Source organism: Rhodococcus sp. KRD197, from assembly GCF_017168235.1.
In the GTDB taxonomy this organism is placed as follows: Bacteria; Actinomycetota; Actinomycetes; order Mycobacteriales; family Mycobacteriaceae; genus Rhodococcoides.
Window position 1 is genome coordinate 1 of the sequence record NZ_JABFAO010000001.1, and the last position, 50,285, is coordinate 50,285.

The 50,285-nt window shown below is 64.1% G+C and carries 48 protein-coding genes, 1 rRNA gene, 1 pseudogene and 1 riboswitch; of the genes and pseudogenes, 26 read left to right on the forward strand and 24 right to left on the reverse strand.

Annotated features, from left to right (window positions below; all coding sequences use genetic code 11):
• Nucleotides 1–2,226, reverse strand: a pseudogene (locus tag J1M86_RS00005) (carboxyl transferase domain-containing protein); the annotation flags it as partial.
• 6 nt (nt 2,227–2,232) lie between these two features.
• Here J1M86_RS00005 and rrf point away from each other — a divergent pair.
• From rrf to J1M86_RS00020, 3 genes are all read left to right on the forward strand, one after another.
• Nucleotides 2,233–2,349: ribosomal RNA gene (gene rrf, locus J1M86_RS00010) — 5S ribosomal RNA — on the forward strand.
• Between the two features lie 621 nt (nt 2,350–2,970).
• Entirely contained in the window at nt 2,971–3,741 is a 771-nt protein-coding gene (locus J1M86_RS00015) for a hypothetical protein (protein ID WP_075837195.1), read from the forward strand.
• Between the two features lie 212 nt (nt 3,742–3,953).
• On the forward strand, nt 3,954–4,274 hold the full coding sequence (locus J1M86_RS00020) for a colicin immunity domain-containing protein (protein WP_075837198.1): 321 nt from the start codon (nt 3,954–3,956) through the stop codon (nt 4,272–4,274).
• Between the two features lie 10 nt (nt 4,275–4,284).
• Here the strand turns inward: J1M86_RS00020 and J1M86_RS00025 are convergent, their stop codons facing one another.
• The 5 genes from J1M86_RS00025 to J1M86_RS00045 all read right to left on the reverse strand — a co-directional run bounded on the left by J1M86_RS00025 (nt 4,285) and on the right by J1M86_RS00045 (nt 8,001).
• The gene (locus J1M86_RS00025; protein WP_075837194.1) at nt 4,285–4,653 is read right to left on the reverse strand and encodes a helix-turn-helix domain-containing protein; all 369 of its coding nucleotides are present in this window, start codon (nt 4,651–4,653) and stop codon (nt 4,285–4,287) included.
• 40 nt (nt 4,654–4,693) lie between these two features.
• A complete protein-coding gene (locus J1M86_RS00030; protein WP_075837193.1) occupies nt 4,694–5,407 on the reverse strand; it encodes an ABC transporter ATP-binding protein in 714 nt (237 codons plus the stop codon).
• Entirely contained in the window at nt 5,404–6,297 is an 894-nt protein-coding gene (locus tag J1M86_RS00035) for an ABC transporter permease (protein WP_206508235.1), read from the reverse strand. Before J1M86_RS00035 ends, J1M86_RS00030 begins: the two co-directional genes overlap by 4 nt.
• A complete protein-coding gene (locus J1M86_RS00040; protein WP_206508625.1) occupies nt 6,275–7,261 on the reverse strand; it encodes an ABC transporter substrate-binding protein in 987 nt (328 codons plus the stop codon). The genes J1M86_RS00035 and J1M86_RS00040 overlap by 23 nt, the downstream gene beginning before the upstream one ends.
• 14 nt (nt 7,262–7,275) lie before the next feature.
• Nucleotides 7,276–8,001 carry a TenA family protein gene (locus J1M86_RS00045; RefSeq protein WP_075837196.1) on the reverse strand — a complete coding sequence of 242 codons (726 nt, stop codon included), beginning with the start codon at nt 7,999–8,001 and terminating at the stop codon, nt 7,276–7,278.
• Nucleotides 7,995–8,095, reverse strand: a riboswitch (TPP riboswitch). Its footprint overlaps the gene before it by 7 nt.
• Nucleotides 8,096–8,258: 163 nt before the next feature.
• On the opposite strand from J1M86_RS00045, the gene J1M86_RS00050 reads away from it, so the two are divergent.
• From J1M86_RS00050 to J1M86_RS00075, 6 genes are all read left to right on the forward strand, one after another.
• Nucleotides 8,259–9,800, forward strand: a complete 1,542-nt coding sequence (locus tag J1M86_RS00050; protein ID WP_206508236.1) for a carboxylesterase/lipase family protein — start codon at nt 8,259–8,261, stop codon at nt 9,798–9,800.
• A gap of 40 nt (nt 9,801–9,840) precedes the next feature.
• Nucleotides 9,841–11,358 (forward strand): ATP-dependent DNA ligase, encoded by a 1,518-nt coding sequence (locus J1M86_RS00055; protein ID WP_206508237.1) that lies wholly within the window; start codon nt 9,841–9,843, stop codon nt 11,356–11,358.
• 113 nt (nt 11,359–11,471) lie between these two features.
• Nucleotides 11,472–12,311: a nitrilase-related carbon-nitrogen hydrolase gene (locus J1M86_RS00060; protein WP_075837431.1), complete on the forward strand. Its 840-nt coding sequence runs from the start codon at nt 11,472–11,474 to the stop codon at nt 12,309–12,311.
• Nucleotide 12,312: 1 nt separating this feature from the next.
• A complete protein-coding gene (gene hydA, locus J1M86_RS00065) occupies nt 12,313–13,734 on the forward strand; it encodes a dihydropyrimidinase (RefSeq protein ID WP_206508238.1) in 1,422 nt (473 codons plus the stop codon).
• A 3-nt stretch (nt 13,735–13,737) separates the two neighbouring features.
• Complete coding sequence (locus J1M86_RS00070) at nt 13,738–14,769, forward strand: TIGR03842 family LLM class F420-dependent oxidoreductase (RefSeq protein ID WP_206508239.1); 1,032 nt, start codon at nt 13,738–13,740, stop codon at nt 14,767–14,769.
• Nucleotides 14,770–14,834: 65 nt separating this feature from the next.
• Nucleotides 14,835–16,151 (forward strand): aspartate aminotransferase family protein, encoded by a 1,317-nt coding sequence (locus tag J1M86_RS00075; RefSeq protein WP_206508240.1) that lies wholly within the window; start codon nt 14,835–14,837, stop codon nt 16,149–16,151.
• A 32-nt stretch (nt 16,152–16,183) separates the two neighbouring features.
• Here the strand turns inward: J1M86_RS00075 and J1M86_RS00080 are convergent, their stop codons facing one another.
• The 3 genes from J1M86_RS00080 to J1M86_RS00090 form a co-directional block, all read right to left on the reverse strand.
• Nucleotides 16,184–17,545, reverse strand: a complete 1,362-nt coding sequence (locus tag J1M86_RS00080; protein ID WP_206508241.1) for an FAD-binding oxidoreductase — start codon at nt 17,543–17,545, stop codon at nt 16,184–16,186.
• Between the two features lie 86 nt (nt 17,546–17,631).
• Complete coding sequence (locus tag J1M86_RS00085; protein WP_241259420.1) at nt 17,632–18,105, reverse strand: DUF3558 domain-containing protein; 474 nt, start codon at nt 18,103–18,105, stop codon at nt 17,632–17,634.
• A gap of 77 nt (nt 18,106–18,182) precedes the next feature.
• On the reverse strand, nt 18,183–18,719 hold the full coding sequence (locus tag J1M86_RS00090) for a DUF3558 domain-containing protein (RefSeq protein WP_307786486.1): 537 nt from the start codon (nt 18,717–18,719) through the stop codon (nt 18,183–18,185).
• Between the two features lie 191 nt (nt 18,720–18,910).
• Between J1M86_RS00090 and J1M86_RS00095 the strand changes: the two genes are divergently transcribed.
• On the forward strand, nt 18,911–19,222 hold the full coding sequence (locus J1M86_RS00095; protein WP_206508243.1) for a hypothetical protein: 312 nt from the start codon (nt 18,911–18,913) through the stop codon (nt 19,220–19,222).
• Here the strand turns inward: J1M86_RS00095 and J1M86_RS00100 are convergent.
• The gene (locus J1M86_RS00100) at nt 19,219–19,854 is read right to left on the reverse strand and encodes a Type 1 glutamine amidotransferase-like domain-containing protein (protein ID WP_206508244.1); all 636 of its coding nucleotides are present in this window, start codon (nt 19,852–19,854) and stop codon (nt 19,219–19,221) included. The two genes, J1M86_RS00095 and J1M86_RS00100, sit on opposite strands and share 4 nt — an antisense overlap.
• Nucleotides 19,851–20,291, reverse strand: a complete 441-nt coding sequence (locus J1M86_RS00105) for an HIT family protein (protein WP_206508245.1) — start codon at nt 20,289–20,291, stop codon at nt 19,851–19,853. The genes J1M86_RS00100 and J1M86_RS00105 overlap by 4 nt, the downstream gene beginning before the upstream one ends.
• A gap of 240 nt (nt 20,292–20,531) precedes the next feature.
• Here J1M86_RS00105 and J1M86_RS00110 point away from each other — a divergent pair, with 240 nt between their 5' ends.
• Genes J1M86_RS00110 through J1M86_RS00120 form a run of 3 tightly spaced genes read left to right on the forward strand, consistent with a single transcriptional unit; the run spans nt 20,532 to nt 23,403 of the window.
• A complete protein-coding gene (locus tag J1M86_RS00110) occupies nt 20,532–21,656 on the forward strand; it encodes a Re/Si-specific NAD(P)(+) transhydrogenase subunit alpha (protein ID WP_075837441.1) in 1,125 nt (374 codons plus the stop codon).
• Complete coding sequence (locus tag J1M86_RS00115) at nt 21,656–21,982, forward strand: NAD(P) transhydrogenase subunit alpha (RefSeq protein WP_206508246.1); 327 nt, start codon at nt 21,656–21,658, stop codon at nt 21,980–21,982. Before J1M86_RS00110 ends, J1M86_RS00115 begins: the two co-directional genes overlap by 1 nt.
• Entirely contained in the window at nt 21,982–23,403 is a 1,422-nt protein-coding gene (locus J1M86_RS00120) for an NAD(P)(+) transhydrogenase (Re/Si-specific) subunit beta (protein ID WP_206508247.1), read from the forward strand. The genes J1M86_RS00115 and J1M86_RS00120 overlap by 1 nt, the downstream gene beginning before the upstream one ends.
• A 92-nt stretch (nt 23,404–23,495) precedes the next feature.
• Here J1M86_RS00120 and J1M86_RS00125 read toward each other — a convergent pair whose 3' ends face one another.
• Nucleotides 23,496–24,200 carry a hypothetical protein gene (locus J1M86_RS00125; protein ID WP_075837445.1) on the reverse strand — a complete coding sequence of 235 codons (705 nt, stop codon included), beginning with the start codon at nt 24,198–24,200 and terminating at the stop codon, nt 23,496–23,498.
• A gap of 138 nt (nt 24,201–24,338) precedes the next feature.
• Nucleotides 24,339–25,541, reverse strand: a complete 1,203-nt coding sequence (locus J1M86_RS00130) for an MFS transporter (RefSeq protein ID WP_206508248.1) — start codon at nt 25,539–25,541, stop codon at nt 24,339–24,341.
• 291 nt (nt 25,542–25,832) lie between these two features.
• Between J1M86_RS00130 and J1M86_RS00135 the strand changes: the two genes are divergently transcribed.
• Entirely contained in the window at nt 25,833–26,234 is a 402-nt protein-coding gene (locus J1M86_RS00135; RefSeq protein WP_206508249.1) for a hypothetical protein, read from the forward strand.
• A gap of 194 nt (nt 26,235–26,428) precedes the next feature.
• Entirely contained in the window at nt 26,429–27,451 is a 1,023-nt protein-coding gene (locus J1M86_RS00140; protein ID WP_075837449.1) for a phosphotransferase family protein, read from the forward strand.
• Here J1M86_RS00140 and J1M86_RS00145 read toward each other — a convergent pair.
• The 5 genes from J1M86_RS00145 to J1M86_RS00165 all read right to left on the reverse strand — a co-directional run bounded on the left by J1M86_RS00145 (nt 27,448) and on the right by J1M86_RS00165 (nt 31,781).
• Nucleotides 27,448–27,912, reverse strand: coding sequence for a thioesterase family protein (locus tag J1M86_RS00145; RefSeq protein WP_075837451.1), 465 nt, complete (start codon nt 27,910–27,912; stop codon nt 27,448–27,450). The two genes, J1M86_RS00140 and J1M86_RS00145, sit on opposite strands and share 4 nt — an antisense overlap.
• 11 nt (nt 27,913–27,923) lie before the next feature.
• Nucleotides 27,924–29,126, reverse strand: a complete 1,203-nt coding sequence (locus J1M86_RS00150; RefSeq protein ID WP_206508250.1) for a benzoate/H(+) symporter BenE family transporter — start codon at nt 29,124–29,126, stop codon at nt 27,924–27,926.
• Between the two features lie 53 nt (nt 29,127–29,179).
• Nucleotides 29,180–29,995, reverse strand: a complete 816-nt coding sequence (locus J1M86_RS00155) for a shikimate 5-dehydrogenase (RefSeq protein WP_206508251.1) — start codon at nt 29,993–29,995, stop codon at nt 29,180–29,182.
• Between the two features lie 16 nt (nt 29,996–30,011).
• Nucleotides 30,012–30,716, reverse strand: coding sequence for an HNH endonuclease family protein (locus J1M86_RS00160; RefSeq protein ID WP_206508627.1), 705 nt, complete (start codon nt 30,714–30,716; stop codon nt 30,012–30,014).
• Nucleotides 30,717–30,875: 159 nt separating this feature from the next.
• Nucleotides 30,876–31,781, reverse strand: a complete 906-nt coding sequence (locus J1M86_RS00165) for an NADP-dependent oxidoreductase (RefSeq protein ID WP_206508252.1) — start codon at nt 31,779–31,781, stop codon at nt 30,876–30,878.
• A 141-nt stretch (nt 31,782–31,922) separates the two neighbouring features.
• Between J1M86_RS00165 and J1M86_RS00170 the strand changes: the two genes are divergently transcribed.
• The 7 genes from J1M86_RS00170 (at nt 31,923) to J1M86_RS00200 (ending at nt 40,993) form a co-directional block, all read left to right on the forward strand.
• The gene (locus tag J1M86_RS00170; RefSeq protein WP_206508253.1) at nt 31,923–34,730 is read left to right on the forward strand and encodes a DEAD/DEAH box helicase; all 2,808 of its coding nucleotides are present in this window, start codon (nt 31,923–31,925) and stop codon (nt 34,728–34,730) included.
• A complete protein-coding gene (locus J1M86_RS00175) occupies nt 34,730–35,482 on the forward strand; it encodes an SWIM zinc finger family protein (RefSeq protein WP_206508254.1) in 753 nt (250 codons plus the stop codon). The genes J1M86_RS00170 and J1M86_RS00175 overlap by 1 nt, the downstream gene beginning before the upstream one ends.
• A 132-nt stretch (nt 35,483–35,614) precedes the next feature.
• Entirely contained in the window at nt 35,615–37,117 is a 1,503-nt protein-coding gene (locus J1M86_RS00180; protein ID WP_206508255.1) for a CoA-acylating methylmalonate-semialdehyde dehydrogenase, read from the forward strand.
• 3 nt (nt 37,118–37,120) lie between these two features.
• Nucleotides 37,121–38,260 (forward strand): isobutyryl-CoA dehydrogenase, encoded by a 1,140-nt coding sequence (locus J1M86_RS00185; RefSeq protein ID WP_206508256.1) that lies wholly within the window; start codon nt 37,121–37,123, stop codon nt 38,258–38,260.
• Entirely contained in the window at nt 38,257–39,300 is a 1,044-nt protein-coding gene (locus tag J1M86_RS00190; protein WP_206508257.1) for an enoyl-CoA hydratase/isomerase family protein, read from the forward strand. Before J1M86_RS00185 ends, J1M86_RS00190 begins: the two co-directional genes overlap by 4 nt.
• Nucleotides 39,297–40,205 (forward strand): 3-hydroxyisobutyrate dehydrogenase, encoded by a 909-nt coding sequence (gene mmsB / locus J1M86_RS00195; protein ID WP_083667196.1) that lies wholly within the window; start codon nt 39,297–39,299, stop codon nt 40,203–40,205. The genes J1M86_RS00190 and mmsB overlap by 4 nt, the downstream gene beginning before the upstream one ends.
• Nucleotides 40,202–40,993: an enoyl-CoA hydratase gene (locus J1M86_RS00200; RefSeq protein ID WP_206508258.1), complete on the forward strand. Its 792-nt coding sequence runs from the start codon at nt 40,202–40,204 to the stop codon at nt 40,991–40,993. Before mmsB ends, J1M86_RS00200 begins: the two co-directional genes overlap by 4 nt.
• On the opposite strand, the gene J1M86_RS00205 is transcribed toward J1M86_RS00200, so the two are convergent.
• The 6 genes from J1M86_RS00205 to J1M86_RS00230 all read right to left on the reverse strand — a co-directional run bounded on the left by J1M86_RS00205 (nt 40,969) and on the right by J1M86_RS00230 (nt 46,197).
• The gene (locus J1M86_RS00205) at nt 40,969–41,802 is read right to left on the reverse strand and encodes a hypothetical protein (protein ID WP_241259381.1); all 834 of its coding nucleotides are present in this window, start codon (nt 41,800–41,802) and stop codon (nt 40,969–40,971) included. The genes J1M86_RS00200 and J1M86_RS00205 overlap by 25 nt on opposite strands.
• A 78-nt stretch (nt 41,803–41,880) precedes the next feature.
• Entirely contained in the window at nt 41,881–42,414 is a 534-nt protein-coding gene (locus tag J1M86_RS00210; RefSeq protein WP_075837635.1) for a MarR family winged helix-turn-helix transcriptional regulator, read from the reverse strand.
• Between the two features lie 52 nt (nt 42,415–42,466).
• Complete coding sequence (locus J1M86_RS00215) at nt 42,467–43,057, reverse strand: bifunctional 2-polyprenyl-6-hydroxyphenol methylase/3-demethylubiquinol 3-O-methyltransferase UbiG (RefSeq protein ID WP_206508259.1); 591 nt, start codon at nt 43,055–43,057, stop codon at nt 42,467–42,469.
• Nucleotides 43,058–43,066: 9 nt separating this feature from the next.
• On the reverse strand, nt 43,067–44,233 hold the full coding sequence (locus tag J1M86_RS00220) for a sulfotransferase (RefSeq protein WP_206508260.1): 1,167 nt from the start codon (nt 44,231–44,233) through the stop codon (nt 43,067–43,069).
• Between the two features lie 9 nt (nt 44,234–44,242).
• Nucleotides 44,243–45,040 (reverse strand): SDR family oxidoreductase, encoded by a 798-nt coding sequence (locus tag J1M86_RS00225; RefSeq protein WP_241259382.1) that lies wholly within the window; start codon nt 45,038–45,040, stop codon nt 44,243–44,245.
• Nucleotides 45,037–46,197 carry a hypothetical protein gene (locus J1M86_RS00230; protein ID WP_075837636.1) on the reverse strand — a complete coding sequence of 387 codons (1,161 nt, stop codon included), beginning with the start codon at nt 46,195–46,197 and terminating at the stop codon, nt 45,037–45,039. Before J1M86_RS00230 ends, J1M86_RS00225 begins: the two co-directional genes overlap by 4 nt.
• An 89-nt stretch (nt 46,198–46,286) precedes the next feature.
• Between J1M86_RS00230 and J1M86_RS00235 the strand changes: the two genes are divergently transcribed.
• The 4 genes from J1M86_RS00235 to J1M86_RS00250 all read left to right on the forward strand — a co-directional run bounded on the left by J1M86_RS00235 (nt 46,287) and on the right by J1M86_RS00250 (nt 50,173).
• Nucleotides 46,287–47,183, forward strand: coding sequence for an IclR family transcriptional regulator (locus J1M86_RS00235; RefSeq protein ID WP_206508261.1), 897 nt, complete (start codon nt 46,287–46,289; stop codon nt 47,181–47,183).
• A gap of 88 nt (nt 47,184–47,271) precedes the next feature.
• A complete protein-coding gene (gene cysD, locus J1M86_RS00240) occupies nt 47,272–48,189 on the forward strand; it encodes a sulfate adenylyltransferase subunit CysD (RefSeq protein WP_206508262.1) in 918 nt (305 codons plus the stop codon).
• Nucleotides 48,189–50,030 carry an adenylyl-sulfate kinase gene (gene cysC / locus J1M86_RS00245; protein WP_206508263.1) on the forward strand — a complete coding sequence of 614 codons (1,842 nt, stop codon included), beginning with the start codon at nt 48,189–48,191 and terminating at the stop codon, nt 50,028–50,030. Before cysD ends, cysC begins: the two co-directional genes overlap by 1 nt.
• Nucleotides 50,027–50,173 carry a hypothetical protein gene (locus J1M86_RS00250; protein ID WP_206508264.1) on the forward strand — a complete coding sequence of 49 codons (147 nt, stop codon included), beginning with the start codon at nt 50,027–50,029 and terminating at the stop codon, nt 50,171–50,173. Before cysC ends, J1M86_RS00250 begins: the two co-directional genes overlap by 4 nt.
• The last annotated feature ends 112 nt before the right edge of the window (nt 50,174–50,285 follow it).

The window sequence follows — 50,285 nt, forward strand, 5'->3', positions numbered from 1 at the left end:
GCGGGTTATGCCGCGTTCGATTGCGGCGATGATTTGTGGTCTGAGTTCGGCGGCGGGGACGATGTGGTGGACGGATCCGACTTGTTGGGCTCGTTGGATGTTGTGGATGGTTTCGAATTCGGATGCGACTTCGCCGAGTTTGGCGTTGCGAACTTCGGTTGTGGTGGTGGCGAGTTCGATGCGTAGGTGTGCGCGGTCGGCGTCGGTGTCGGCTGCGGCGAGTGCGGTTTCGAGTTCGGTGACTTTGGGGTCGGCGGCGGTGCGGGCGTTGACGTCTCTGGTGAAGACGACGGCGGCTGCGGGTGCGCCGCCGAGGACGGAGGCGAAGGATCCTTCGACGGCGAGGACTTCCATGTTGTCGTTGAGTGCGCCGGAGAAGACGACGAATGCGCCGCCGTGGTAGCGGGAGACGACGCAGAAGACGATCGGTCCGTCGAAGTTGACGATGGCTCGTCCGATTTCGGCGCCGTATTCGAGTTGCAGGGTGCGTAGTGATTCGGGGGAGCCGTCGAAGCCGGAGAGGTTGGCGAGGACGACGATGGGGCGGCTGCCGCTGGCGGCGTTGATGGCGCGGGCGGTTTTCTTGGAGCTGCTGGGGAACAGTGTGCCCGAGGTCCATTGGTCGGGTCCGTCGGCGGGGAACCAGCCTTTGCGGGCGATGGCGCGTGATTCGATGCCGATGACGCTGACGGGGATGCCGGCCAGGTGTGCGTCGATGACGACGGAGGTGTCCGCATCGGCCATGTCGGCCCATCGTTCGAGGACGGTGTGGTCTTGGTCGACGACGGCGCGCATGACGGTGCGGATGTCGAAGGGTTTCTTGCGGTCCGGGTTGGTGACGGGTGAGAAGATGTCGCCGACGGTGGTGAAGTCCGATGCCGGGTGCACGTGTGGGTAGCTGCGGACGTCGCGGTCGGCGGGGTCGGCGGTGATGGCGCGGCGGGGGAAGCGTTCTCCGGGTGCGGTGTAGGCGTGGTCGTAGTGCGCGAAGAGTACTTCGATGGCGGCACGCAGGTTCGGTGCCCAGTATTGGGCTTGTCCGTTGGGGCCCATGACGCGGTCGTAGCCGCCGATACCGAAGTTGTCCTCGGCGGAGACGCCGCCGGAGTAGTCGAGGGACTGTTTGCCGGTCAGGACCATGGCGCTGTCGGGGGTCATCACGAGGATGCCTTTGGTGTGGGCGAGCATCGTTGCTTCGGCGTTCCAGTAGGGCTGGGCGCCGACGTTGATGCCGGCGACGACGATGTTGATCTCCCCGCCGGCTTGGGTGAAGGTGATGATGCGGCGTAGTCCGCGCGAGACCCAGTCCATGTTTTCGGTGCCGGTGGACATGGAGATGGTGGCGCCGGAGGACAGGGCGAACCATTCGACGGGGGCGCCGAGGTGTTCGGCGAGGTCGATCGCGGCGACGATGCGGGAGCATTCGGCTTCGGCGACGGTGCCGAGGGCTTTGGTGGGGTCGCCGAAGAGGGCGACGCGGGTGATGCCTTCGGGGTAGCGCTCGCTCGGTGTGCTGAGCACACCGGTGATGATGCCGGCGGTGTTGTGTCCGTAGGGGCGCTCGACGGGGGCGAGGGTGCCGGCGGAGTCGAAGTCGTATTCGGTGAAGGTGCCACCGGTGCCGGTGAGCAGCGGGATGAGCTCGTAGGGGTAGACGGTGCCGCGGGCTTGGCTGCGTTGGACTTTCTGGGTGTATTCGTCGAGGGGGCGGAGGGGTTCGGTGGGTTTGTCGGTGATCTTGGCGACGACTCCGGCGCCGGATCGGTAGGAGAATCGGATGGCGACTTCGCGGATGGGGTTGTCGCCGTCTTTGAGTCGGGCGATCATGGTGATTTCTTCCAGGCCCGCGCCGATGGTGGAGGGGGCGATGTGTCGGGCGATGGTGGCGAGTCGGTCTGCGGGGACGTCGAGGACGGGCCAAACGTAGAGGGTGACGCGGTTGGAGTCGAGGCGTTTGCGGCCGCGGCCCGCTTGTGCGCGGCGGATGCCGTCGAGGCAGGCTGCGATGGTCCGTTCGATTTCCGGGACTGCGACGACATCGCCGTTGTCGTCGAGTTGTGTTGTCACACCCCGGATTTCTGCGAGTGCCATCAAGCGTTCATCGGCCGGGTTGTTCTTGGCGTTGAGCTGGAACAGATACGTTCCCGGTGCCGCGGGGAGCCGCTTACCGTCGAAGTTCTTGAGCCGCCACAGATTCAACCGCTGCCCCGTCAACGGATGCATATCCAGAGTTACGGCGGCCATAGCGGAGGGGAAACGCCCGGTCCCATTCCGAACCCGGAAGCTAAGCCCTCCAGCGCCGATGGTACTGCACTCGACAGGGTGTGGGAGAGTAGGACACCGCCGAACACAAACCCCAGAAATACCCCCTCGACCACCAGGTCGAGGGGGTATTTCTGCATTCCCACACCATCCCGGTCGCACCTCACCGCTCGAATTAATCGCTGGCGTCATGGCCGGTCGATACCGCATGATCGTTCCCGTAGCGGTACGGAGAATTCGAAGCGAATGGGGTGATGGCTTGGTCGACATTTCCGATTCCGCTGTTGCGCTGGTGTTTTCGCGGACAGCGGTTCTCATCGATTCACGATAGCGACGTCCCATCCCGTTGTCGTTCTGTTATCGCGGCAGGCGTGCATCGTGCTGCCGTTTCGCCGAGCAAGTCTCGGAAATTCAGGGAGCTTCGATGTATCTTCACGAACTTGTCCTACGCCAACACGAAGCGAGAGTATCGGCGTCGCTCGAGCGGTATGCGCGGCGCACCTCGACGCCGAAGCGGCCCACCGATCGGTCGGCCCTGCTCGCTTGGCTACAGCGGGCACTTCACCGAAATCGGTGAAGTGCTGCGCGCGGTTTCAAAGGCGATGGTAGAGCACTAGGCTGAGGGGTGATATCCGAGTCGTGCGCGCAGCTACCCGTCGTAGGCACCTCTCTTCATCTGTACGGGTAGTCGAATTCGAGGTGGCGCGTATGGAAGACGTATCGGAGCAGGGCATCAGAGCATTTGTAACGGCAGTCGTGATGCACGGGGGCCGGGCGGAGCGTCTGGCGACGTCTCGCCGCAACCCGGTACGGGTGTGGGCCGTCGACGGAACTAGTTGTGTGGTCCGGGTGCGAACCAAGGCAACGGGAGATTGGAAGGCCCGACGCCAGGACGAGTCGCTGGAAACCGACGATACGGATTCCTCGTTTTGGGTCTTCGTCGATCTCGCGCAGAGCGAGCCGGCGTTCTTCATCGTCTCTTCGGAGGAGATGGCGACCGATATCAGGGGTGAAGTCGACCTATGGGTGCAGGATTCGCCGCTCCGGACGCGCACTGGTCATCATGCGATAGCGGTCGGCCGGGTGCAGCACGCGCGCGACAAATGGGCGCTGCTCGGGCTCAACCCCACGGTCGATCCGGCGTTGGCCGAAGCTGCTCGCACCGCATCGGAACAAAGTGTGCGCACTGCCGTTCGTCGTACTGGTAAGAAGAAGGCCGTTGCGGAAGAGGAGTTCGTCGATCCACGTGTGCGCGTTGTCGCCGATTTCGATGGGTATCGCTTGTGTGCTCGGTTCGATCCGGCTACCGGCCGGTTGGAGATCATGCAGGGCCCGATGCAGGGACGACGGTTCGAGGACCCCACGGAAGCGGCGAGTGCCGTGGCCACGCACATAAGTGGCGATGTCGAAGTCAGGGATGGATGGACGTTTTGGGAGCTCGAGACTCCGGAGCGTTTGCCGCTCGGCTCCCTTCGATAGCGCACCAATACCGCGTTTGTTTCACTGTGACTGGTCATAGGGATAGATAAAACAGCGGATGCGACTGGTTTCGGTCACTATTGTCGACGGAGATCCTGTTAAGCACGAACCGTCGACACCCCTCGATCTGCTGTGAATGTTGGCGATGGTTCGGCCCGATGAAATCGATGGCGACGGCGAGCGGCGTTGTCGACCAGGGAGAGGCCAGTTCCGTGGAACATTCCTTCCGTTCACCGTCGTTGCACGCATCGCGATTCGTCATCCTTGTCGCGCAGTTCGTGGATCGTCGTATCTCCGCCGACCACTTCTCTGGTCAGTTCAGAACCCTGGAACGGTCGGACTCGGGCTACCTCGATCGGGACGTCGCCTCGGTCGTGCGGAAGCTATCGGTCGACGTCGGCGCATACCGTGGTGACGTCGATCTGCGGGGCGTCGACTATATCGATAGCGAGCAGTTGTGGCACGCGGCGAGCGCAGCGTTCCGTGACCTGCTGACACTGCAATCCGAGCTGCTCGGCCGCGAAGCAGGCTGATCGTCTGTCGTCATCGGGATGCGGTTTCCTCCCGGTGCTTGACCAGGTCTTCGAGCCGGAACCGACGATGCGAGCCGCGCATCTCGATGGGCAAGCGACCGGAGTCGGCGAGTTTTCGAACGTACGTGTCGGAGACGCCGAGAACCTCGGCGGCTTGCGATGTCGTCAACAGGTCGCCGACCGCGGCGATGGTCACCGACGTGCCCGTCGCCAGTTGGCGCAGCAGCTCCATCACTGCGTGTCGTGCGGACGAATCCACGTCGAGTGGAACGCCGTCGAGAGCCACTTCGGGTGCTCGTCCGTCCAGCTCCTCGATCACGGCCGTCACTCGTCTGGCATCGTGGTGCGAGAGCGCAGCTGCGATGTAGCGGTGATCCATGTGGACGACCCTACTGTCCGCCGACACCCTCGACCCGTCGTCAGCTCAGCAGCACACCCATCAGTTCGGCTTCGACTGCCGCGAATGCAGGCGTGGTGACAATCTCGAGGTTCCGAGGACGCGGCAGCGGCACGTCGATCTGGCATCGAATGCGAGCGGGCTTGTTCGAAAGCACGATCACCCGGTCGGACAGGTACACCGCCTCCCTGATGTCGTGCGTGATCATCAGCACGGTCCAGCCGTACTCCAGCCACATGGACTGAAGCCAGGTCTGCATCCCTGTTCGTGTCAGTGAATCCAGTGCGCCGAACGGTTCGTCGAGCAGCAGTAGGTCGTGCCCCTGCACCACCGTGCGGAGCATGGCTGCCCGCTGCCGCATGCCGCCGGACAACTGCGCCGGTCTGGCCTCCTCGTAGCCGTCGAGACCGAACACCGGAAAGAGTTCCTGCGCCTTCGCCCGCGCCTCCCGCTTGGGAACCCCCTGAACCTCGAGACCGAGGGCTGTGTTCTCGAGTACCGTTCGCCAGGGAAAGAGCAGATCCTTCTGCGGCATGTAAGCGCTTCTCGGAGCCTGGACAGCCCCGGAATCGGGTGTATCCAACCCGGCAAGCATGTTGAATATCGTGCTCTTCCCCGACCCACTCGGGCCGATGATCGACACGAACTGGCCTGGGTCGACGTCGAAGGTCACGTCGCCGAGCACGGCCCGTCCGTCGTAAGCCTTGGCCAATCGGGTCACGTTCACGCTGCTCATCGCTGGAGCACCTGTCCGGGTTGGGCTCCAGGAGACGCCGGTCCGGAAGACCCGGTTTCCATTGCCCACGGCGCGATCATGCGCTCCGCGACATAGGTGAGGAGGAACAGTGACACGCTGATCAGCGCGGTGACGAGCACCGCCGCCAACACCAGGTCGGTACGGAAAGAGTTCTTTTGCTGGCTCATGTAGATCCCGAGGCCGGCGCTCGCCCCGGCGTACTCAGCGAAGATGGCCCCGACCACGGCATACGTGATGCCGATGCGGAGCGAGGTGAAGAACCGCGGCATCGCCGAGGGCAGCCGCACGTAACGGAACTGCTGCCACCGGCTCGCGCCCATGCTGTCCAGCAACGATCGGGCATCACGGTCCGCGGCGGCAAAACCCTCGATGAGGCCGATTGCCATCGGAAAGAACGTGGCCAGCGCGATGACGAGGATCTTCGGCATCAGCCCGAAACCGAACCAGATGATGAGCAGCGGCGCGATCGCGATGATGGGCAGTGTCTGGGACACCACGAACAACGGCACCAGTGCACGGCTCAGCCATGGCGAGAAGTCCACCGCGACGGCCAGAATCCACGCCACGGCCAACGAGACGGCGAACCCGATGATCGTGACCTGAAGCGTTGCCGATGCGTTCTCGGCGATGGCCTCGCGGTGCGCCCACCCTTGTTCGAGGACGCGTGCGGGCGACGGCAAGACCTGCGGACGCACATCACCGACGGTGACGTAGATCTGCCATGCGGCCACCAACACGAAAACGAGGATTGTCGACGGCAACGCCCAGCGGATTCCAGCTCGAATTCGCGAGCGCCGCGACGGCGTGGTTGCGGCGACGACGAGGTCAGTAGGGTCGGCCGCGACCCTACTGGGTGCTGAGGTACTCATCGGTGAAGTAGGTTGACCAGTCGGGCTCCGAGGTGAGCGTGTTGCCGCCTTCGTCGACGAGGACGCCGTTGTCGTACAGGAACTTCGAGTAACTGCTCCACTTCTCGATGTTCTGAGCACCGACGGCTCCCGTGTCGTCCTTCATGTAGTTGTCGGCGAGCATCTGCTGACTTTCGAACACCAGCCGTTCGTCGCTGAACACACCAGGGTTGGCGTCGATGACGTCCTGCGCCGCACGGTCCGGATCATCGGCGGCGACTTGGTAGCCGCGCTGCAGTGCCTGGACGAAACGGGTTGCGTCCTCGGGGTTGTCCGCGAGCCAGTTCTCGTTGCCGCTGATGGTGATGGCGTACGCGTCGGGGAAGCCGTAGTCGGTGTAGGCGAAGTACGTCATCGGTGTACCACTGTGCTCGGCTTCGATGCCCTCCCATGCCAGATAGGACACCGTGAAATCGGCGGTGCCGGAATACACCGCCTCGTAGGCAGAGGTTCCGAGCACGACGGTCTCGTATTCTCCTGTTCCGCCGTCGTTCTGAATGACCTGACGCAGTCCGGCCTGTTCGCCGACGTCTCCGAATCCGGCGTACACCTTGCCGTCGAGATCCTTCGGGCTCGAGATGTCGGAGCGGTCGGCTCTGACTCCGATGCCCGTTGCCCAGGTCTGCAGAGGTGCCAGCACCGAGACGATTTGTGCCCCGGCAGATTTGGCGAAGGTAGTCGAGCTTTGGGTGCTGATGCCGAACTCGGCGTTACCGGAATCGACTAGCGTATCCGGTGAGGTGTTGTTGTAGGGGAGAACTTCGACGTCGAGGCCGGCGTCGGCGAAATACCCTTCCTCGAGGGCGACGAACAATCCGGTGTGGTTCGTGTTCGGTGTCCAGTCGAGAGCAAATCGAATGGTGTTCGACTCGTTCGACTGCGAGCAGGCGGTGAGGGCGGCGACCGATACGGCGACGACCGCCATCGACAGTAGCTTCTTCACAGCAGGACCTCGCTCTCGTCCCGGAGCCAGGGCGTTGGATGTAATGCGCTGTCCCAGAACATCAATTCGTATCGTGTCGCAACCGAGAAGGCGTCGACCATCGCTTCGCGTTGCGCTTCGGTGGCCGAGGCGGCGGCGTCGTCGACGAGAATGCGCGCGCCGTCGACGATTGTGCGGAACTCGTCGGAGTCGTAGGTGGTCACCCAGCGGGCGTATGGGTGCTCCGGATCGTTCCGGAGTACGTCCTCGGCGGCGGGCGCGAGCCGTGCGGCCACATCGGCGTAAACCCAGAAACACGGGAGAATCGCCGCTGCAGCAACGGGATAGGGCTCCGTTGCTGCAGCGGCGATCAAGTAGGAGACATAGCCGAGGCAGGCGGGTGAGTGATACGAGTGTCCGTCGGCGGCCGGGAGAGCGTCACCGGAAAGAAGCGACTCGTGCAGCGACGCTTCCTCGACCGCGCTCGCAGCGGATGTGGCCCAGAAGGCTGCGGTCTTGGCATCGGGTGCTCGGGAGGCGAGGATGGACAACGCTTTCGCGTATCCGGCCAGGTAGAGCTTGTCCTGCTCGATGTAGGTGCGGAAGACCTCCAACGGCAGGGTGCCGTCACCGAGCATCGTCAGAAATTCGAGCCGATCGATCGCGGCGCGCAGTGACTGCGTCGATTCCCAGAATCGATCCGTATAGCGGACAGGGTCCACTGAATAAACAGGCGTTGTCATCGCCTTGACATCCCTTCGTCAGCATTACCTGCATCAGGTTCGACGGGTGTGATCTCAGCATTCATCTTCTATGAACGCACCCCGTGTCAGAACAACGCCGACCCTAGCACGCGCCTTTGGCGACCTCCGATGACATCGGTGCCGCTCACGGGGCAATGGGGTCGTCGAAATCTCACGTCGTACTTGTCTGTAGCTTCGAGCCACCGGCGGGCCGATCGCCAGGTTGGTACCTTGGCGTTCGAGACCGAGGAGGTGCCATGAGCGATGCGACATGCCGAGCGCACACGCCGTACGGGGATGTGATCGGTCACCGTGACGGCGCCGGCTTTGTCTGGAAGGGCATCCCGTATGCAGCCGCGACGGGCGGAGAACATCGCTTCCGGTCGCCACGCCCGTTGGCGCCGTGGTCGGATTCGCTCGATTGCGCCGCGTTCGGTGCGATGGCGCCTCAGGGCCGTGACGGTCCGGTGCCGATGGACCCGACTATTCCGATGTCCGAGGACTGCCTGTCTCTGAACGTGTGGGCACCGGAACCGGACGGTGAACCGAGACCCGTGATGGTGTGGATACACGGCGGCGCCTACGCGCTCGGATCAGCGGCGCAGAGCGTGTACGACGGTCGAAGCCTTTCCGAATCGGGTGACCTGCTGATCGTCACCATCAACTACCGAATCGGTGCATTCGGTTTTCTCGACCTGTCCTCCTTCTCGACGGACGAGGCCGTGTTCGAGTCGAACGTCGGCCTGCGCGACCACATCGCTGCCCTGCAATGGGTGCGACGGTGTATCGAGGCATTCGGAGGTGATCCGTCGAACGTGACGCTCTTCGGTGAGTCGTCCGGTGGCGCTTCGGTGACGACACTGATGACCTCGCCCAGCGCGGAGGGGCTCTTCCATCGCGCGATCGTGCAGAGTGCACCGGCCACGTCGGTGTACGGCGCGGACCGAGCCGCGCAGGTCGCCGCCCGTTTCCTCGAGCTCCTCGAGCTGACGCCGGACCGCGTCGGTGAGTTGAAGACCATGGATTTCGATCGGATTGTCGAGGCGAGTGACACCCTCTGCTACGAGGTTCCCACGCGTGTACCGGGAACGCTGGGACTCGCCCCCGTCGTGGATGCCGACATCGTGCCGCGGTATCCGGTGGCGGCGTTCCAGAAGGGCTTGGCGCATCGCATTCCATTGATCATCGGCACCAACCACGACGAGGCGTCGATCTTCAGGTTGATGAAGTCGCCGTTGATGCCGGTCACGTCCGAGACCGTGTCCGAGATGTTTCGCGCCATCGCCGCCGACCACGAGGATCTTCCGGCCTTTCGTATCGCCGAGATCATGTCCGCGTATCCTGATCGATCCAAAACTGCCGGTGCTCTGGCTATTTCGCGTGACGCCGGATTCAAGATGCCCAGCCTGTGGATCGCCGACGCGCACAGTCGGCACTCGCCGGTGTGGATGTATCGGTTCGACCACGCGACGCCGATGCTCAAGGCAGCCCGGATCGGTGCCGGCCACGCAACCGAATTGCCCTATGTCTTCGGTAATTTCGGCACACTCAATCGCGATCCGACGTTCTGGCTCGGCGGCCGAAAGGCTGCCACGGTGGTTTCGGCGCGCGTGATGAAGAGATGGGTAGCGTTCGCTCGACACGGTGTCCCCGCCCTTCTCGACGGCGGCAAGCACTGGCCGCTGTACACAGAGTCGGCAAGATCGACATTGGTCATCGACGGTCAGGACCGTGTGGTCGACGACCCGGACGAAGCGCTCCGCAGTGCCTGGGGAGACGAGGTCCTCGGGTTCAGCTGAACGTGGATCGAATGTCGGTGCCACGGGTTATTTTCCTCTCGTGCTGTTCACTCGGATCATCGACACCTCGACCACCGTCGGAGCCACGCGCTCGCGGAAGGCCAAGATCGAGGCGCTGCAGGAGCTATTGGCCGAGCTCGATCCCGCCGACACCGGCATCGTCGTGTCGTGGCTTTCCGGGGAGCTGCCGCAGGGACGCATCGGAATCGGTTGGCGAACGCTCGCCGAGATCGATACCCCGCCCGCTGCGGACGGCACTCTCACCATCGGCGACGTCGACGCCACGATCACCGCAGTCGCGGCCAGCTCCGGACCGGGTTCGGCGGCCCGCAGACGCGAGCTATTGACGGAGATGCTGGCCTCCGCTACTCGAGAAGAGCGAGATTTCCTCGTTCGACTGCTGACGGGTGAGCTTCGCCAAGGTGCCCTCGAGGGCATCATGACCGATGCGATCGCCAAAGCCGCTGGTCTGAAGGTCGAGCCTGTCCGACGCGCATTCATGCTGTCCGGCAAGCTGTCGGCGACGGCAATGGCCGCACTGGGCGGGGGAGAACAGGCGCTCGCTGCCTTCGGCCTCGAGTTCGGGCGTCCGATCCGTCCCATGCTGGCCTCGCCGGCGGAGTCCTTGGAAGCGGCGTGGGCGGAGTTCGGTGGAGAGGTCAGCGTCGAATACAAGCTCGACGGCGCTCGGATACAAGTTCACCGGGACGGTAACGATGTGCACGTCTACACCCGGACGCTTCGTGAGATCACCGACGCGGTTCCGGAACTGGTGGAGCTGATTCGCGCGTTGCCCTGCAGGGCGGTGGTGCTGGATGGCGAGACGCTGGCGCTGACCGACAGTGGCCGGCCCCGCCCGTTCCAGGAGACGATGAGTCGTTTCGGTGCGCGGAGCGCGCACGAGCTCCTGCTCAGCCCGTACTTCTTCGACTGCATTCACCTCGATGGAGAGGACCTGCTGGACGAGCCGCTGGAACGGCGCCTCGAGGCGCTCGATCGGGTCGCGCCGCAGCATCGCATTCCCGCGCTGCTTCGCCCGGACGCCGAGGCTGCGAGCGCGCATGTCGAGGCCGCACTCGATGCAGGCCATGAAGGTGTCATGGTGAAGGCATTGTCCTCGGTCTATGCAGCTGGTCGGCGCGGACGAACATGGCAGAAGGTCAAGCCCGAACACACCCTCGACCTGGTGGTGTTGGGCGCGGAATGGGGCTACGGCAGACGGACGGGCTGGCTGTCCAACCTGCATCTCGGTGCACGGGACCCTGACGGTGGTCCACCGATCATGGTGGGAAAGACGTTCAAGGGACTCACCGACGTGCTGCTGCAGTGGCAGACGGAGGAATTCCCGAAGCACGAGCGCGATCGTGACGATCACACGGTGTACCTGCATCCGACGCTGATCGTCGAGATAGAGCTCGACGGCGTTCAGGTCAGCAGCCGATATCCGGGCGGGGTGGCACTGAGATTCGCCCGAGTGCTGCGGTACCGGACCGACAAGACGCTCGCCGAAGCGGACACGATCGATGCCGTTCGCGCGCTGCTGCCGTCGTCGACCTGAGTCGTTACTCGGCCGAAACCGTGTGTGCCGTTTTGTAACACGATTCAGCGCACGTGGCGGCGGTGCATCTCCTATGTTGAGTGAGGTAGCCGGCGAGGAGCGGAGTGACGTGTATGTCCACAGTTCGAGCGGCCCTGGTTCAGACCAACTGGACCGGTGACAAGGAATCGATGATCAAGGCGCACGAGGATTACGCCCGTAGCGCTGCCGAGCAGGGCGCGAAGATCGTGTGCTTTCAGGAATTGTTCTACGGTCCCTACTTCTGTCAGCTGCAGGATGCACGGTTCTACGAGTACGCCGAGTCCGTGCCCGGCCCCACTGTGGATCGCTTCGCTGCACTGGCAAAAGAACTCGGCATCGTGATGATCCTGCCGGTGTACGAACAGGAGCAGCCCGGTCTTCTGTACAACACCGCTGCGGTCGTCGACGCCGATGGAACATATCTGGGCAAGTACCGAAAACACCACATCCCGCACGTCAACGGGTTCTGGGAAAAGTTCTACTTCCGGCCGGGCAATTTGGGATGGCCGGTGTTCGACACCGCCGTCGGCCGCGTCGGTGTCTACATCTGCTACGACCGGCACTTTCCGGAGGGGTGGCGCGCTCTCGGCCTGGCCGGGGCCGAGATCGTATTCAACCCGTCGGCAACCTCACGTGGACTGTCGAACTACCTGTGGAAGCTGGAGCAGCCCGCGTCGGCGGTGGCCAACGAGTACTACATCGGCGCGATCAATCGTGTCGGCGTCGAGGCGGAATACGGTGACGACGACTTCTACGGCACCAGCTACTTCGTCGATCCCGAGGGGAGATTCGTCGGGGATGTCGCTTCGGACGCCGAGCCGGAGGTCGTCGTGCGTGATCTCGATATGGATCTGATCAAGGTAGTGCGCGATAGGTGGGCCTTCTATCGAGACCGTCGCCCGGACGCGTATGCGCCACTGGTGAAGCCCTGACATGGCCACCACGTTCGTCCACGGCGGCACGGTCGTCTCGCCGACAGGGACGCAGCTACTCGACGTTCTCATCGACGGCGAAACCATTGCAGCGGTACTGAAGCCGGGTTCGACCGCGCTGGCTGCGGACCTGACGCAGTCAGCGGACACCGTCATCGACGCGACCGGGCGGTACGTGCTTCCAGGCGGGGTCGACGGTCATACGCACATGGAGATGCCGTTCGGCGGTACCTTCGCCTCGGACACGTTCGAGACCGGTACTCGCGCCGCTGCCTGGGGCGGTACCACCACGATCGTCGATTTCGCCATCCAGACGCCGGGGCAACGCGTGCAGGACACGCTGGCGCAGTGGCACGAGAAGGCCGCAGGAAACTGTGCCATCGACTACGGGTTCCATCAGATCATCGGCGAGGTGGACAGCGATTCACTGAAGGCCATGAGCGAGTTGGTCGCCGAGGGCGTCACGAGTTTCAAACTGTTCATGGCGTATCCGGGCGTCTTCTACTCCGACGACGGCAAGATCCTGCGTGCGATGCAGACCGCTGCGGAAACAGGGTCGCTGCTGATGATGCACGCGGAGAACGGTATTGCCATCGATGTGCTCGTTGCGCAGTCGATCGCGCGCGGGGACACGGCGCCGTACTACCACGGAACCTCTCGGCCGTGGCAACTCGAAGAGGAGGCAACGCACCGGGCGATCATGCTCGCACATGTCACCGGTGCCCCGCTCTACGTCGTCCACGTTTCGGCCAAACAGGCACTGGCGCAGATCGCCCAGGCACGAGGCAACGGCCAGAACGTCTTTGCCGAGACCTGCCCGCAATACCTGTATCTCTCCCTCGAAGAGCAGCTCGGTGCACCGGGATTCGAGGGCGCGAAGTGGGTGTGTTCGACACCGCTCCGGTCCCGTGCGGAGGGGCACCAGGACGAGCTGTGGCGATATCTGCGTAGCGGTGATGTCGCCACCGTCAGCACCGATCACTGTCCGTTCTGCATGAAGGATCAGAAGGAGATGGGCGTCGGGGACTTCTCCAAGATCCCCAACGGTATCGGCTCGGTCGAACACCGGATGGATCTGATGTTCCAGGGGGTCAAGAGCGGCAAGATCACCCTCGAGAAGTGGGTGGAGGTGTGCTGCACGACGCCCGCTCGCATGTTCGGCATGTACCCGAAGAAGGGGATCGTCTCACCCGGTGCGGACGCCGACCTCGTTGTCTACGATCCCGGCGGGCACACCAGTATCGGAGTGGGGAAGGCGCACCACATGAACATGGACTACTCCGCCTACGAGGGCTTCGAGATCGAAGGTCACGTGGACACGGTCATCTCGCGCGGTCGGGTCATCGTCGACGACGGTGCATACACCGGCAATCCTGGGCACGGGCGCTTCGTCAAACGCTCGTTGTCGCAGAATCTGGTGTGAGTGATGGATATCGGAGTCGTGCTGCAGTGCACGCCGCCGGCCTCGCGTGTCATCGATCTCGCTCGTCGCGCCGAAACGCATGGGTTCTCACACGTGTGGACGTTCGACTCGCACCTGCTCTGGCAGGAGCCGTATGTCATCTACAGTCAGATTCTGGCCGAGACCAGGCGCGTGACCGTCGGGCCGATGGTGACCAACCCCGCCACCCGCGACTGGACCGTCACAGCATCCACGTTCGCGACTCTCAATGACATGTTCGGCAATCGAACGGTGTGCGGTATCGGTCGCGGGGACTCCGCTGTCCGCGCACTGGGCGGCAAGCCGACCACTCTGGCTGCGTTGCGCGAGTCCATCCACGTCATTCGCGAACTGGCGAACGGACGATCGGCAACACTGGGGGATACGACGGTCCGATTGCCCTGGGCTGGAGCATCCAGGCTCGAGATGTGGGTGGCCGCATACGGACCGAAGGCACTCGAATTGACCGGAGAGGTAGCCGACGGATTCATTCTGCAGCTCGCCGATCCCGATATCGCGGCGTGGACCATCGATCGTGTTCGCTGCGCCGCCGAAGCCGCAGGTCGCGATCCCGCCTCGATCACCTTCTGTGTTGCGGCACCGGCCTACGTCACCGACGGCAGTGCCCAAGCTCTGGCGCATGCGCGGGATCAGTGCCGATGGTTCGGGGCAATGGTCGGCAACCACGTGGCGGACATCGTCGCGCGCTACGGCCGCGACGGCGGCGGCGTGCCGACCGCGCTGACGGAGTACATCGATGCGCGTCGCGGTTACGACTACAACGAACACGGTAGGGCCGGGAACTCGCACGCCGAGTTCGTGCCGGATGAGGTCATCGATCGTTTCTGTCTGCTGGGTACGCCGGCCGAGCACCTGAGCAGACTGAGTGTCCTGCGCGAACTCGGTGTCGACCAGTTCGCCGTGTATCTGCAGCACGACGCGAAGTCGGCAACGCTCGAGGCCTACGGCGAACATGTCATTCCGTTCATCGACGAGCCGGTGACGGCTACCTCGTGACCCCGGCTGCGGACGGGGCGTCGTACGCTCCAGTCGATATGGCATCAGGAGGAGGCGGCAAGTAGATGGATCACGTTTTCTACTCGTGGGCGGCGCAGGCGGAACTCGATCCCATCACCGTGGACCGGGCATTGGGCTCGTGGTTCTGGGACGAGGGAGGGAAAAAGTACCTCGACTTCTCCTCCCAACTGGTCAACGCCAACCTCGGCCACCAGCACCCTGACTTGGTAGCTGCGATCATCGCTCAGGCTCAGGTCTTGACGACCATCTCGCCGATGATCGCGAACGCCAAACGCAGCGAACTCGCGGCTTTGGTTGCCGAGCGAGCACCTGGCGATCTCGATCGGGTTTTCTTCACCACCGGCGGCGCCGAAGCGATCGAACACGCTGTCCGACTGGCGCGTCAGCATACGGGCAGAACGAAGATGCTGGCCGCCTACCGCTCGTACCACGGCGGCACCGGCGTCGCCATCGGTCTCACCGGCGAACCGCGGCGGTGGGGCACCGAACCGACCAATGTCGACGTCGTCCGATTCTTCGGTCCGTATCCCTATCGGTCGCCGTGGTCGACGAACTCACCGGAGGAGGAAACCACTGCGGCTCTGTCTCACCTGCAGCAGGTGATCGAACTCGAGGGCGCGCAGAACATCGCCGGTCTGATCCTCGAGTCCGTCGTCGGCACCAACGGTGTCCTCGTACCGCCGCCGGGCTACCTGGCGGGTGTCCGCGAGCTCTGCGATCGATACGGCATCGTCTACATCGCCGACGAGGTCATGGTCGGATTCGGACGTGTCGGTGAGTGGTTCGCGTGTCAGGCCTGGGACGTCACACCGGATCTCATCACGTTCGCCAAGGGCATCAACTCCGGCTACGTGCCCCTCGGTGGCGTCGTCATCTCCGAGCGCATCGCGTCGAAATTCGATCACAAGCCCTACCCGGGGGGACTGACGTACTCGGGTCACCCCCTTGCCTGCGCGGTCGGCGTAGCCTCCATCGAGGTGTTCGAACGTGACAACGTGCTCGGGCATGTACGTGCTGTCGGAGAAGACGTCCTGGGCGCCGGGTTGAAGAAGCTAGGCGAGTCGCATCCGAGCGTCGGCGAGGTGCGCGGCATGGGTTTCTTCTGGGCCCTCGAACTCGTCAAGGATCGCTCGACGCGAGAGCCCCTGATTCCTTTCGCCGCGGGCGGGGCTGATTCCGCGCCGATGGCAGAGGTGACTGCAGCCGCCAAGTCTCGCGGATTGTGGCCGTTCACCGCAGGCAATCGTCTGCAGCTCGCGCCGCCGCTCGTCGCGAGCGAGGATGAGATCGTGCAGGGTCTCGAAATTCTCGACGAGGTCCTCACGGTCGCCGACGAGATCGCTGCACGCGGAACGCCCTAGAGCACTGCCCCGCCCTAGAGCACTGCCCCGCCTTAGAGCACTGCCCCGGGATTGAGAATGCCCTGCGGGTCGAGAGCGGTCTTGATGCGCTGGGTGAGAGCCATGACATCGGCGCCCACCTGATCCGGTAGCCAAGCTTTCTTGAGTCGTCCGACGCCGTGTTCGCCGGTGATGGTGCCGCCCAACGAGATCGCCAGATCCATGATGGCGCCGAAAGCGATGTTCGCGCGCCGCTCCATGTCAGCGTCCGTGGGGTCGAACACGATGAGTGGGTGGGTATTGCCGTCTCCCGCATGGGCGATGACGGCGACGAGGACTTCGTACTTTTCGGCGATCCGCTCGATGCCCTCGACGAGGTCGGGTAGCGCGGGCAGCGGAACTCCGACGTCCTCGAGGAGGAGGCTGCCAAGCCGTTCGACCGCGGGGATGGCGAATCTCCTTGCAGCAGCGAACGCTTCGCCTTCATCGGGGTCGTCGGTGGTGAACACATCGATTGCGCCGGCCTCGCTGCACGCTGCAGCCATGATTTCGACCTCGCGTGCGCGATCCGCGCCCGGGGAATCGGAACGCGCGATGAGCATCGCCGACGCGTCCCGGTCGAGGCCCATCTTCATCGCATCCTCGACCGCGCCGATGGAGGCGCGATCCATGAACTCGAGCATCGACGGTCGCAGGGAGCGAGTGATCGCGAGAATGGCTGCCGTAGCAGCTCGTACCGACCCGAACGTCGCGACGACCGTGCTGGCAGGAGGCTGCGCGGGGATGAGGCGAACGGTGATTTCGGTGATGATGCCGAGAGTGCCCTCGCTTCCGACGAACAGCTTCGTGAGTGAGAGCCCGGCAACGTCTTTCAGGCGCGGGCCACCCAGTCGCACCGCGGTGCCATCGGCCAGCACCACGACCAGTCCAAGTACGTAGTCGGTGGTGACTCCGTACTTGACGCAACAGAGCCCACCGGCATTGGTCGCGGCGTTGCCGCCGATCGAACACATCTCGAACGAGGACGGGTCCGGGGGATACCACAGTCCGTGTTCGGCCGCTGCCTTCTTCACCTCGGCGTTGAGCAGACCTGGGCCTGTGACAGCTATGCGGGTCACTGGATCCACCGTGATTTCTCGCATCAGTTCGGTGCTGAGGACGATTCCGCCGTCGACCGCGGTGGCCCCGCCGGACAAGCCTGATCCGGCACCACGTGGCACCACCGATATGCCGTGGGAGCTGGCCCAGCGCATCACAGTCTGGACATCGGCGGTGTTCCGGGCGCGGACGACCGCCAACGGTATGCCCGCATTCGGATCCTTCGCCCAGTCTCGCCGGTAGCCCTCCGTCAGATCCGGGTCTGTCAGCACGGCGCCGTCGGGCAGTGCACCCGCCAGCTCGCTCAGGTCGGTCATCGGTGTTCTCCATCTCGATCAGCGCAGTTCTGCTCACCGAGCGTATTGGTCGCGGCTCCGACGCGAGTCGTTATCGCCTAGCGCCGCTACTGATTGCGCTGCATCGTCAGCTCGGCGAGTCGGGTAGCGCTCGCGCAGGGGTCGACGTTCCCGCCGCGATACTGGACCCACCAGGTGATGGTTCCTGAGTAGGCCGCGGTGATGCCGCAGGATGCCGGATCGCCGGGGCGACGTGAAAGGAAGGCGCTTGCACCGGACACGCTGACGGACTCGATCGAGTAGTCGAGGTTCTCGGCCAGAGTGCGTTCGCGGCCGAGCGAATTGTCCTCGAACCAGGCGAAAGTCACGTCGATGATCCCCGACGGGCCGCTGGCGTTCCACATGCACACTGCCCCGAAGAAGTATTGCTCGATGGCGTCGGCCTGGATGGATTCGGCGATCTGTTCGTTCGGCACCGCGACGCATTCCTCGAGCAGCTTGTCGAACTCCTCGCTGGTCTCACCTGCGCCCTCCGCTACCGGTGTGCCGGTGACGGTCGTGCTGCAACTCGCCGCCAACATCACCACAGTCAGCGTCGATAGAACCGGCACCGCGAGTCGAGTGCAGGGACGTCGAGTGGACGTGGTCATGAGGTCACCTACTTCGCATTCTGGACGGTCGCGCGCGCGAGGTCTTCGACGACCGAGCAACTGTCCGTCGGGGGTGTTGCGAAGGCGTAGTTGACCGACCAGTGCAGAAAGCCATCCCCGGATTCCACCCCGGCCTCGCAGGACAAGTCGTTGCCCCGCGCAGTGAACCCGGGGTGCCCGTCCGCATCGATCTCGGCGATCTCGCGGCCGATTCGCCCGGCGACTGTTCGTTCGCGGTCTATGGGGCTGCCTCGGTACCAGGTGAACATCGCATATGCGCCGCTGTCGGGCGCGTCCCATCGGCATCGCACCGCGTTCTTCGAGGTCGACACCAGGCGGGGGATGCCGGTGATGGACGCGAGCTCCTCGTCCGTCATCGATCCACACTCACCAACGAAGAGTTCTTCGGTGCTGCTGCCACCGGCCGACGGTCCGGCGGAGTCGGGCTCGGACGCTGGATCCGACCCAGCGCATCCAGCGAGAATGAGTGACAGGGCAGCCAGCGCAGCAGTCCCCGCACCGGCAGCTGTTCCCGTCCTCCACACGGTGGGCAAGCCTACCGATCCGATCGATTCGATGCGGCCGGACTCGATCGTTCTTCGTCACATCAGTCACATCAGTCACTCTGTTACCTGATCGATGCGTCCGTGCAACGCAATGTTGTCGCTGCGAGGTCTAGCGTCCAGTCCAGTGCGAAAGGCTCGGCGCATCAGCCGGCCGAATAGGAGGCCCAGACATGATGGATCCGCATCGCAAGTCCTGGAATTACGTCGCCGCGATGTTCTCGTACGAATTCCAGGATGGTGGAGTCGATTACGACACCATCGAGATGATCCACCGCGGCGATGTGCACGAATGGGTTGCCGCCCTGGCCAAGTCGGGACTGTTCGACAAGGCCACCGTCGTCGAAGCCGAGGACACCTGGAAGACGCGCCCGAGGCTGCTTCTGGACCTGCTGTTGCACGAGGCCGACGAGATGACGCGCCGACGCTGCGACATGGCCTGGTTTTCTCTCGACCGGCTCGCGCCGATCGCCCAGTCCGGTTAGATCCGCTCGAACCGATCGCCGTCCACGACGATGACCTGCTCATCGGTGAGCGTGAGATGGTCGATCTGCTCGCGTTCGAATCGAGCCACCATCGATCGGGCGGCATCGGTGTGGTCGAGGATCGATCCGTAGTGCGGCACCACCGCGGTATCGATCAGTCCCAATCCGCTCCACACAACGTCGCCGCCGACCGCCTCGACGTCGGCCGGATCGTCCGCAGTTTCGACTCCCCGCAGCGTTGGCGACGCCACGCATGCCCCGGCGCTGTAGCCGGCGAAGACGAGGTCCCCGTCCCGCACGCGCGAGACGATCGGGTCCTCGGCCCCGCACCGGGCCAGCTGCGATCTGAGCACGAAGGTGTTGCCGCCGCGGACCCACAGTGTGCCCGCCGAGTCCAGTTCCGTTGCCAGCTCGTCGGGTCGGCCGCGAAACTGTCGCAGGTCGAGTTCGAATGGATCCAAGCCGAGTCTGCGCAACCCGGTCATCTCGCTTGCGAGCGCGGAATCGCGCGCTGCAGCAGGCCACGCGTCCGCCGCATTGGCGATGACCGCAACGCGTGGACGATCGCGAGTCAGGGCCACGAAACGGGCGACGTGCACGCCGAAACGGTACGAGGCGAGGAACAATTTCACCGGTGGTCCTCGGCGGCGAGCCGTTCCATGCCCGCCCGAATTGCTTCGGCCGTCGCCTCCTGATCTTTGGGACGTCGAGTGAGGAAACCCGCCACGAAGCGCAGTTTGTCACCGTTCCATCGCGGTACGACGTGAAGGTGCGTGTGGAACACCGTCTGGAACGCGGCCTTGCCATCGTTGAGAACAAGGTTGGAGCCGTCCGCGCGTAAATCGGAGCGTCGGAGCGCCTTCGCGATCTGTTGCCCCGCGTCGAACATTGCTTGTCCGATCGAGGGCTCGAGCGATTCGAGATCCGCCGAGTGCGCCTTGGGGATGACCAGAACATGACCGCGAGTGACGGGGCGGATATCGAGGAAGGCGAGGATGTCGTCGGTATCGAGCACGATATTCGCCGGCGCGTCGCCGGCGACGATCCCGCAGAAGATGCAGTTGTCCACGCGGGTCACTCTAGCCTCGACCGATCGCTATGATGTCGATCACATCTGGCGATTGCCGTGCACGTCGCGAATGTTCGGATTCGATTCAGAGCGCGCGACTGTGGCGTGCGTTACCTCAGGTTCGGTGAACCTAGCTATCATCAGTGACCTTGTGCCTTGTCGCATGGATCTTGCCAGTCGTCGCTCGGATGCAGCCATTCGTCGACGTGCCGGCACCATTCAACTCAGGAAGTCGGAGATTTGGAAACATCGGAGAGTACTGAGAACGCAACGAGCAGTGGGGGGACCACCCGTGTCGGCGTCGTACGCGAATCGGGGGAGGGTGAGCGCCGGGTTGCGCTCGTTCCCAAGATCGTGGCCTCGCTCATCGGCAAAGGTGTCGAGGTCGTGGTGGAGTCCGGCGCAGGATTGGGTGCGCTCATTCCGGACGAGTTGTACGTCGCGGCCGGTGCCACGATCGGCGACCCCTGGTCCTCGGACGTCGTGGTCAAGGTAGCCCCACCGACCGAGGCCGAGATCGCGAAAATGAGCTCCGGCACGACCCTCATCGGGTTCCTCGCGCCCCGCAACGCGGACAACAGTATCGGCGCGTTGAAGGCCGCGGGAATCGAAGCCTTTGCCGTCGAGGCGATTCCGCGTATCTCGCGTGCCCAGGTCATGGACGCACTGTCTTCCCAGGCGAACGTCGCGGGATACAAGTCCGTGCTGTTGGCTGCTTCGGAGTCGACGCGATTTTTCCCGATGCTGACCACCGCTGCCGGCACGGTCAAGCCTGCCACCGTGCTCGTACTCGGCGTTGGAGTTGCAGGTCTGCAAGCGCTGGCAACCGCCAAGAGGCTCGGTGGCCGACCGACCGGATACGACGTGCGTCCCGAAGTTGCCGACCAGGTGCGGTCCGTCGGCGCGCAGTGGCTCGACCTCGGCATCGATGCCGCAGGCGAAGGCGGCTACGCGCGTGAGCTGACCGACGCCGAGCGCACACAGCAGCAACAGGCACTCGAAGAAGCCATCAAGGGTTTCGACGTCGTCATCACCACCGCTCTGGTGCCGGGGCGGCCCGCGCCGCGCCTGGTCACCGCAGCCGCTGTCGAGGGCATGAAGCCCGGCAGCGTCGTGGTGGATCTCGCCGGTGAGACGGGCGGCAACTGCGAGCTGACCGAGCCGGGACAGACCGTCGTCAAGCACGACGTCACCATCTGCTCCCCGTTGAATCTGCCTGCGACGATGCCCGAGCACGCCAGCGAGCTCTACTCGAAGAACATCTCGGCACTGCTCGAACTCATGCTCACCGACGGCCGACTCGCCCCCGATTTCTCGGACGAGGTCCTCGCCGGTGCGTGCGTGACACGTGAGAAGGAGAACTGATGTACACCCCGCTACTTGCGAATATCGCGATCCTGGTCTTGTCCGGGTTCGTGGGGTTCGCGGTGATCTCCAAGGTGCCCAACACCCTGCACACTCCGTTGATGTCGGGCACCAACGCCATCCACGGCATCGTCGTTCTCGGCGCCCTGGTGGTGCTCGGAAAGGTGGAGAGTCCGTCGATCGGTCTGCAGATCATCCTGTTCGTGGCTCTGGTGTTCGGAACTGTCAACGTGATCGGTGGATTCGTCGTCACCGACCGCATGCTCGGAATGTTCAAGTCCAAGCCTGTCGCCCCCACGGCAACCTCGAAGGGGGCTGACTCCTGATGGACAATCTCGTCAACATCCTCTACATCATCGCGTTCGCGATGTTCATCTACGGCCTGATGGGATTGACCGGGCCCAAGACTGCTGTGCGCGGCAACAAGATCGCTGCAGCGGGCATGGGTCTGGCCGTGGTCGCAACTCTGATCGCGGTGCGCGACACCGAGAACTGGATCCTCATCGCCGCCGGGCTTGCCGTGGGTATCGCACTCGGCATCCCGCCGGCGCTACGCGTGAAGATGACAGCCATGCCGCAGTTGGTGGCACTGTTCAACGGCGTCGGCGGCGGCACCGTCGCGTTGATCGCGTGGGCTGAATTCCTCGACACATCCGGCTTCTCCAACTTCCAGCACGGCGAATCGCCGACGGTGCATATCGTCATCGGGTCGCTCTTCGCAGCGATCATCGGCTCGATCTCGTTCTGGGGTTCGCTGATCGCGTTCCTCAAACTGCAGGAGACACTGCCGGGTAGTCCGATCACGATCGGCAAGCTCCAGCAACCGATGAATGCACTCCTGCTCATCGGCGCGGTAGCGGCAGCTGTCGTCATCGGCATCAACGCCACTCCAGGCGGCGGAGTGTCGCAGTGGTGGATCGTCGCAGTGCTGGTGCTCGCAGGCGTCCTCGGATTGACGGTGGTGCTGCCCATCGGCGGCGCCGACATGCCGGTGGTGATCTCGCTGCTCAACGCGTTGACCGGACTTTCGGCGGCGGCGGCCGGTCTGGCTCTGAACAACACCGCGATGATCGTGGCGGGCATGATCGTCGGTGCCTCGGGCTCCATCCTGACGAACCTGATGGCCAAGGCGATGAACCGGTCCATCCCGGCGATCGTCGCGGGCGGCTTCGGCGGTGGCGACGCGGTTGCCGGCCCTGCCGGTGCCGGTGGTGGCACGGCGAAGGCCACCTCCGCCGCAGACGCAGCCATCCAGATGGCGTACGCCAACCAGGTCATCGTCGTTCCCGGTTACGGACTTGCCGTCGCGCAGGCCCAGCACGCGGTCAAGGACATGGCCAAACTGCTCGAAGCGAAAGGCGTCGAGGTCAAGTACGCCATTCATCCTGTCGCCGGTCGTATGCCCGGCCATATGAACGTGCTGCTCGCCGAGGCCGATGTCGAGTACGACGCCATGAAGGAAATGGACGACATCAACGACGAGTTCGCGCGCACCGACGTGACGCTGGTGATCGGCGCCAACGACGTCACCAACCCTGCGGCTCGCAACGATCCGTCATCGCCGATTCACGGCATGCCGATCCTCAACGTGGATCAGTCCAGATCGGTGATCGTGCTCAAGCGGTCGATGAACTCCGGCTTCGCCGGTATCGAAAACCCACTGTTCTTCGCCGAGGGCACCTCGATGCTCTTCGGTGATGCGAAGAAGTCGGTCTCCGAGGTCTCCGAGGAGCTCAAGGCGCTGTAGACACCTGCAACGCTGAAGAGCCGTAGGGCCCGTGCGTGCGTGATTGCCTTTTGAAGAAGGGTAACCACGCGCACACGGGCCCTACGGCGTTCTCACCGCCTGCGCAGTGCCATGGCCGCGGTATCGAGGGGGTTCTGCGCCTCCCGCTCCGCGGCGACGGGGGAGTACACCATCACGGCGGAGGAACCAGCCCACCATGCCGCGATGATGAGCAGCGTCGTGGTGACGCCGACGACCGATGCGGAACCTCCGACGACGGCCGCGCCCGCAACGGCCACCGCGGCAACAGTGCCCAGACCCCAGATCATCGGGGCAAAGCGCGCGGATGCAACCAATGTCGACGCGCATATCAGCGACAGGGCTGCCGCCACGTAGCCGCTCGGCAGAGCCGATGCCGGAACTGCACCATCTGCCCAGGTCCGTACCGCCGCAGTGGTGAGCGAGGTACCCACCACCAAGGAAATGACGGAGCCGATGGCGTAGGGGAGCTTCCTGATCAACGCCACGACGGTGAGAGCGGAGACGGCGATCAGAACGGGTGTGATCCCGAAGAACTGCAGCAGGGTTTCCGACGGTGCAGTCAGGCTCGGAACGATCGCCCTCGAGTGGGGATAGGTGACACCTACGATCGGAAGTACGGCGAGAACGGCCACCAGAGCGAGCACGGCCGCGGCACCGGCACATGCACGCCGGATCGTTGCCCGTCGCCTTTCGACGGCTCTATGGTCCTGGTCGGTACCCGCTGCCACATTTCCTTCGAGTTCGATCAGTTCCATGCTGTCCGTGTCCGACGCCATGTTTTCTCGAGCCCCCTTTGCCTGTCCTGCTGTTACGCGTAGTACTCGGTTGTTCTTGTACGAGGATGCAACACGATTCTGAGCGTGCAGTGTGAGGGTGCCGTCGACACGGTCCGAAAAACCTCGATCGGCAGGCGCTCAACATTGGGTGCGCGAGGGCCGGACGATCCCAGCGCCGGCCGCTGCGGCGAGGGTGAGCACGAGCGGCACGGCCATCGCTGTCGTCAGCGAGGCGAAGTGGGAGATCCACCCGATGACGGCTGGTCCGGCAAGGAAGCCCACGTAGCCCATTCCCACTACGCGTGACATGTTGGTGCCGCTGGCGCCGGCGCTGAGGTTGCCGGCGCTGGTGAAGATCTGAGGAATGCTGCCGGAGAGCCCGAGACCGAAGGCTGCCCAGCCGGCGAGTGTCAGCGGGAGCCAGTTCGAAAACAGGACCATCGACATTCCGGCGGCGGCGATCACATTGCCGTAACGCACTACGGCGACCGGGCCGAATCGTTCGCTCACCCGATCTGCGCAGAATCTACCGACCGTCATCATTGCGGCGAAGAAGCCGAAAGCCAGGGCGGCGGCACCGTCGCCGGTCTGCAGATGCTCGGCGACCTGCAGGGTGCTCCAGTCGTTCGCGACGCCCTCGGAGAGCAGTAGCGCGAAGGCCAAGCCTCCCAGCGCGAGAACCCGCGGTGAGAGGCGGCCACGAGCGTCCGACGATAACGGTCCCGCATCGGAGACGGGTCCCGAACCCTGTCCGGAGTCCGCCGCGGGGTCGAGCAGGAACGGCCGACACACCCCGATCCCGAGTAGTCCGACGACAGCGGCGCTACCCATCGACACCACGATCGGCACCTCCGCGGTGAGTGTCGCGGCTCCCACCAGCGAACCGATGACGCCACCGACGGAGAACAACGCATGAAACGCGGACAGGATCGGCCTGCCGTAGAACCGTTCCACTGCTACTGCCTGGGAGTTCATCGAGACATCGAGTGAGCCGTTGAGGGCGCCGAGCACGAACAGTGCGGCGCCCAGCGCTGCGGGGCTTGTCGAGAGGGCCGGTCCGAGCAGTGCGCACGCCATCAGGGCACCCGAAATGGTCACGAGACGGTTACTGCCGAACCTGTCGGACAACGGGCCGGACGCTTGCATGCCGAGGATCGCGCCGGCGGCGAGGAGGAGAAGCAGCGATCCAAGCGTCGCGTGGGTGATGTCGGTGCGTCGCTCGATCGTGGGAATGTGCACGACCCAGATGGCGAAAAGGAAACCGTTGATCCCGAAAACGCCGAAGATTGCGCCCCGGGCGCGGCGCAAACCGAGAGTTGGTTGCGCAGGCGTATGAACCACGGAACCCAACGCTACCTGGTGCTTCGTGCGAGAGCGGCGCTCGATGCGAGAGGGTAGTTGTGGAAAGTATTCGTAGCAGCGTGCAGATCGGACGCCCTGGGATGTATGTGACGCTAATCACATCATCCGGTTTGATCTGGCCACACTCAGCGAAAGAAGCGTAGTTTCGAAGCATCGGGCAAGAGCGCGGATACGTTACAACTCGTTGGTAACGATATGACAACGGCGCCCAGCGGCCCACGATGATGTGAGCCGGAGAGCCGCACAGCGAAGCCGATCGAAGGAGAAATCATGACCCTCGCGGATACCCGTACGGCAGTCTCGATGCCGCCCGTAGCCGATCCAGCTGTCGGCAACGAGGCCATGACCGAATCGACTTCGATCTCACACACGCAGCTCGAAATGATGCGCGCCTTCTTCTGCTACGAATTCGAGGTCGATAGATTGGACCTGGATTCACTGCCCGAAGCAACCCCTGACGCCGTTGCCGAGTGGGTCGAGGCACTGGCGATGAGCGGTCTCTTCGCTGCGACAGAGCTTCGCGCGATGAGCAGAGCGTGGCTCACTGAGCCGAGGACGTTGGTCCGTCTCCTCTCGGGCTCCGACGAGGTTGCCGCACGGCGCGACGTCGTCGAATCCGAGCCGGAGTCGATCACCCCTGAGAACGAGGTTGCGCTCCCGCGCGCCAGCTGACGAAAGTCGCTCCGAACACTCTCGACGACGCCGCAGGATCGGTCACGTACCGATCCTGCGGCGTTTTTCGTGCCCGTCGCCGCTTTCCATACCCGGCCTGACCCGACCCGCCGCCGAATCGGTCTCCCTTTCGGATGCGAGCATGCGAGAGTGGCTGACATCGACCCCGGCAACCGGCACAGGATAGGAAACCGATGACGACAGGTGTGGACTTCGAGGCCGTCTCCGAGTGGATCGGAGGACTCGGAATCGGGGCGATTGCGCCGCTGAGCTTCGATCGCGTCGGCAACGGGCAATCCAACCTCACCTACGCCGTCACCGACGCCGGCGGCAGTCGTTGGGTGCTCCGCAGGCCACCGCTGGGTAGTCTGCTGGCCTCTGCGCACGACGTCGTGCGGGAGTACCGAATACTCACCGCTTTGCAGAACACCGGCGTTCCTGTGCCCAAGATGATTGCTGTGTGCGAGGACCTATCGGTCTCCGAGGTCCCTCTCGTGCTGATGAGCTTCGTCGACGGAGTCGTGATCGACTCGGTTTCGACTGCGGAGAAGATGACCGAGGGGCAGCGAGCTGCAGTCGGGGGCGCGATGGCAGCAGCTCTCGCGAACATTCATCGCGTGGATCTGGACAATGTGGGTCTCGCCGATCTCGCCAGCCACAAGCCCTATGCTCAGCGTCAACTGAAGAGATGGACAACGCAGTGGCAGCAATCGCAATCGCGTGAAGTTCCGGCGATCGATGCGCTCACCGAGCGGCTTGCCGGCAACATCCCGGTCCAGTCGGAGGTGCGGTTGGTGCATGGCGACTTCCATCTGAACAACGTGATCACCTCGCCATCGGACGGCTCCATCGTTGCGGTCATTGACTGGGAGCTTTGTACGTTGGGCGATCCGTTGGCGGATCTGGGTGGACTGCTTGCCTATTGGCCCGAGGCAAGCGATCCCGTCGCCGGGCCCTTCATGGCGTCGACTCTGCCTGGCTTCCCCACTCGCGCGGAGTTGACCGCCCGCTATGCCGCCGAAACAGGCCGCGATGTCACCGATGTCGGGTTCTGGCAGGTGCTCGCGCTGTGGAAGTTGTCGATCATCGCCGAGGGTGTAATGCGGCGAGCGGAGGCCGATGCGAGGAACCGGGCCGATGCAGGCACGCCGACGACGACGTTGATCGACGATATCCTCACACGTGCTCTCTCGACAGCCGACGAGATCGGTATCTAGCCGGGAACGACCAAAGTCCTTGCTGCAGATTCTATCTCGGTGGGGATAGCAACCGGTGATCGCGTCGTCGAGTCGACATAGACGTGTACGAACCGGCCCGTCGCGGCAAGTTGAAGCTCGTCGTCATCTGCTTCGCGGAAGAGTGCCAGCGCGTAGACGATGCTCCGTGTCCCGAGTTTCTCGACGGAAAGGCCGACCTGCAGCCGGTCGGGAAAGGACAGTTCTCGGTGGTACTTGCACGAGGTCTCGGCGACCACACCGATGGCGGGTAACGTGCGAATGTCGACGCCCGTCGTCTGCATCAGCCATCCGTTCACCGCAGTGTCGAAGTAGGAGTAATAGGTGACGTTGTTGACGTGACCGTAGTGGTCGTTGTCGTGCCACCTGGTTCCGATCGGCCACAGCGCCGGGTAGTCGGCGGCGGGGTTGTGTTCGGCTCGCTGATCAACGGAGGCGGTCATGGTGTCCGAGCCTAATGCCCTTGGCGGGTGGAGGTGAGGGCCCACCGGATGGCCAAGCCGATGACCAACGCCCAGAATGCGGAGCCGATCCCGAGGATCGTGACGCCCGAGGCGGCGATCAGGAAGGTCAGAACGGCTGCCTCGCGGTCGCTTTCGTCGCGGAGTGAACTGGCAAGCGAGGATGCGAGTGTCGCGAGGAGGGCAAGTCCCGCAACGGTTTCGACCGTGCCGTCGGGTGCAGCTGCCACGAGCGTGGCCAGTGCGGCGGATGCGAGTGCCAGTACCAAGTATGCCCATCCCGCAGTGAATGCAGCGGTCCATCGCTTGTTCGGGTCGGGATGCGCGGAGGGGGCCGCAGCGAGGGCAGCACTGATGGCGGCCAGGTTGATCGCATGGCCACCGGCGGGTGCGCCGACGATCGTGCCCAGCCCGGTGACGGTCATCGAGGACCGCCACGGCACCACGTAGCCGAACGACTTCATGACGGCGGTGCCCGGTATGTTCTGCGAGGCCATGGTGACGATGTAGAGGGGCAATGCGATACCGACCAGCGCCTGCCAGGTCCACTGGGGAACGGTGAGCTCGATGCGCGGGATCATGTCGGCGGGTGCGATCGAACCGTCACCGCGCGCCAACGACACCGCGATGACGAGCGCTGCCACCCCGAATGCCGCGGGGGCTGCCCACCTTCTCGAATAACGTTGCAGTACAAGCCACACCACGACGATTGGGCCCACTGCTGCCGGGGACGCGGCGAACGCGGTGACCGGCGCCATGCACAACGGCAGGATTACCCCGGCCAACATCGCCTGCGCCAGCGAGGTGGGTATCGAGGCAATCAGTGCACCGAGGCGTGGCCAGAGCCCGGTGACAAGCACAGCGAATCCCACGGCGAGAAACGCTCCGATCGCGGCGGGCCACCCACCTGCCACCGCTCCTGTACCGGCCAGGAGTGCAGCTCCAGGCGTCGACCAGGCAAGGGTGATGGGCTGCCGGAACCGTCTGGACAGCCACAGCATGCCTACTGCCTGCGTGAGACACAATGCGAGAAGCCCCGATGCGGCCTCGGTGGGTGAGGCGCCGACCGCGCGCAGTCCTGTCAGGACGATGGCGAACGAACTCGTGAACCCGACAAGGGCGGCGACGACACCCGCGCTGATGGGTTGCAGGATCGACGAACTGTCCTCGGATTGCGGAGTTGGCGTCTGCGGCACCGATACATTGTTGCGTGCGAACGGCGGATTCGCGATCAGGCGGCAATACCGGCTCAGCGGCGTGAGAACTCCGAGGCCCGGCGGATCTGATCGTCCGTCGGGCGCACACCGGTGTAGAGCACGAATTGCTCGGCGGCCTGCAGTGCAATGACCTCGGCGCCCGTGACGACAGGTATGCCGGCGGTGCGAGCAGCGGTGATCAACGGTGTCTCCGACGGCATTGCCACCACATCGAACACAGCGCTCGCCGAGTGGATCTGCTCGTCGGTGTACGGCGAGGCGTCGGCATCAGGGCCGCCTGCCATGCCTACGGGCGTGACGTTGACGAGTACGTCCGCGGGGAGCGCCTCGCGGGAGAAGCGGTAGCCGTAGGCCTGGGCCAGCGCCGGCCCGGTTTCGGTGTTGCGCGCGATCACCGTTCCGTTCGTGAACCCCGAATCGCGGAGTGCGGCAACGACTGCCTTGGCCATGCCGCCGCTTCCCGTCACAGCCACCGAGAAGTCATGGGAGAAGCCGGAGCTTCGCAACAGGCTCGCGACGGCCTGATAGTCGGTGTTGTACGCGTGCAGTTCGCCGTCTTCGTTGACGATGGTGTTGACGGATTCGATCGCGCTCGCCGACTCGTGCATCACGTCCACGAGGTCGATGACAGCCTCTTTGAACGGCATGGACACCGCGCAGCCACGAACTCCGAGAGCGCGCACGCCACCCACAGCAGCAGCCAGATCGGTTGTGGTGAAGGCTTTGTAGATGTAGTTCAGCTCGAGTTCGTCGTAGAGGTAGTTGTGGAAGCGGGTGCCCACATTGCTGGGGCGGCCCGACAGCGACATGCACAGTTGGGTCTCACGGTTGAGGAACTCTCGCGACATCGTCGACACCCTACGCTCAGCACCGCTCGGCGACAGCGGCGAGCGTGTGCTGGTCTGCCTCGGTGATCGGCAACGTGTACTGCGCGGCGACGGACAGATACTTGCCCGCATAGAAGCAATGGTAGGCCGCGTTCGGCGGCAGCCATTGTGCCGGAGTGGCGTCGCTCTTGGCCTGGTTCTGCGATCCGTCCACCGCCATCAGATTGAACTCGATGTCGTTGGCGAAGCGGATGCGTTGGTCGAGAGACCAACCGTAGGCGCCCATGTCCCAGGCCGCGGCGAGTGGATAGATGTGGTCGATCTGAATCTTCGATGCGTCCGCTTTGGCGAACTGCACGAGCTCGCCCGTGTACGGATCGGCCAGTACACCGGAGATCACGACGCAGTTTCGGGTGCCCTCGCGGAACTGCACCTCGGTCAGCGACAGCGCCAACACGTTGTCGCGGGTGCCACACCCGTCGTGACCGCCGGGGCCGTCGTAGTCGTCGGTCCAAGCGGGTCCGAACACGCATCCCTCACCCTGTTTGCAGCCGCGCTCGTAGCCGACGGGGTCGGGCCGGGCGGCAACGATCTGCACCATCGTGAGCAGTTCCTCGATCGAAGCCTGTGTGGGGCTGCCCGGCGCCGGTGGCGCCGGTGCCAGGCCGGGGATGCCGCTGGGTGCGCAGGACCCGAGTGAGGACAAAGCCGACAGTGCCACCGCGACCACGATCAACAGCAGCGCTGCACGCAGTTTCTTCACTCACGCCCCATCGTCGAACCGTTCGTCTCGCCGGGTTACCCCGCCGAGACAGCTTCATCGAGACAGAGTGTGCCGCATGGCACCGACAGGATCACCGCCCCGACCCATGTCACTGCGAAACTCATGCAACTGCGCAACTCATGCAACTTCGATGACCACCTTGCCCAGCACGTGCCCGGTCTCGACGAGTGCCAAGGCTTCGCCGGCCCGCTCGAGCGGGAACAGATGATCTATCCGAGGGTGAATCACACCTGTCGAGGCCGATTCGGCGAGACGGGCGAACGCGGCGGTGGATCTATCGCGTTCGACACCCGATCCGCCGAGAGTCATCGCCGTCACCGGATCCGCCACACTGATGATTTTGTCCCCGGACAGCACCAGCGATGCTGCGTTGCGCAGGGTGTCGCCGCCGACGAGATCGAGAATCCCGTCGACGGTCTCGGTTATCTCTGCAGCAAACCTCTCGCCCGATTCGACGAACCGCGCACCGAGGCTTCTCACCCAATCGCGTTTGCTCTCACTCGCCACGGCGATGGTGTCGACCCCGTCGGCGCGCGCGAGTTGTAGAGCCGCCGAACCCACTCCGCCGCCCGCACCGAGCACGAGCAGCGTGTCCTCCTTCCGCAAGGCGAGAGCGTTCAGTGCGTCGTACGCGGTTCCCGCGGCAACTGGCAAGGTGGCCGCCGTGGCGAATGTGATCGCTTCGGGCTTGTGGGCTGTGTTCGAGGCATTGAGCACCGTGTACTGCGCGTAGGCACCGTGACCCGATGCGGTCGCGCCGAAGACGTGATCGCCCACCGAGAACCCGTCGGCGTGCGGTCCTACTTGAACAACTGTGCCGGCCACCTCCCGGCCGAGAACCGCAGGCAGACTCGTCTGCACCGTGTCCTTTCGGTTGCCCGCCCGAACCTTCCAGTCGGCTGGATTGACCCCGGCCGCGTGCACTGCAACCAGTAGCTGCCCCTGACCGGGGTCGGCGATGGGAATGTCGAGAAAGTACTCGGTTTCAGGTCCGCCGTACTCACTGAATCCATAAGCGATCATCTACATACTGTGTCAAATGTCCGAATGGGCAGTTGGTGCGGTGACCCATTTACGCTGCAAATCGGCGAATTCCCAGCATCGCGAGTCGGCAAGTGGAACGCCACAGCCGGGTGCGTTCGGCTGTGGTGATTGGATGGACGGATGCTTCACGGTCTCTGGTCTCCAGGCGCTGGACTGAAGCTGTGGGACGACGAGACCCACACCGGTTCCGAGCCGGATCTGCCGTCGGCGCACGCACATGTCCTGGGCCGCACGTTCCGTCATCGAGTGGAGGTCTCCTTTCCTCCCGCCGGCGGGCAGTCCCACTCCGCGAAAATTCCTGCAATCGGGCTCGCACCGGCCGATGCCGCGGACCTGCTGCTCCGTACCCCGGAGGAGCACGCCGGAATCTCCGGAGACCTCCGCTATCTGGCGCACGTCGCCCGCGGAATCGAGCGCTGGGTGCGCGGCGGACGCGTCGTGCCGACGCTCGTGCTGCTCGACGGTCAGTGGTGGCCGAGGTGGCGGCTGGTCGGCGGCGAACGCCAGCGCGCATGGGCGAGCGAGCTGGCGGTGGCGATGCCGGCGGTCCAGCGGGCCGTGGGCAGACCCAAGGCGGTGCTCGACGACATCCTTGCCGAGCTCACCGATCCCATCGTCAGATCCGTTCTGGGGCGACCGAGCGCCGAGCATCCTCTGCTGACGGCACTGGTCCGTGACGATGTATACGGCGAGGGCACACAGCAGGCCGCCGGCTTGCTCGACAAGTGGCGCGCGAGTCTCACCGTCGACGAACCCTCGCTCGTGCTGCGACTACTGGAACCCGATGACGACGCCGAAGGAACCGAGGACGAGGCGTTGTGGACCCTGCAGGTCTGTCTTCGTGCCGAAGGTGAAGCTCCCGTTCCGGTCCCGATGAACCGCAGGATGGACGCGGCTCTGCTGAGCACGGCTGTGCGGAAGCTCGGCGAGGCGGTGAGTGCTTATCCGCTGCTGCGTGAGCTCCCCAAGCAGGAGGGCACCCTGGATCTGCTGTTGCCGACGTCGGTCGTCATCGACCTCGTCGAACACGGAGCCGCGGCCATGCAGGCGACCGGCACCACGATTCTGCTGCCACGAGCCTGGACGCGGCTCGACCCGTCGATGCGTCTACGCGTCGAGTCACCCCCGGTGACCAAGGCCGCAGCCGACCGTGCCGTCGGAATGGACGAGCTCGTGTCCTACGACTGGCAGCTTCAGCTCGGCGACATGGTGCTGACCGAGGCCGAGATGCATCGGCTCGCGGTAGCGAAGGGAGATCTGGTTCGACTGCGGGGGCAGTGGGTGCTCGCCGACGGTGGCCAGCTGGCGCGGGCCGCGAAATACGTTGCCGAACATCACGGTGACGGGACGCCGCTGGGCGCGTTGATGCGCGAGATGACACTGGCCGACCCGCCGCCCGCGCCGGTGCAGGACATTCGCGCGAGTGGGTGGGCCGCGGCGCTGCTCGAACCGGGCGCGGTGCCGGAGCAGATCGCGTTGCCGGCCGGGGTGAACGCAACTCTGCGCCCCTACCAGCAACGCGGCCTGGACTGGTTGGTCTACATGAGCAGACTCGGTCTGGGCGCTGTCCTGGCCGACGATATGGGTCTGGGCAAGACGCTGCAGGTGCTGGCTCTGCTCGCGCACGAGCAGAGCCCGACTCCCACGTTGCTGGTCGCGCCCATGTCGGTGGTGGGCAACTGGCAGCGTGAGGCAGCCAAGTTCACCCCCGCTCTGCGCGTGATGGTGCATCACGGACCGGCGCGTCTGACCGGCGTCGAGTTCGACGCGGCTGTCCTCGAACACGATCTCGTCGTGACGACGTATGCGCTCATGGCCAAGGATCGTGCGCAACTCGGCGAACAGAAGTGGCGCCGACTGGTACTGGACGAGGCGCAGCACATCAAGAATTCCGGCACCGTCCAGGCCAAGGCGGCGGTCGCCATTCCCGCCGAGCACAAGCTCGCTCTGACCGGTACGCCGGTGGAGAACCGACTCGACGAACTACGCTCGATCCTCGATTTCGCGAACCCCGGAATGTTGGGCAAGCCCGCCGATTTCCGCAAGCGTTTCTCGGTGCCCATCGAGCGCGAGCAGGACGAGGGTGCGGTCTCTCGGCTGCGCGCGATCACCTCACCTTTCGTTTTGCGCCGGGTCAAGACCGACCCGTCCGTCATCTCGGATCTGCCGGAGAAGAACGAGATGACGGTGCGGTCCAATCTGTCCGCCGAGCAGGCTGCGCTGTACAAAGCAGTCGTCGACGACATGCTCGCGCAGATCGCCGACGCGAAAGGCATGAAGCGCAAGGGGGCGGTGCTGTCGGCGCTGACACGGCTCAAACAAGTGTGCAACCATCCGGCGCATTTCCTCTCCGACGGCTCGCCGGTGCTCAAGCGAGGCCAGCACCGCTCCGGCAAAATCGCGCTGGTGGAGGACATGCTGGATTCGATTCTCGGTGAGCACGAGAAAGCGTTGCTGTTCACACAGTTTCGGGAGTTCGGTGAACTCGTTGCACCGTATTTCGCGGAGCGGTTCGGCACCGCTGTCCCGTTCCTGCACGGCGGGGTCAGCAAGACCAAGCGCGACGCCATGGTCGAGTCGTTCCAGAGCGAGGACGGCCCGCCGATCATGATGCTCTCGCTCAAGGCCGGTGGCACCGGCCTGAACCTGACAGCAGCCAATCACGTTGTGCATCTGGATCGCTGGTGGAACCCCGCCGTCGAGAATCAGGCGACGGACCGTGCTTTCCGTATCGGTCAGCGCAAGAACGTTCAGGTTCAGAAGTTGCTGTGCGTCGGAACGGTCGAGGAGCGCATCGACTCGATGCTGGTGTCCAAGCAGGACTTGGCCGATCTTGCGGTCGGTACCGGGGAGAACTGGGTGACGGAGATGAACACCGCTGAGCTTCGTGAGCTGTTTCGTCTCGGCGAGGATGCGGTGGGTGAGTGATGGCCGATTTCAGTCAGTACGGGAAGCGTCGAAAGGCCAAGGGGGGCATTGAGTCCCGAAACAAGCGCGGCGCGTTCGGGCAGACCTGGTGGGGACGGCACTTCGTCACGGCGATGGAGGATCTGGCCGATCCGGGGCGGATTGCACGCGGTCGGACGTACGCGCGTCAGGGGCAGGTCCTCAATCTCGGTGTCGAACGCGGTCAGTTCTACGGCGAGGTGCAGGGTAGCCAGCTCGAGCCGTTCTCGGCCTCCGTCACCGTCGAACCGCTCACGCAGGGCGAGGTCGCGGCATTGGTGGGCCGAGTGAAATCCAATCCGGGCATGCTCGCGGAACTGGCCTCCAATGCGATTCCGCAGGCGTTGGCGTCGACGCTGTTGCCGCACGATCGGGGGCAACTCGATTTCGACTGTTCCTGCCCCGACGACGGGTGGCCGTGCAAGCACGCTGCTGCGCTGATGTACATCGCGGCCGAGCACATCGACTCCTCGGCGGCGACCATCCTCACTCTGCGCGGGGTGGACCTCGATGAACTCATCGAAGGTGTCGGAGACGCGGAGGTGGAGTTCGATAGCGACGACTGGTTCGGCGATGCCACGCGGCTGCCCGCGCTGCCTATGGTCGACTTCTCGCCGGCGATGGACGACCTCGACCCGCTGCTTCTGCGGCGGGTGTTTCGCGCGGGTGGCGCTGAGGAGAACGAGGTCAGCCGGGCTGTCGCCGATCTGAAAGCGTTCTACACCCGCCTGTAGGCGCCTTCGGCGCATGTGAGTGGAAGTACATAGCCCGCTATGTACTTCCACTCACGTAGAGTATGGACATACGTGGACATCCAACTATAGGATGAGCACACTTAATTCTCGTATCTGAACAGGACGGATCTCATGCGCGAACTCACGCATTTCATCGGCGGCAAGCACGTCTCCGGCGAGTCGGGCAACTTCGGCGACGTCTTCGACCCCAACACCGGCGAGGTTCAGGCCAAGGTGCCTCTCGCCAGTGATGCCGAGGTCGAGGCGGCCATCGCCGACGCCGCACAGGCGCAGGTCGAATGGGCGAGCTGGAATCCGCAGCGACGCGCCCGCGTCCTGATGAAGTTCCTGGCGCTGATCAATCGCGATATGGACGAGTTGGCTCGGCTGCTCTCGAGTGAGCACGGCAAGACCATCGCCGACGCCAAGGGTGACGTGCAGCGAGGACTCGAGGTCGTCGAGTTCGCCACCGGCATTCCGCACCTGCTCAAGGGCGAGTACACCGAGGGCGCAGGCGGCGGAATCGATGTCTACTCGATGCGTCAGCCGCTCGGCGTCGTCGCCGGCATCACCCCGTTCAACTTCCCGGCAATGATCCCGCTGTGGAAGGCCGGACCCGCGATCGCCTGCGGCAACGCCTTCATTCTCAAGCCGTCCGAGCGTGACCCGTCCGTACCGCTCAAGCTGGCCGAACTCTTCCTCGAAGCAGGCCTTCCGCCAGGGGTGTTCAACGTCGTCAACGGCGGCAAGAACGCCGTCGACGTGCTGCTCAACGACGATCGCGTCAAGGCCGTCGGCTTTGTCGGATCCACCCCCATCGCGCAGTACATCTATGAGACGGCAGCCAAGAACGGTAAGCGCGCACAGTGCTTCGGCGGCGCCAAGAACCACGCCCTCGTCATGCCCGATGCCGACCTCGACCAGGTCGCCGACGCGCTGCTCGGTGCCGCGTACGGATCCGCAGGCGAGCGTTGCATGGCCATCTCGGTTGCCGTTCCCGTCGGCGAGGAGACCGCAGACGCCCTGGTCGCCAAGCTGACCGAGCGTGTCGCGAAGCTGAAGATCGGCCGCTCCGACGACGAGGACGCAGACTTCGGTCCGCTTGTCGGCAGCGACGCGTTGAAGCGGGTCAACGACTACACCCAGATCGGTGTGGACGAGGGCGCCGAGCTCGTCGTCGACGGCCGTGGCTTCAGTCTCGAAGGCCACGAGAACGGATTCTTCGCCGGTGCAACGCTGTTCGACAAAGTGACGACCGACATGCGGATCTACAAGGAAGAAATCTTCGGACCGGTCCTGATCGTCGTGCGGGCGAAGGACTACGAGGACGCGCTGCGTTTGCCGTCCGAGCACGAGTACGGCAACGGCGTCTCGATCTTCACCCGAGACGGTGACACCGCTCGTGACTTCTGCTCGCGGGTCCAGGTCGGCATGGTCGGGGTCAACGTTCCGATCCCCGTGCCGATCGCGTACCACACGTTCGGCGGCTGGAAGAAGTCCGGATTCGGCGATCTGAACCAGCACGGACCGGACTCGGTGCGGTTCTACACCAAGACCAAGACCGTCACTCAGCGCTGGCCGTCCGGCAAGAAAGAGGCTGCTGCAAACCACTTCGTCATCCCGAACATGGACTGACGCATGTTCACACTCACGGAGGACGAGCGGGCGATCAACGAGACGGTCAGGGACTTCGCCGACGAGTTCCTCGCCCCGAACGCCGTCGAATGGGACCAGAGCAAACACTTCCCGGTGGACGTGCTGCGCAAAGCCGCCGGCTTGGGAATGGGCGGAATCTACATCGGCGAGGACGTCGGTGGTTCCGGGCTGACCAGGCTCGACGCGGCCCGGATCTTCGAGCAACTCGCCACGGGTGACCCGTCCATCGCTGCGTACATCTCCATCCACAATATGGTCGCGTGGATGATCGACACCTACGGCAACGAGGAGCAGCGTCGCCGCTGGGTGCCGGGCCTGTGCTCGATGGACCAGTTGGGCAGCTACTGCCTGACCGAGCCCGGCGCCGGTTCGGATGCGGCGGCATTGAGTACCAAGGCTGTGCGCGACGGCGACGACTACATCCTCAACGGCGTCAAGCAGTTCATCTCGGGCGCGGGAACATCGGATGTCTACGTCGTGATGGTGCGGACCGGTGACGCCGGACCGAAGGGGATTTCGGCGATCATCGTCCCGAAGGAGTCGGAGGGTCTGTCCTTCGGCGCCAACGAGAAGAAGATGGGATGGAACGCCCAGCCGACGAGGCAGGTTGTCTTCGAGGATGTTCGGGTGCCGGCGGCGAACCTGCTGGGCAACGAGGGGGACGGCTTCCGGATCGCGATGAACGGCCTCAACGGTGGCCGGCTCAACATCGCGGCATGTTCGATCGGGGGCGCGCAGAGTGCACTCGACAAGGCTGTTGCGTATCTGCTCGAACGCCGGGCATTCGGTGCCCGGTTGCTCGACGCGCAAGCGTTGCAGTTTCGTCTCGCTGACATGAAGACCGAGCTCGAAGCCGCGCGCACGATGCTACTGCGCGCTGCCGACGCGTTGCAGAACGACGCTCCCGACAAAGTCGAACTGTGTGCAATGGCAAAGAGATTCGCCACCGATACCGGTTTCGAGGTCGCGAACGACGCACTGCAGTTGCTCGGCGGCTACGGTTACCTCGCGGAGTACGGTGTGGAGAAGATCGTTCGCGATCTGCGTGTGCACCAAATCCTCGAAGGAAGCAACGAGATCATGCGAGTCGTCGTGGCTCGCTCGATTGTGGGAGCAGCATGACAGAGCCTCAGGTTATGTTCGACGAGCGTGGTGGTGTCGGCCGTATCACGCTGAACCGCCCGAAAGCCATCAATGCGCTGAACCATGCGATGGTGCGTGAGATTGCGCCGCAGCTCGACGCGTGGGCCGCGGACGAGAGCATCGACACGGTGCTGTTGGTGGGAGCCGGCGAGCGCGGTCTCTGCGCGGGCGGCGACATCGTGTCGATCTATCACGACGCGAAGGATGGCGGGACCGGGACGAAGGACTTCTGGCGCGAGGAGTACATCCTCAATGCGGCGATCGCTCGGTTCTCCAAGCCGTATGTCGCGATCATGGACGGCGTCGTCATGGGTGGTGGCGTCGGATTGTCTGCGCATGCGAACACTCGCATCGTCACCGAACGCTCCAAGATCGCGATGCCCGAGGTCGGGATCGGTTTCATCCCCGACGTCGGTGGCACGTACCTGCTCGCCCGTGCGCCGGGTGAACTCGGCACGCATCTCGCTCTGACGACGGCGCGTATGGACGCAGCCGACGCCATCGCGGCCGGCTTCGCAGATCACTTCATGCCCTCGGAGAACTTGGAGAAGTTCTACCAGGCGCTGGAGTCCGGTTCGGTCTCGGATGCATTGTCCGAGTTCACCGAGCCTGCACCGGAATCGACGCTGGCCGGTGCTCGCGCATGGATCGACGAGGCCTACAGTGCCGACACCGTCGAGGAGATCCTCGTACGTCTTCGTCGCAGCGCCGCGTCCGAGGCACAGAAGGCAGCCGGCGACATCGAGTCGAAGTCGCCCGTCGCCCTCAAAGTGACGTTGAAGTCGCTGCGCAGTGCCGCCCAGGCATCCTCGCTCGAGCAGGTGTTGAACGAGGAGTACCGGGTTTCTCTCGCGAGTCTGAGCTCACACGATCTCGTCGAAGGAATTCGCGCGCAGGTCGTGGAGAAGGACCGAAACCCCGCGTGGTCACCGGCGACTCTCGCAGACGTGACACAGGACGATGTCGATCGGTACTTCGAGCCCCTGGGCGACGCCGAACTGAAACTGGAGACAGCATGAGTGAGAAAACAATTGGGTTCATCGGTCTCGGCCACATGGGCGGACCGATGGCGGCGAACCTCGTCGCAGCCGGGTACACCGTGCAGGGTTTCGACCTGGTGCCGGCCGCGCTCGAGCAGGCGAAGTCCGACGGGGTCACCGTCGTCGACTCGGCGCTCGCGGCCGTGCAGGATGCTTCCATCGTGGTCACGATGCTTCCCAACGGGCGTCTCGTCCTCGACCTGTATGCGGATCTGCTGCCCGCTGCGGCGCCCGGCACGTTGTTCGTCGATTCCTCGACAATCGATGTCGCCGATGCGCACGCCGCGCACAAGATGGTTCAGGCGGCCGGTCACCGCGGGCTCGACGCACCTGTCTCGGGTGGCGTCGGGGGAGCGGCGGCCGGAACACTGACGTTCATGGTCGGTGGATCGGAGGACGATTTCGCCTCCGCTGCCGAGATTCTCGATGTCATGGGCCGAAAGGTCGTGCACTGCGGCGCAGCAGGGAACGGTCAGGCGGCGAAGATCTGCAACAACATGATTCTCGGTGTCTCGATGATCGCGATCAGCGAGGCCTTCGTTCTCGGCGAGAAGTTGGGTCTGAGCAACCAGGCGTTGTTCGACGTTGCCTCCACCGCTTCGGGCCAGTGCTGGGCCCTGACGACCAACTGTCCGGTACCCGGTCCCGTTCCCACCAGCCCCGCCAACAATGACTACAAGCCCGGTTTCGCGGCGGCGTTGATGGACAAGGATCTGTCACTCGCGGCGAACGCGCTGCGAGACAACGGAGTCGACGGTGTGCTCGGTCTGCAAGCCGCCGAGTTGTACGCGCGGTTCAAGGGTGAATCGGGTGGCGGCACCGACGTCGATTTCTCCGGCATCATCAACGATATCCGCGCACGATCGACAGGAACCAATTCATGAGCAGCCCCGAAACGACAACTTTCGAGACCATCCTGGTCGAACGCCGGGGACGCGTAGGAATCATCACGCTCAACCGTCCGAAAGCACTCAACGCGTTGAACTCGCAGTTGATGCGTGAGGTCGTCTCCGTCGTCGACGATTTCGATCGTGACGAGGGCATCGGGGCGATCCTCGTCACCGGTTCGGAAAAGGCATTCGCGGCCGGTGCGGACATCAAGGAGATGCAGCCGAAGTCGTACATGGACGTCTATCTCGACGATTTCTTCACTGCGTGGGATCGGCTGTCTGCGGCGCGCACTCCGCTGGTGGCCGCGGTTTCCGGTTACGCCCTCGGCGGCGGATGCGAGTTGGCGATGCTGTGCGACGTGCTCATCGCGGCTGACACCGCGGTGTTCGGTCAACCCGAGATCAAGCTGGGTGTCATCCCGGGTATCGGTGGTTCGCAGCGCCTCACTCGTGCGGTGGGCAAGGCCAAGGCCATGGAGATGTGCCTGACGGGTCGCAACATGAAGGTCGAGGAGGCCGAGCGTGCGGGCCTGGTGTCGCGAATCGTTCCGGCTGCGGATCTACTCGACGACGCCATCGCCACCGCCACCACCATTGCCGAGATGTCGCTGCCGATCGCGATGATGGCCAAGGAAGCGGTGAACCGTTCCTACGAGAGCACTCTCGCCGAGGGTGTTCGGTTCGAGCGTCGGTTGTTCCACTCGACATTCGCGACGGAGGACCAGAAGGAAGGGATGGCGGCGTTCGTCGACAAGCGTCAACCGACGTTCGTCAACCGCTGACCGCTCGACAGTAGGGCCGCCCCGCGCGCGGACACGAGCTCGGGGCGGTGCGGAATCACGATGCGAGGGCCGAGTTTCGACTCGAAGGCCACCGCGATCGATGCGATGTTCGCGCCGCCCCCGAGCAGCACGATCGATGCCGGTTCGATTCCGGACAGTTCGATGGTTTGCTCGACGATCATCCTCGCGTACCGAACCGGCCCGGCGGTGATGTCGTCGAAATCTCTGCGCGTGAACACGTGATTGCCACGGCCGTCCAGGTCGCGAGCATTGACGACCCCGCCCTCGCTCAATCTCTCCTTGACCGACCGCGCCGTATCGACATCGGTGCGAACACCGTGGACGGCGAGGTGGCGTCGGACCAGTTGGTCGAGGTCGTCTCCGCCGAAGGACGTGGCCCGCTGCGAGGTGACCATGGCTCCCCTCGCCAGATCGACGACGGATACGCTCATCCCGGTGCTGCCCAGATCGCACAGCACTGTGGCCCCGTGTGCGGGAACGGTTCCGGTGAAACGAAGGTAGCGGAGCTGAGCTACGGTATCGGGCACCAACTGGGCCGAACCCACATCTTCACGCGCATCGAACTCGTCGCCCGAGCGGTAGGCGATCGCCGAATGCTCGACGTGCACATCGAGTGTGGACGCAACTGCATGAAGAGCTGAAATAGCGTCGACGACGGTCGATGCCAGCGATCGGTCTCCTCGGCGACGAACCGTCCGGGTCGCAAGCGGCGCGCGGTGCGGACTGTCCAGGTGAGTCAGAATTGCTCGCGCACCGTGTGCACCCGCCCCGACACCCACTACCAACATCGAGCTACTCCCACCTGGCGCGACCCCCCGCCGCGTTCCGGATTCATTTCATCACGGATCGACGCCGGTCGGCGCGTCTCACCAGGTAGGCGCCGTGCCGGTGTCGTCGAAATCACCGGCTGCCCTCCTGAGTTCGGCAAGGATTCGAACCAGCGAGGTGAGCTTGTCGTCGCTGAGGCCCGGCTTCGCGAACACCTGATCGTTGAGCCTTTCCGTGGCATCGACCGCCAGCTTGCGACCGGATTCGGTGATCTCCACCAGCGTCGTCCGACGGTCGCTCGGATGCGGCGTCCTGCGAACGTATCCTGCTGTCTCGAGCCGGTCCACCGCATTGGTGACACTGGTGGGATGAACCTGTAAGCGTGCGCTGGCCTTCGCCATCGGCAGGGCGCCGTTCTTGGTGAAGGTGAGCAAGGTCAGCAACTCGTATCGCGAGAACGTCAACCCGGTGGGTTTGAGAACTTCCTCCACACGGGCGAGCATGATCTGCTGAGCACGCATCAGCGAGGTGACAGCAGCCATGCCGTCGGCGACATTTCCCCACCCGTGCTTGGTCCACTGACGATGAGCCTCTGCGATGGGGTCGAGTGGAAGGCGCGACGAAGCAGACATGCTGTCCATCCTCCCACGACGATGGCCTGTGAGACGCTTCCGATGGCTCGGGTCAGCGCGCGGCGGAAGCCTTGCGCGCGACGCTGACGGCGAACGTGGCATCGCCGTGCCACGGCCTCAGATCCCACGTCGAAAAGCGGTGCTCCAATTCGAGCCCGACCGCGGCCAGATCCTCGTCGAACTGGCCCACGGTGTACCCCCGGTCGGTGGCGAACCCGGCGACGAACACCCCGCCAGGAACGAGATGAGCGGCGAAGTTCGACAGCGCCGCTCGCTCGGTCCCCGGCGTCATGAACACCATGACATTGCCGGCAGTGACGACGGCATCGAACTGAACGCCCAGGTCGAGCTCGGTCAGATCGGCCTGGTGGACGGTGAGGTCGGTGTGTGCTCGGGCGGCTTCGACGAACACAGGATCGAGGTCGACGGCGGTAACCCGATGGCCCCGACGCGCCAACTCGGCGCCGAGTCGTGCGGTGCCGCAACCGGCATCGAGCACCGAACTCTTTCGCGCCAGCAGCGCATCGAGCATCCGCGCTTCTCCGTGCAGATCCGCGCCGCGCTTTTCGAGCTCCGCGAACCGTTCCACGTACTGCCGGGATTGGGCCTCGGTGTTTTCGCTCTGCCAGCGTGTGGGGGCCATGCATCGAGCTTATCGGTGCTCGCCGGAACGCCGCTGCTCCCCGAACCGCCTGTCCACCTCGTCGCCGTCGAGCCCGAACTCTTCGAGGGTGTACTTGTGCGAGGGACGTCTGGCACCTGTTCGACTCTCGGCGTCGATCGCGTCCATCGCGAGACGCGCGTCCTCGCTCATGCCCAGTCCGAAATGCCGATACACCTGTTCCACCGTGCCGAGCGGGTCGGCGACGAACTCGTGATAGTCGACGTCGAAGAACTGTGCGGGGTTCGCTTCGGCCCTCGCGGCGGCGAATGTGTGCAACCCGCGTTCCCAGAGGTCGAGCTGTGTTCGCCCGATCACGCTACCGGTGAACTTGGTGCTCCAGCCCGCGGTTGCGTGCTCGGCCAAGCTGCAGGTAGATGGCATGATCGTGCGGGCCTCCCGGTGTGTCTGGATTACCAGGGCGTCGGGATAGACCGTCAAAAGGTCCTCCAGCGCGAACAGGTGGCTCGGATTCTTCAGCACCCACCGCCGCTCCGAGTCGTGCAATCCGATCAGCTGCAGGTTCCGGCGGTGACGTGCGTAGGCATTGTGCCAACTTTGCTCGGCCAACCACGAGGAGTACGTCGGCAGGTACGCCAGGCACTCGTAGGCGACCGATTGCACCGATTGGCGCAGCAGCTGCCAGCATTCTTCGACCTCGCCGGCAGACATGTAGTGCACCCCCATGAACTCGGGATGTTCTGTGTGGTGTTGCGCGAAGCCCTGCTCGATGTGTGCGAACACAGGATTGGTGGCCCACGTTTCCCGAGGAGGTCGAGGCTGTGGCACCTCGGTGAGCCACATCTCGAGTCCCTGATGAGCGGGGTCGGCCGTCAGCAGCCGATGCAGCGCAGTGGTACCTGTTCGGGGGAGCCCGGTGACGAAGATCGGGCGCTCGATCGAGACCTCGGCATGCTCGGGGTACTGCTTCCACGCCGATTCGCTCAACAGGCGGGCGACCAACGCCCCGCGTAGAAAGAAGCGACTCATCTTCGACCCGAGCGGAGTGAGCTCGGCATCTCGCCGGTACGACTCGAGCAGCACTTCCAGCGCCTCGCTGTAGTCGTCGGTTCCGAAGTCGGTGAGGCCGCTGGCCCTGCTCGCCGAGGCGTGCAGGTCCTCTGCGGTGCCGACATCCGTGCGTTCGGTACTGGTCACATCGAGCTCCTAGTGGTGGTATTCGCCGCAGTTGACGTCGAGGCATTGACCGGTGATGGCGCGGGCCCCGGGCGAGGCGAGAAACACCACGGCGTCGGCGATCTCGTCGGGTTCGGGTAGGCGTCGCAGGTCGATGCCGGCGGCTGTCTGCTGGTAGATCTGATCGCTGGTGGTGCCGTACTTGCGCGCCGCGTGCGCGAAGTACCCCTTGAGTGTTTCGCCCCAGATGTAGCCCGGTGCAACGGTGTTGACGCGGATGCCCTGTGGTCCGAGCTCGCTGGCGAGGGTCTGCGACATCGCGAGCAACGCCGCCTTGGCGATCTTGTAGCTCCCGTACTTGGGCTGCGAGTGCCGGATGACGGCGGAGTTGATCATCACTATCGAGCCGCCGGATTCGGCCAAGGCCGGGGTGAACAGCTGGCAGAGCCGAAGTGTGCCGAACAACGACAACTCGAGGCCGTTGCGGATGACAGAGGGATCGGTGTGCGCGAAATCCTTCATCGACGGGTTCGCGAAGGCATTGTTGACCAGGGCATCGACATGGCCGAATGCGTCGATGGCCGCGGTGACCAGGGCCGCCGACGAGTCCTCGTCCGTGATATCGGTGGTCACCGTGACTGCTCGGCGCCCCAGCGCGCTAACTTCCCCGGCCACCGACTCCATACACGTGGTGGAGCGAGCCGCGAGGACAACATCTGCGCCGGCGGCGGCGCTTTGCAGCGCGATCGATCGACCGAGGGAGGGGCCGACGCCCGAGACCACGACCACCTTGCCGGCGAGCGCGCCGGTTCCCATTCCGCCGGTCATCCCAGCATCCGTTCGTCGACGCCCCGGCGTCGGGCGGCGATTCTTCGTGCGAAATCCTCGGGGGTGATCGTGTTCTGCTCGTAGTAGGGCAGTCGCGAGGGCACATCGTCGATGTCGACGACTTCGACGGTGGGGCCGTCGGCCGAGGTCAGCTCTCGTGACACACGTTGCCAGCGGATCTGCGCGTAGCCGCGTGCGTGTCCGGTGGTCTCGATCCAGTTCGCCACATGCGGGTTCTGCTCACTGACAACGAGTCTCATCATGCCGTCGGGGTCGGTCTGAGCTTGATCGGAGGTCAGCGAGGTTTGGTGGTGGATGTAGTCGAGCGAGACGTACCACATGCTGCCGAGCTGGAATCCCTGATACGGCGCATCGGATTTCGGAACGGTGACGATCATTGCCTGGTCCGCCTGCAATTGGTAGTGACCGGCCGAGGAGTATTGGGTGCTCAAGCCGCCCGGTGTCAGGCGTGGTTCGGTCAGGGTGTTGACCTCGAGCTTCAGGTAGAACCAGTGCGGAAACTGCAGAAACGTGTTCAACCTGCCGAGGAGCATCTTTCCGGCCGTCGCATATCGTTTTGCCACGTCGTTCTTCGTCGGCCGGTTCGGTTCCTCGCGCTCCTCGCCGACGCGGCGAATGGTCAGCGTGCCGCGCGCGGCCGACCAGTCGTTGTACACCTCTCGCACCACGAGCATCGACGATCCTTCACCCAGGGTGAAGTGGTTGGCCTGCTCGGACGGGCGGCCGAAGTGCAGCTCGAAGGTGCCGTCGGATGCAATGTCGATGGAGCGATCGTCGAATGCGGTGAGACTGTCGGGAACGTCGACGGGCGAGTAGTCTCCCGCCAGAATTTGAAAACTCAGATCTGTTGTGGTGCCTCGTCTTCCGGCGACGACATACTCGTGATCGGCGTCGATGTTGGCGTGGAAGTACAGGGTGTCGGGGTTGTCCAACCCCATCTTGGTGTAGGGCCCGGTGGAGGAGGCGAAGAAGGGGAATCGGGGGTCGTAGGCCCACGCCATCTGAATCGACGCGCGGATGCTCCCCGCCAGGTACTCGTAGCCTTCCACCAGGTCCTGCTCGGTGAGTATGTGTGGCGCGGCTTCGATGATCTTCTCGGCTGCTGCGATCGCGTCGGTCAGGGGGTCGGTGGGCACGCCCATCTCCTCGGATTATTGGTACATATATGTACCGGTGTGGTAGAACTGGTTCGAATCGACAATAGAACTTGTTCTAGTGAGGGTCAATGAGTACGCGCTCGTCTCCACCCACCGACCGTGTCGTGTCGGTCCTGAACTACCTCGTCGCGCGGAGCGGGCGCAGGTTCGGGCTCTCGGAACTCGCGCGGGCTCTCGAGCTGAGCAAACCGACATGCCTGGGCATCCTCACCTCGCTGGTCGAGGCCGGCTACCTGGTCCGCGACCCGGTCTCGGTCACCTACGGTCTGGGTCCGGCGCTGATCGCCGCCGGTCGCGCCGCACAGAACGGTTTCGCGATCGGACCAGTGGCGCGCAAGCATCTCGCCGAACTCAGCGAGAGGTACGACACGACGTGCACGGCATCTGCGGTCGTATCGGATCGGATCACCGTGCTCGAGTCGGTCGAACCGAATTCACGCCGCGGGTCGGGACGGATCGGTCAGGCGTACCCGTTCGCCCCGCCCATCGGTCTGATGTACGTCCTGTGGGATACCGACGACAGGCTCGAGGCCTGGTTGAATCGCGAACCGACACTGCCCGTGCGCATCGACACCGAGCACCTTGCGCGGGTGGTGGAGGAGTGTCGCAGCAGCGGCTACCTCGTGGAGACGCTCACCGCGGTCGGGCAGAAGCTGCATTCGGTGATGGCAGGGGTTGCTGCCGACGAGTTACCGAAGGAGGTGCGTGAACTTCTCGGAGAGATGGTTTCGGGGTTGGGGGAACGGGTCTACCTGGGAGTGCGGGAGGCGCAATCGGACGCGGTGCACGAGGTCAGTGTGATCGCCGCCCCCACCTACGACGCCCACGGTTCACAGGCCCTGGTGCTGACGTTGCATGTCGGAGCCGCCATCACTGGCGCGGAGATCGCCGAGCGAGGGCAGTCTCTCGTCGCCGCGGCAGAGGCGATCACCCTCGAAGTCGGAGGGCATTCGCCGAACCGTTGATTTGTGCAGGAACACGTTCTATTGTTCTCCTCATCGGAATCTACCGGGGCGGTCCAAATATGGACCGAAGGCAACGGAAGGGCGGCCAGTGGCGACGTCGATCCACCACGAACTCACGCACCTCGCGGCTCTGGAAGCCGAGGCCGTGCACATCTTCAGGGAGGTAGCTGCCACTGCGGAGCGTCCGGTTCTGCTCTTCTCCGGCGGCAAGGACTCGGTCGTGATGCTCCATGTCGCGGCCAAGGCGTTCTGGCCGGCCCGTGTGCCGTTCGCTGTGATGCACATCGATACCGGTCACAACTTCGACGAGGTGATCGAGTTCCGGGACCGCGCCGTCGCCGAGTCCGGTGTCAAGCTGATCGTCGCGAGTGTGCAGGACGACATCGATGCGGGGCGCTCACAGGAAGAGATCGGGCCTCGGGCCTCTCGAAATCGCTTGCAGACCCGAACCCTGCTGCGCGCAATCGCGGAGAACTCCTTCGATGCCGTCTTCGGCGGCGCACGACGCGACGAGGAGAAGGCGCGTGCCAAGGAGCGGGTGTTCAGTTTTCGAGACGAACACGGGCAATGGGATCCACGCGCGCAACGACCCGAGCTGTGGCAGCTGTACAACGGACGACACCGGCGCGGTGAACACATCCGTGTGTTCCCGCTGTCGAACTGGACCGAGCTCGACATCTGGCAGTACATTGCCGCGGAGGGCATCGAACTGCCGAACATCTACTACGCACATCGGCGTCCGGTCGTCCCGAGAGACGGAATGCTCCTGGCCGCAACCAGATTCGTGACACTGTTACCGGGCGATGAAGTCTTCGACTCGACCGTACGGTTCCGCACCGTCGGTGACGCGACCTGCACCGGGTGCGTGCAGTCCTCCGCCGCCAACGCTATGGAGGTGGCGGTGGAAGTGGCCGCGAGCAGAATTACCGAGCGCGGTGCCACGCGAGCCGACGACCGAATCTCCGAGGCCGGTATGGAAGACCGAAAGAAAGAAGGGTACTTCTGATGTCCGAGTTGCTGAGGGTGGCGACGGCAGGGAGCGTCGACGACGGCAAGTCCACGCTGATCGGGCGGCTGCTCTACGACTCGAAGTCGATCTTCGAGGACCAGCTCGAGGCTATCGAGAAGACGAGCAGGGAACGCGGAGGTGCCAGCGCAGACCTGGCTCTGTTGACGGATGGGTTGCGCGCCGAACGCGAACAGGGCATCACCATCGACGTGGCACATCGTTACTTCGCCACCCCCAAGAGAAAATTCATCATCGCCGATACGCCCGGGCATGTGCAGTACACCCGCAACATGGTCACCGGCGCCTCGACTGCCGACCTGGCCCTGATCCTCGTCGATGCGCGCTACGGCATCGTCGAGCAGACCAGGCGACACGCCTTCCTGTCCTCGCTGCTGGGAATCGCGCACCTGGTGCTGTGCGTCAACAAAATGGATCTCGTCGACTGGTCCCGAGAACGATTCGACGAGATCCGATCCGACTTCGAATCGTTCGCAGCCAAACTGGATGTACCGGATCTGACGTTCATACCCATGTCCGCGCTCGACGGCGACAACGTGGTGCACCGGACCGCGAGAATGAGCTGGTACGAGGGTGGTTCGCTACTGCACCACCTCGAAGAGGTCCACATCGCCTCCGATCGCAATCTCATCGACGCCCGATTCCCGGTGCAATACGTCGTGCGCCCCCGGACCGGATCGAGCGAACACGCCGACTTCCGTGGCTACGCCGGAACTGTGGCCAGCGGCGTATTCGCCCCGGGGGACGAGGTCGTGGTGCTGCCTTCCGGCTTCACGACGACCGTGGCTGCGGTGTGGGGCCCTGGAGGTGTCCCGCTGGAGCAGGGTTTCGCCCGATCCGCGTTGTGTTTGGAGCTGTCCGACGCCATCGACGTCGGACGTGGGGACATGCTGTGCCGCCCGAACAACCGGCCCATGGTGGGTACGGACATCGACGCGATGATCTGCTGGATGTCCGAGAGCGCGCAGTTACGGCAGGGCGAGAGATATCTGCTGATGCACACCACCGCCACGACCACGGCTCGAATCGATGCACTCGAGTACCGGCTCGACATCGACACACTGCACCGCGACGTGTCAGCGCAGTCCCTTGCACTCAACGACATCGGCCGCATCCGCATTCGAACGACCCAGCCACTGCTGTTCGATCCGTACCGACGCAACCGGGTCACCGGAAGCTTCCTGCTCGTCGACGAGGCAACCGGTGCCACCGTTGCCGGCGGAATGATTTCCGGCCCTGCACTTTCCGCGTCGAAGGTGGTATGGCATTCATCGAGGGTCGCGCGCGTCGATCGCGCGACCCGAGGCGCGACGGTGTGGCTCACCGGGCTCTCCGGGTCGGGCAAGTCCACGATCGCAGCAGAGGTAGAGCGGTTGCTCGTCGCGTCCGGTCGACCCGCCTACCTGCTCGACGGCGACAACGTGCGACACGGGTTGAACTCCGACCTCGGCTTCGACGCACGTAGCCGGGACGAGAACGTCCGTCGGGTGGCGGAGGTTGCGCACCTGTTCGCTGATGCCGGTCTGATTGCCGTCGTGTGCTTGATCAGCCCGTACCGAGACGGCCGAGACTTCGCTCGCAGCCTGCACGAGGCGGCGGGTCTGCCGTTCTACGAGATCTTCGTCGATACACCGCTCGACGTATGCGAGACCCGAGACCCGAAGGGCATGTATGCAAAAGCCCGCGCCGGCGAGATCACCGGTTTCACCGGAGTCGACGATCCCTACGAGGCTCCGCAGCGAGCCGATCTCGTGATTCGCCCCTCCGACGGTGATCCGGCGGCGCAGGCAGCCCGCATCGTGGAACTGTTGAGCTCATGAGTACACCGTTCACCGAAGACACACTTCTCGCCGACGACGCACTTCTTGCAGCCGAGGTGGCGGGGGCCGCGGGACGACTACTGATCGAGGTCCGCGAACGTGAGCGCGGAAGAACCACCGGACGCGAACTAGGAGACTGCTGAACAATCCGATGGCCGATCCACGTCGCGTCGACCCGCGTTTAGGTGTTTGACCTGCGATAATGTTGGTATGCAGGGAAATTCGGAGTCGCAGGGCGACCTGTGGGACGTCTCA

What these genes read in the sequence shown, in the direction of transcription:
- J1M86_RS00135 (WP_206508249.1), top strand. Translation starts at nt 25,833, where the DNA reads ATGACCCTCGCGGATACCCGTACGGCAGTCTCGATGCCGCCCGTAGCC.
- J1M86_RS00025 (WP_075837194.1), bottom strand. Translation starts at nt 4,653, where the DNA reads ATGGATCACCGCTACATCGCAGCTGCGCTCTCGCACCACGATGCCAGA.
- J1M86_RS00140 (WP_075837449.1), top strand. Translation starts at nt 26,429, where the DNA reads ATGACGACAGGTGTGGACTTCGAGGCCGTCTCCGAGTGGATCGGAGGA.
- J1M86_RS00210 (WP_075837635.1), bottom strand. Translation starts at nt 42,414, where the DNA reads ATGTCTGCTTCGTCGCGCCTTCCACTCGACCCCATCGCAGAGGCTCAT.
- J1M86_RS00120 (WP_206508247.1), top strand. Translation starts at nt 21,982, where the DNA reads ATGGACAATCTCGTCAACATCCTCTACATCATCGCGTTCGCGATGTTC.
- cysC (WP_206508263.1), top strand. Translation starts at nt 48,189, where the DNA reads ATGTCCGAGTTGCTGAGGGTGGCGACGGCAGGGAGCGTCGACGACGGC.
- J1M86_RS00180 (WP_206508255.1), top strand. Translation starts at nt 35,615, where the DNA reads ATGCGCGAACTCACGCATTTCATCGGCGGCAAGCACGTCTCCGGCGAG.
- J1M86_RS00015 (WP_075837195.1), top strand. Translation starts at nt 2,971, where the DNA reads ATGGAAGACGTATCGGAGCAGGGCATCAGAGCATTTGTAACGGCAGTC.
- J1M86_RS00115 (WP_206508246.1), top strand. Translation starts at nt 21,656, where the DNA reads ATGTACACCCCGCTACTTGCGAATATCGCGATCCTGGTCTTGTCCGGG.
- J1M86_RS00215 (WP_206508259.1), bottom strand. Translation starts at nt 43,057, where the DNA reads ATGGCCCCCACACGCTGGCAGAGCGAAAACACCGAGGCCCAATCCCGG.
- J1M86_RS00035 (WP_206508235.1), bottom strand. Translation starts at nt 6,297, where the DNA reads ATGAGTACCTCAGCACCCAGTAGGGTCGCGGCCGACCCTACTGACCTC.
- J1M86_RS00030 (WP_075837193.1), bottom strand. Translation starts at nt 5,407, where the DNA reads ATGAGCAGCGTGAACGTGACCCGATTGGCCAAGGCTTACGACGGACGG.
- J1M86_RS00175 (WP_206508254.1), top strand. Translation starts at nt 34,730, where the DNA reads ATGGCCGATTTCAGTCAGTACGGGAAGCGTCGAAAGGCCAAGGGGGGC.
- J1M86_RS00190 (WP_206508257.1), top strand. Translation starts at nt 38,257, where the DNA reads ATGACAGAGCCTCAGGTTATGTTCGACGAGCGTGGTGGTGTCGGCCGT.
- J1M86_RS00235 (WP_206508261.1), top strand. Translation starts at nt 46,287, where the DNA reads ATGAGTACGCGCTCGTCTCCACCCACCGACCGTGTCGTGTCGGTCCTG.
- J1M86_RS00155 (WP_206508251.1), bottom strand. Translation starts at nt 29,995, where the DNA reads ATGTCGCGAGAGTTCCTCAACCGTGAGACCCAACTGTGCATGTCGCTG.
- J1M86_RS00045 (WP_075837196.1), bottom strand. Translation starts at nt 8,001, where the DNA reads ATGACAACGCCTGTTTATTCAGTGGACCCTGTCCGCTATACGGATCGA.
- J1M86_RS00080 (WP_206508241.1), bottom strand. Translation starts at nt 17,545, where the DNA reads ATGACCGACCTGAGCGAGCTGGCGGGTGCACTGCCCGACGGCGCCGTG.
- hydA (WP_206508238.1), top strand. Translation starts at nt 12,313, where the DNA reads ATGGCCACCACGTTCGTCCACGGCGGCACGGTCGTCTCGCCGACAGGG.
- J1M86_RS00225 (WP_241259382.1), bottom strand. Translation starts at nt 45,040, where the DNA reads ATGACCGGCGGAATGGGAACCGGCGCGCTCGCCGGCAAGGTGGTCGTG.
- J1M86_RS00185 (WP_206508256.1), top strand. Translation starts at nt 37,121, where the DNA reads ATGTTCACACTCACGGAGGACGAGCGGGCGATCAACGAGACGGTCAGG.
- J1M86_RS00205 (WP_241259381.1), bottom strand. Translation starts at nt 41,802, where the DNA reads ATGTTGGTAGTGGGTGTCGGGGCGGGTGCACACGGTGCGCGAGCAATT.
- J1M86_RS00085 (WP_241259420.1), bottom strand. Translation starts at nt 18,105, where the DNA reads ATGTTGGCGGCGAGTTGCAGCACGACCGTCACCGGCACACCGGTAGCG.
- J1M86_RS00060 (WP_075837431.1), top strand. Translation starts at nt 11,472, where the DNA reads ATGTCCACAGTTCGAGCGGCCCTGGTTCAGACCAACTGGACCGGTGAC.
- J1M86_RS00250 (WP_206508264.1), top strand. Translation starts at nt 50,027, where the DNA reads ATGAGTACACCGTTCACCGAAGACACACTTCTCGCCGACGACGCACTT.
- J1M86_RS00050 (WP_206508236.1), top strand. Translation starts at nt 8,259, where the DNA reads ATGAGCGATGCGACATGCCGAGCGCACACGCCGTACGGGGATGTGATC.
- mmsB (WP_083667196.1), top strand. Translation starts at nt 39,297, where the DNA reads ATGAGTGAGAAAACAATTGGGTTCATCGGTCTCGGCCACATGGGCGGA.
- J1M86_RS00165 (WP_206508252.1), bottom strand. Translation starts at nt 31,781, where the DNA reads ATGATCGCTTATGGATTCAGTGAGTACGGCGGACCTGAAACCGAGTAC.
- J1M86_RS00170 (WP_206508253.1), top strand. Translation starts at nt 31,923, where the DNA reads ATGCTTCACGGTCTCTGGTCTCCAGGCGCTGGACTGAAGCTGTGGGAC.
- J1M86_RS00200 (WP_206508258.1), top strand. Translation starts at nt 40,202, where the DNA reads ATGAGCAGCCCCGAAACGACAACTTTCGAGACCATCCTGGTCGAACGC.
- J1M86_RS00095 (WP_206508243.1), top strand. Translation starts at nt 18,911, where the DNA reads ATGATGGATCCGCATCGCAAGTCCTGGAATTACGTCGCCGCGATGTTC.
- J1M86_RS00075 (WP_206508240.1), top strand. Translation starts at nt 14,835, where the DNA reads ATGGATCACGTTTTCTACTCGTGGGCGGCGCAGGCGGAACTCGATCCC.
- J1M86_RS00145 (WP_075837451.1), bottom strand. Translation starts at nt 27,912, where the DNA reads ATGACCGCCTCCGTTGATCAGCGAGCCGAACACAACCCCGCCGCCGAC.
- J1M86_RS00125 (WP_075837445.1), bottom strand. Translation starts at nt 24,200, where the DNA reads ATGGCGTCGGACACGGACAGCATGGAACTGATCGAACTCGAAGGAAAT.
- J1M86_RS00040 (WP_206508625.1), bottom strand. Translation starts at nt 7,261, where the DNA reads ATGGCGGTCGTCGCCGTATCGGTCGCCGCCCTCACCGCCTGCTCGCAG.
- J1M86_RS00070 (WP_206508239.1), top strand. Translation starts at nt 13,738, where the DNA reads ATGGATATCGGAGTCGTGCTGCAGTGCACGCCGCCGGCCTCGCGTGTC.